Source organism: Paenilisteria rustica, from assembly GCF_013820765.1.
In the GTDB taxonomy this organism is placed as follows: domain Bacteria; phylum Bacillota; class Bacilli; order Lactobacillales; family Listeriaceae; genus Listeria_A; species Listeria_A rustica.
Genome location: NZ_JABJVM010000001.1, coordinates 57672 through 115342 on the forward strand (window position 1 = coordinate 57672; position 57671 = coordinate 115342).

General features: G+C 42.2%; 49 protein-coding genes and 1 riboswitch (1 of these 50 only partly in view). Of the genes, 28 read left to right on the forward strand and 21 right to left on the reverse strand.

Going from position 1 to position 57671, the window contains the following annotated elements; translation table 11 throughout:
- Nucleotides 1-26: 26 nt before the first annotated feature.
- On the reverse strand, nucleotides 27-899 hold the full coding sequence (locus tag HPK16_RS00280) for an ROK family protein (RefSeq protein ID WP_181675029.1): 873 nt from the start codon (nucleotides 897-899) through the stop codon (nucleotides 27-29).
- 155 nt (nucleotides 900-1054) lie between these two features.
- On the opposite strand from HPK16_RS00280, the gene HPK16_RS00285 reads away from it, so the two are divergent.
- Nucleotides 1055-2197, forward strand: a complete 1143-nt coding sequence (locus HPK16_RS00285; protein WP_181675030.1) for a serine hydrolase domain-containing protein — start codon at nucleotides 1055-1057, stop codon at nucleotides 2195-2197.
- Nucleotides 2198-2268: 71 nt separating this feature from the next.
- The gene (locus HPK16_RS00290; protein ID WP_181675031.1) at nucleotides 2269-2652 is read left to right on the forward strand and encodes a hypothetical protein; all 384 of its coding nucleotides are present in this window, start codon (nucleotides 2269-2271) and stop codon (nucleotides 2650-2652) included.
- Nucleotides 2653-2691: 39 nt separating this feature from the next.
- Here HPK16_RS00290 and HPK16_RS00295 read toward each other — a convergent pair whose 3' ends face one another.
- Nucleotides 2692-3159 carry a DUF986 family protein gene (locus HPK16_RS00295; protein WP_181675032.1) on the reverse strand — a complete coding sequence of 156 codons (468 nt, stop codon included), beginning with the start codon at nucleotides 3157-3159 and terminating at the stop codon, nucleotides 2692-2694.
- 203 nt (nucleotides 3160-3362) lie between these two features.
- Between HPK16_RS00295 and HPK16_RS00300 the strand changes: the two genes are divergently transcribed.
- Both HPK16_RS00300 and HPK16_RS00305 read left to right on the forward strand, forming a co-directional pair.
- Nucleotides 3363-3962 carry a hypothetical protein gene (locus HPK16_RS00300; protein ID WP_181675033.1) on the forward strand — a complete coding sequence of 200 codons (600 nt, stop codon included), beginning with the start codon at nucleotides 3363-3365 and terminating at the stop codon, nucleotides 3960-3962.
- A gap of 15 nt (nucleotides 3963-3977) precedes the next feature.
- Nucleotides 3978-4598, forward strand: a complete 621-nt coding sequence (locus HPK16_RS00305; protein WP_181675034.1) for a hypothetical protein — start codon at nucleotides 3978-3980, stop codon at nucleotides 4596-4598.
- Nucleotides 4599-4653: 55 nt separating this feature from the next.
- Here the strand turns inward: HPK16_RS00305 and HPK16_RS00310 are convergent, their stop codons facing one another.
- The 5 genes from HPK16_RS00310 to HPK16_RS00330 all read right to left on the reverse strand — a co-directional run bounded on the left by HPK16_RS00310 (nucleotide 4654) and on the right by HPK16_RS00330 (nucleotide 10475).
- Nucleotides 4654-5514, reverse strand: coding sequence for a PTS mannose transporter subunit IID (locus tag HPK16_RS00310; protein WP_118907471.1), 861 nt, complete (start codon nucleotides 5512-5514; stop codon nucleotides 4654-4656).
- A 20-nt stretch (nucleotides 5515-5534) separates the two neighbouring features.
- On the reverse strand, nucleotides 5535-6353 hold the full coding sequence (locus HPK16_RS00315; RefSeq protein ID WP_181675035.1) for a PTS mannose/fructose/sorbose transporter subunit IIC: 819 nt from the start codon (nucleotides 6351-6353) through the stop codon (nucleotides 5535-5537).
- 100 nt (nucleotides 6354-6453) lie between these two features.
- Nucleotides 6454-6942 carry a mannose/fructose/sorbose PTS transporter subunit IIB gene (locus HPK16_RS00320; RefSeq protein ID WP_181675036.1) on the reverse strand — a complete coding sequence of 163 codons (489 nt, stop codon included), beginning with the start codon at nucleotides 6940-6942 and terminating at the stop codon, nucleotides 6454-6456.
- Nucleotides 6942-7364, reverse strand: coding sequence for a mannose/fructose/sorbose PTS transporter subunit IIA (locus tag HPK16_RS00325; protein ID WP_181675037.1), 423 nt, complete (start codon nucleotides 7362-7364; stop codon nucleotides 6942-6944). Before HPK16_RS00325 ends, HPK16_RS00320 begins: the two co-directional genes overlap by 1 nt.
- A gap of 300 nt (nucleotides 7365-7664) precedes the next feature.
- Complete coding sequence (locus HPK16_RS00330) at nucleotides 7665-10475, reverse strand: sigma-54-dependent transcriptional regulator (protein WP_181675038.1); 2811 nt, start codon at nucleotides 10473-10475, stop codon at nucleotides 7665-7667.
- Nucleotides 10476-10677: 202 nt separating this feature from the next.
- Here HPK16_RS00330 and HPK16_RS00335 point away from each other — a divergent pair, with 202 nt between their 5' ends.
- From HPK16_RS00335 to HPK16_RS00365, 7 genes are all read left to right on the forward strand, one after another.
- Entirely contained in the window at nucleotides 10678-11313 is a 636-nt protein-coding gene (locus HPK16_RS00335) for an FMN-dependent NADH-azoreductase (RefSeq protein WP_181675039.1), read from the forward strand.
- Nucleotides 11314-11515: 202 nt separating this feature from the next.
- A complete protein-coding gene (locus HPK16_RS00340; protein WP_181675040.1) occupies nucleotides 11516-15943 on the forward strand; it encodes a 2-hydroxyacyl-CoA dehydratase in 4428 nt (1475 codons plus the stop codon).
- Nucleotides 15944-16086: 143 nt separating this feature from the next.
- Entirely contained in the window at nucleotides 16087-16494 is a 408-nt protein-coding gene (locus tag HPK16_RS00345; protein WP_181675041.1) for a DUF2177 family protein, read from the forward strand.
- A gap of 17 nt (nucleotides 16495-16511) precedes the next feature.
- On the forward strand, nucleotides 16512-18293 hold the full coding sequence (locus HPK16_RS00350; RefSeq protein ID WP_181675042.1) for a DAK2 domain-containing protein: 1782 nt from the start codon (nucleotides 16512-16514) through the stop codon (nucleotides 18291-18293).
- Between the two features lies 1 nt (nucleotide 18294).
- Nucleotides 18295-19074: a DUF1295 domain-containing protein gene (locus HPK16_RS00355; protein ID WP_181675043.1), complete on the forward strand. Its 780-nt coding sequence runs from the start codon at nucleotides 18295-18297 to the stop codon at nucleotides 19072-19074.
- Between the two features lie 127 nt (nucleotides 19075-19201).
- Nucleotides 19202-19843 carry a DUF5105 domain-containing protein gene (locus tag HPK16_RS00360; protein ID WP_181675044.1) on the forward strand — a complete coding sequence of 214 codons (642 nt, stop codon included), beginning with the start codon at nucleotides 19202-19204 and terminating at the stop codon, nucleotides 19841-19843.
- Between the two features lie 144 nt (nucleotides 19844-19987).
- Nucleotides 19988-20629, forward strand: a complete 642-nt coding sequence (locus HPK16_RS00365; protein WP_181675045.1) for a DUF5105 domain-containing protein — start codon at nucleotides 19988-19990, stop codon at nucleotides 20627-20629.
- A gap of 250 nt (nucleotides 20630-20879) precedes the next feature.
- On the opposite strand, the gene HPK16_RS00370 is transcribed toward HPK16_RS00365, so the two are convergent.
- Nucleotides 20880-21512: an NAD(P)-dependent oxidoreductase gene (locus HPK16_RS00370; protein ID WP_181675046.1), complete on the reverse strand. Its 633-nt coding sequence runs from the start codon at nucleotides 21510-21512 to the stop codon at nucleotides 20880-20882.
- A 152-nt stretch (nucleotides 21513-21664) separates the two neighbouring features.
- Entirely contained in the window at nucleotides 21665-22573 is a 909-nt protein-coding gene (gene rarD / locus HPK16_RS00375; RefSeq protein ID WP_181675047.1) for an EamA family transporter RarD, read from the reverse strand.
- Between the two features lie 142 nt (nucleotides 22574-22715).
- On the opposite strand from rarD, the gene HPK16_RS00380 reads away from it, so the two are divergent.
- Nucleotides 22716-23384, forward strand: a complete 669-nt coding sequence (locus HPK16_RS00380; protein ID WP_181675048.1) for a DUF1129 family protein — start codon at nucleotides 22716-22718, stop codon at nucleotides 23382-23384.
- A 557-nt stretch (nucleotides 23385-23941) separates the two neighbouring features.
- On the opposite strand, the gene HPK16_RS00385 is transcribed toward HPK16_RS00380, so the two are convergent.
- Complete coding sequence (locus tag HPK16_RS00385) at nucleotides 23942-24472, reverse strand: YceI family protein (protein ID WP_181675049.1); 531 nt, start codon at nucleotides 24470-24472, stop codon at nucleotides 23942-23944.
- 46 nt (nucleotides 24473-24518) lie between these two features.
- A complete protein-coding gene (locus HPK16_RS00390; protein WP_220132208.1) occupies nucleotides 24519-24959 on the reverse strand; it encodes a MarR family winged helix-turn-helix transcriptional regulator in 441 nt (146 codons plus the stop codon).
- Nucleotides 24960-25151: 192 nt separating this feature from the next.
- On the opposite strand from HPK16_RS00390, the gene HPK16_RS00395 reads away from it, so the two are divergent.
- Together HPK16_RS00395 and HPK16_RS00400 are read left to right on the forward strand one after the other, a co-directional pair.
- Entirely contained in the window at nucleotides 25152-25610 is a 459-nt protein-coding gene (locus HPK16_RS00395) for a MarR family transcriptional regulator (RefSeq protein WP_181675051.1), read from the forward strand.
- A gap of 386 nt (nucleotides 25611-25996) precedes the next feature.
- Nucleotides 25997-31393 (forward strand): LPXTG cell wall anchor domain-containing protein, encoded by a 5397-nt coding sequence (locus tag HPK16_RS00400; RefSeq protein ID WP_181675052.1) that lies wholly within the window; start codon nucleotides 25997-25999, stop codon nucleotides 31391-31393.
- Nucleotides 31394-31517: 124 nt separating this feature from the next.
- Here the strand turns inward: HPK16_RS00400 and HPK16_RS00405 are convergent, their stop codons facing one another.
- Both HPK16_RS00405 and ytvA read right to left on the reverse strand, forming a co-directional pair.
- Entirely contained in the window at nucleotides 31518-32999 is a 1482-nt protein-coding gene (locus tag HPK16_RS00405) for an amino acid permease (RefSeq protein WP_484549369.1), read from the reverse strand.
- Between the two features lie 107 nt (nucleotides 33000-33106).
- Nucleotides 33107-33299: riboswitch (Lysine riboswitch) on the reverse strand.
- A 77-nt stretch (nucleotides 33300-33376) separates the two neighbouring features.
- The gene (ytvA, locus tag HPK16_RS00410; protein WP_181675054.1) at nucleotides 33377-34150 is read right to left on the reverse strand and encodes a YtvA family blue-light photoreceptor; all 774 of its coding nucleotides are present in this window, start codon (nucleotides 34148-34150) and stop codon (nucleotides 33377-33379) included.
- Between the two features lie 250 nt (nucleotides 34151-34400).
- Here ytvA and HPK16_RS00415 point away from each other — a divergent pair, with 250 nt between their 5' ends.
- The 11 genes from HPK16_RS00415 to coaA all read left to right on the forward strand — a co-directional run bounded on the left by HPK16_RS00415 (nucleotide 34401) and on the right by coaA (nucleotide 45271).
- Nucleotides 34401-35042 (forward strand): GTP pyrophosphokinase family protein, encoded by a 642-nt coding sequence (locus HPK16_RS00415; RefSeq protein WP_181675055.1) that lies wholly within the window; start codon nucleotides 34401-34403, stop codon nucleotides 35040-35042.
- A gap of 14 nt (nucleotides 35043-35056) precedes the next feature.
- Nucleotides 35057-37117 (forward strand): Na+/H+ antiporter, encoded by a 2061-nt coding sequence (locus HPK16_RS00420; protein ID WP_181675056.1) that lies wholly within the window; start codon nucleotides 35057-35059, stop codon nucleotides 37115-37117.
- Between the two features lie 182 nt (nucleotides 37118-37299).
- Nucleotides 37300-37842, forward strand: coding sequence for a helix-turn-helix domain-containing protein (locus HPK16_RS00425; protein ID WP_181675057.1), 543 nt, complete (start codon nucleotides 37300-37302; stop codon nucleotides 37840-37842).
- A gap of 14 nt (nucleotides 37843-37856) precedes the next feature.
- Nucleotides 37857-38948 (forward strand): ABC transporter ATP-binding protein, encoded by a 1092-nt coding sequence (locus HPK16_RS00430; RefSeq protein WP_181675058.1) that lies wholly within the window; start codon nucleotides 37857-37859, stop codon nucleotides 38946-38948.
- 4 nt (nucleotides 38949-38952) lie between these two features.
- On the forward strand, nucleotides 38953-39762 hold the full coding sequence (locus tag HPK16_RS00435) for an ABC transporter permease (RefSeq protein WP_181675059.1): 810 nt from the start codon (nucleotides 38953-38955) through the stop codon (nucleotides 39760-39762).
- A complete protein-coding gene (locus HPK16_RS00440; RefSeq protein WP_181675060.1) occupies nucleotides 39759-40568 on the forward strand; it encodes an ABC transporter permease in 810 nt (269 codons plus the stop codon). Before HPK16_RS00435 ends, HPK16_RS00440 begins: the two co-directional genes overlap by 4 nt.
- Nucleotides 40565-41638 (forward strand): ABC transporter substrate-binding protein, encoded by a 1074-nt coding sequence (locus HPK16_RS00445; RefSeq protein ID WP_181675061.1) that lies wholly within the window; start codon nucleotides 40565-40567, stop codon nucleotides 41636-41638. The genes HPK16_RS00440 and HPK16_RS00445 overlap by 4 nt, the downstream gene beginning before the upstream one ends.
- Before the next feature lie 102 nt (nucleotides 41639-41740).
- Nucleotides 41741-42184 (forward strand): VOC family protein, encoded by a 444-nt coding sequence (locus HPK16_RS00450; protein WP_181675062.1) that lies wholly within the window; start codon nucleotides 41741-41743, stop codon nucleotides 42182-42184.
- Between the two features lie 213 nt (nucleotides 42185-42397).
- Nucleotides 42398-43417 (forward strand): permease, encoded by a 1020-nt coding sequence (locus HPK16_RS00455; protein WP_181675063.1) that lies wholly within the window; start codon nucleotides 42398-42400, stop codon nucleotides 43415-43417.
- Nucleotides 43418-43432: 15 nt separating this feature from the next.
- On the forward strand, nucleotides 43433-44275 hold the full coding sequence (locus tag HPK16_RS00460) for a TIGR03943 family putative permease subunit (protein ID WP_181675064.1): 843 nt from the start codon (nucleotides 43433-43435) through the stop codon (nucleotides 44273-44275).
- A 75-nt stretch (nucleotides 44276-44350) separates the two neighbouring features.
- Nucleotides 44351-45271 carry a type I pantothenate kinase gene (gene coaA, locus HPK16_RS00465; protein ID WP_181675316.1) on the forward strand — a complete coding sequence of 307 codons (921 nt, stop codon included), beginning with the start codon at nucleotides 44351-44353 and terminating at the stop codon, nucleotides 45269-45271.
- A 117-nt stretch (nucleotides 45272-45388) separates the two neighbouring features.
- Here the strand turns inward: coaA and HPK16_RS16935 are convergent, their stop codons facing one another.
- Nucleotides 45389-45505, reverse strand: coding sequence for a type I toxin-antitoxin system Fst family toxin (locus HPK16_RS16935; protein ID WP_220132209.1), 117 nt, complete (start codon nucleotides 45503-45505; stop codon nucleotides 45389-45391).
- A 230-nt stretch (nucleotides 45506-45735) separates the two neighbouring features.
- Here HPK16_RS16935 and HPK16_RS00475 point away from each other — a divergent pair, with 230 nt between their 5' ends.
- From HPK16_RS00475 to HPK16_RS00485, 3 genes are read left to right on the forward strand one after another with little or no spacing between them, the layout of a single operon-like run.
- Entirely contained in the window at nucleotides 45736-46461 is a 726-nt protein-coding gene (locus tag HPK16_RS00475; protein ID WP_181675065.1) for an ABC transporter ATP-binding protein, read from the forward strand.
- The gene (locus HPK16_RS00480) at nucleotides 46461-47627 is read left to right on the forward strand and encodes an ABC transporter permease (protein ID WP_181675318.1); all 1167 of its coding nucleotides are present in this window, start codon (nucleotides 46461-46463) and stop codon (nucleotides 47625-47627) included. The genes HPK16_RS00475 and HPK16_RS00480 overlap by 1 nt, the downstream gene beginning before the upstream one ends.
- 15 nt (nucleotides 47628-47642) lie before the next feature.
- Nucleotides 47643-48296, forward strand: coding sequence for a TetR/AcrR family transcriptional regulator (locus HPK16_RS00485; protein ID WP_425487900.1), 654 nt, complete (start codon nucleotides 47643-47645; stop codon nucleotides 48294-48296).
- A 289-nt stretch (nucleotides 48297-48585) separates the two neighbouring features.
- On the opposite strand, the gene kdpDN is transcribed toward HPK16_RS00485, so the two are convergent.
- The 7 genes from kdpDN to ltaS all read right to left on the reverse strand — a co-directional run.
- Nucleotides 48586-49737 carry a KdpD-like non-kinase potassium sensor gene (gene kdpDN / locus HPK16_RS00490; RefSeq protein WP_181675066.1) on the reverse strand — a complete coding sequence of 384 codons (1152 nt, stop codon included), beginning with the start codon at nucleotides 49735-49737 and terminating at the stop codon, nucleotides 48586-48588.
- Nucleotides 49738-49752: 15 nt separating this feature from the next.
- A complete protein-coding gene (gene kdpC, locus HPK16_RS00495) occupies nucleotides 49753-50307 on the reverse strand; it encodes a potassium-transporting ATPase subunit KdpC (RefSeq protein WP_181675067.1) in 555 nt (184 codons plus the stop codon).
- Between the two features lie 12 nt (nucleotides 50308-50319).
- On the reverse strand, nucleotides 50320-52350 hold the full coding sequence (gene kdpB, locus HPK16_RS00500; protein WP_181675068.1) for a potassium-transporting ATPase subunit KdpB: 2031 nt from the start codon (nucleotides 52348-52350) through the stop codon (nucleotides 50320-50322).
- A 12-nt stretch (nucleotides 52351-52362) separates the two neighbouring features.
- A complete protein-coding gene (gene kdpA / locus HPK16_RS00505; RefSeq protein WP_181675069.1) occupies nucleotides 52363-54036 on the reverse strand; it encodes a potassium-transporting ATPase subunit KdpA in 1674 nt (557 codons plus the stop codon).
- A gap of 19 nt (nucleotides 54037-54055) precedes the next feature.
- Nucleotides 54056-54133, reverse strand: a complete 78-nt coding sequence (gene kdpF, locus HPK16_RS17160; protein WP_077913797.1) for a K(+)-transporting ATPase subunit F — start codon at nucleotides 54131-54133, stop codon at nucleotides 54056-54058.
- A gap of 418 nt (nucleotides 54134-54551) precedes the next feature.
- Nucleotides 54552-55790: a dicarboxylate/amino acid:cation symporter gene (locus HPK16_RS00515; RefSeq protein ID WP_181675070.1), complete on the reverse strand. Its 1239-nt coding sequence runs from the start codon at nucleotides 55788-55790 to the stop codon at nucleotides 54552-54554.
- 119 nt (nucleotides 55791-55909) lie between these two features.
- Nucleotides 55910-57671 carry the 3' portion of a lipoteichoic acid synthase gene (gene ltaS, locus HPK16_RS00520; RefSeq protein WP_181675071.1) on the reverse strand. It continues 227 nt past the right edge of the window, so the window shows 1762 of its 1989 coding nt (coding positions 228-1989); the start codon falls outside the window, past its right edge; its stop codon occupies nucleotides 55910-55912.

Here is a 57671-nt window from a genome sequence, read left to right on the forward strand (position 1 = left end):
ATAGTGGCGCTTGGTCTTATTTGTGGTTAACCGTTAATCTGATTAAAATTCGCGACGGCACCAATGAGGTTTGCATCATTTCCGAATGCGCAGGAAACGAGTGTTGGCGCTACTTTGGCGATTGTGATTTTCTGTAGTAAATCATCGAGTTGTGCTTGTATGGCAGGGAGGAAATCGGGACGCTCGCTGACACCGCCGCCAATCACGATGAGCTCTGGGTCGTATACATATTGTAAATTAAAGATACCTTTTGCGAGATTTCGGAACATGCTGTCGATTTCTTGGGTAGCAATCGGGTCACCGGATTCCTTTAACTGGAAGGCTTCGATGCCGCTTAAAGAGGCTAAACCTTTTTGTTTTGCGATGCGTGAAGCGGCATTGACCGCGGTTCCTGTGTCGCTTAGATTTTCTAGCTTGTCATTCATAATCATATAGCCGAATTCGCCACCGTGAAGATTGGCACCGGCGTGGATTTTGCCATTTTTGATGACGGCGCCACCGATTCCTGTACCGATGATAAGGAAGAGGATATCGTTGGCTTTTTTCGCTACGCCAAGCCATGTTTCGGCTAGTGCTGCACAATTCGCATCATTTTCGAGTGTGATGGGTAGTTCTAATTTTTCTTCTAGTAGTTGTCGGAACGGAAAATTGTGAATGTATGGAATTGCGCTGGCACCATCGATAATACCGCTTTCATTATTAACAGCTCCGGGACAGCTGAAGGCGATACCTGACAATGGATGCGTATGGTATGTATTTTTAGTGGTCTGTAGTTGATTTATGAGTGTATCCAGCGTGTCTGGTGTCTTGAACTTGCCCTTGGATAGAATCGTTCCGTCTTGCTCTATTAAAGCGTATTTGACGGCTGTACCGCCCATGTCGAATGCTAACAATGTCATATTTTTCGAACTCCTTTACTCTGAATTAACTCAAGCATACGTGTATTGTTCTGAAAAAACAAGAGGGAATAAAAAGAAAGATGAAAAATTATTTTACAATTATATTACAAAGTGTTACAATTATGTCGTACTTATTATAACAAGGAGGAAATAAAATGCATGTGAGCAGAACAGAGCGGGCGCAAAAGAAACGCAAAACGCGGCGTCTAGGAATTATTTTTACAGTCATTGCTTGCTTTTTATTTGGGGGATTAGGGAGTGCTTATTTGTTTATGCAGGCACATTCTAAGGTAACAGCAGACGAAATGAGTATGAACGAGGAGTCGACGGCAAATGTGAAGGCGAACATCGTGATTGATCCACATGCCTCGCTCAAAACGAAAATTGATTTAATTCTAAAGAAACATCAATTTAATGGGGCGGCATATGTCGTCAAAGATAACAAAACCATTATAAATCAGGGCTATGGCGTGGCTAATAAAACGACTGGGGAAGCAAATACAAGTCAAAGCTTATTTTTTATAGGGTCGATGGAAAAAGCGGTGGTCGCAACAGCAATCATGCAATTACAGGAAAAAGGATTGCTGAACGTCGAAGATCCAATTGCGAAGTATTTTCCTGAGTTTCCGAATGGACAAACCATCAAAATTAAGAATTTCCTAGGGCATACTTCGGGCTTAGAGGGTCGTAAAAAAGGTAACAACAAAGTGACATCGCAGCAAATTTTGGAGCAGATAGAGGCTGCTGGTATTAAGCGCCAACCGGGTACATGGGACTATCAAGATGATAATTATGCCGTGATGGGAAGATTGGTTGAAAAGTTGTCGCATCAGTCTCTAGAGGCCTATTTGAAGCAGCATGTTTTGGCACCGGCTGGCATGAAAGCAACAAGTTTTGGTGATTCTTTTTTCACGCATCCTAATGAATCGGTGAGTTATAAATCAACGAATGGTGCGTTGACGAAAACGAGCTTTGTGCAAGATACATCGCAACTGTTCGGTGCTGGAAATATGTATATGCCACCGCGAGATATTTATCTATTTAATAAGGCGTTAACAGATGGTAAACTGGTGAATCAGGCGAGCTTGGCACGTATGCTTAAGGCTGGCGCTGGAAATTACGGTTATGGCTTTTATACGCGGCCGAATTTTTATATTTCTCGTGGCGTGCTCTATAACTATGAGACGATTAATAGTTTTTCGAAAGATTACCGGGACGCTGTCATTGTTTTTTCTAATATTCGGATGGAAAAAGATAATGGTGCACTTGTGAAAGAAATTTATAGCGCGATGCAGTAAAAAATAGATGCGATTTGCCAATTTCATGCTATAATATACAAAAGCGAAAAAACTTCAGGAGGAATTTTTTAGTGGAAATTAGGATTCAGAAAAAGCTTGCGACTGGGCAAGTTAGATTTGAAAGTGATTTCGGCACGTGTGAAGGAATTTGGAATGATGACGAGCCGGAGTCGAATCGCAAATATACGGTAGATATCGAAATACCCCAGCATTTGACGGCGGAACAATTGGCGGAGAGCGACGAGAAACATTGTATTTTAGAAAAGACGGAAGATGCGCGTATTCACGTTGTTGGACAACTAGAAGACTATGAGGAGGACGGTTTTGCCGTTTTGCGATTAGAGGATAGTATCATTTGTTTTAACACCCAATACGATGAACAAATCGAAGCCTTACACGGGAAATTTATTGAGTTTGAAGTAGAACGAATTCATTTAAGTAAAGTAGGTATTTAAAAAAGTAGCGTTTGGGAGTTTTGCCCAAACGCTACTTTTTTAACTTTTTTCCGCAAAGACTTTTAGCATCTGTTCTAAATCTTCTTCATTGCGAACGAATAGGAGTAAACGTTGACGACCGGTTTCGATTACAAGTACGCCGTCTTCGGATAGGTTAATGCGTTCCATTTTTTTGTATTCAAAGAAGAGGAGTGCGTAGAAGAAACCATGTTCCTTGAAGATAACGCGCCCTTTTCTGATGAAACAAATATAGAAGAAGAGAATGCCCAGAATGGCTAGTAAGACTGACGTGGAAGTTGGCCCGTGACGTAAAAACGCGTTCGAGATAAACAGCATCGCAATCAAGCCAACGAATATGTATCCATCCCATTTCCCTCGCGAACGAAGCGGGACACTAAGAACGGTTTTACCTTTCCAAAAATGAAGAATGACGCCATCATAAACGGAAAATAAAAACGCGCCGATAATCATGACAATTAAGAAAATATTTGTTGCATCCATGCTCATTATTTTACACCTGCATTCATTAAATTCTGCTCTCATTGTATCATTTTCTACCTAAAAAAGGAACCGAATCACATCGCTAGTTCGCTTATTTTTGAAGATGCTAACGGGAAGAGGAAAAATGTTCTTGTGAAATATCGAATTAAATACTATAATGAGGATTCGAGTCATTGTATACAGCGGAGAAAAGGGAGGAAAAAACAATAATGAAAAGGCTACCAATTTTATTTTTAGCGTTCGGTTTAGTATTTATCGCAGGGTGTTCCAGTGAGGCGACGACGGACAGTGTTACAGAGAAAAAGAAAACCGTAGAGGTAGAGAAAATGAAAGTTGTAGAGAGTACAAAGGGAACATGGTCGCTTGAAATTCCTTCGAGTTGGAAAGAGGACAAGGACTTACTCACAGATGATACAGAGCTTGCTGTAAGTCGGGATGATGACAACGTTTCTATTACTGGTTTAACGGAAATGAAATCAGAACTAAAAGATTATGAGGGCGGGATCAGCTTAGCATCGTACCAAAAAATCGTAGAAGAATTTCCAGAAGACTATGGTGTGGACAAACTTCCTGCATTCAAAGATATAAAGTTGAATAATTATCCGGCAAAATTAAGTGAGTTTGAGACAAAAGAATCGGGATTTACCTACTTAAACCGCTTATACCTCATTGAAATGGGGGACTTTTATTTACAAGTTTTAGAATATGGTCCGAAATCAAAAATGGAAAAATATAATGATGAAGCGAATAAAGTGATGGATTCGATTCGAGAAACACCGAGGAGCGCGGAGAGAGAAAAAACCATATAAAAAGGGGAGCGTATTATGAAAAAGAAATTAATAGTTGTAGCGGCACTGATTATCGTGATCGGTGGTGTGTTACTGTATTTGAACCACATGAATTATTGGCCGTTCCAAGATGAAAAAGCAGCTGGCATTCCAGATGGTGAGATTAAAAGTGTAGATACGACATCGAAAAAGGATGAATTATCATTGCTATTAGCCGCAAATGGTGAGATAGCGTATAATATAAAAGCGAAGAGTATGAGTGTTTATTTTGATGTATATGATCGAGACAAGCGTGTGCGTCATGATATTGTAACAGAGGGAATGAGTGAAGAAAATACGCAGATGAGTGAAAATCTTATTTGGGGGATTCCTGGCTTTGATGTTTTTAATGCTACTGAAATTCGTGTCATAATAAGCCAAGATGGAGCTTCTGCTCATGCTTCATACGCTATTCCTAAAGGCGTTTTTGTGGATGGGGAAAATAGTGGTGCTGAGACACACGCATTCGAGGATGGGAAAATAGAAAAAGGGAAAGAATATGTACTAGAAGCATGGAGCATTAGTAAAAAAGGTGGGATGGAAAGTTCAAGTGTTTTCTCAAAAGACTCACTAAAAGACAAAGATAGAACCGTTATCCTATACGTCGTTTTCAAATAAAAAAACAGGATTCCCCGTTATCGAATAAACGGAGAATCCTATTTTTATATCTAAATCAAGAACCAGGAACAGCGAAGATTCCAAGTACATAACCTACAATACCGAGTCCGAACAACATGAAGATAATCCACAGTGCATTGATTTTTTTCTTCAGTAGCCACATACAAGCGAATGTTAGTCCTAATGCAAGAATACCAGGCATTAAGCTATCTAGAATATCTTGTACAGTAGTAACGGTTTTCTTACCTTCTTGGTTCGTTGTAGTAGAGACAACAACTGGAATATCAATATTGGTCCATTTGTTAACCAGTCCACCCATAACGAATAGTCCGAGAATCGAGGCACCTTCTGTTAGTTTCTGGATAACACCACCGGCCATATCGGAAACAACATCGGTTCCTTTACGATATCCGTAGAAAACGCCCCAATAACGGAATCCAAGACGAACGGCGTTAAAGAGTACGAAGAATAGAAGTGGTCCAAAGATACTACCGGTTGATGCGAATGAAGCACCAAGGGCTGCGAATACTGGACGAATCGTTCCCCAGAAAATTGGATCCCCAACACCGGCAAGTGGCCCCATGAGACCTACTTTAATACCATTGATGGCAGCTTGATCGATTGGAGCGCCATTTGCTTTTTGCTCCTCCATTGCAGCGGTTACCCCTAAAATTGGAGCTCCCATATAAGGATGTGTATTGAAAAATTCAAGATGGCGTTTAATTGCTTCTGTGCGTTCTTCGCCTTCATATAAGCGATTGATGATTGGGACAACGGTAAAACAGAATCCCAAAGCTTGCATACGTTCAAAGTTCCATGAACCTTGGAATAGGTTGGAACGAATAAATACAGACATTAAATCACGTTTTGTCAGCTTTTTCTCGCCAACGGTTACTTTTGCTGTTTCGCTACTCATAATTTGGTTACCTCCCTTTTTTAGTCGTCTAGGTCGTCATCCAGATCGTTCGCTGGTTTAGACCCACCGCCACCTGCAGCGCCGTACTGGGCAAGTGCTTCTTTTAGATAATATTTAGGGCTCAATTGGATGTAGACAATAGCTGCTACAAGTCCAAGAACACCAAGTGCTACTAAGTTGAACGTGGTGAAGGCTGCGACTACGAAACCTAGGAAGAAGAAAGGCATTAAGTATTTCGCTTGCATCATGTTAATAACCATCGCATAACCGACAACAACGATAAAGCCACCGGATACGTTTAGACCGTTAACAAGCCAATCTGGTATTGCGTTTAGCATATCCGTTACGACACTTGTACCCATTGATAGGGCAACGATTAAGACTGGAATTGCAATCCGCATCGCCTGAAGGAGCAAGGCCGTGACGTGGAGCATATCTATTCCCCTCAGATTCCCTGTTTCGGCCATTTTATCAGCTGAATGTTGGAAACCGACTGTAATTGTACGAACTAGAATCGTTAAAACTTGACCAGCAGCAGCAAGTGGAATCGCAAGTGAGATACCAACGCTGATGTCTTGTCCCCCTGAAATAACTAAGATTGTAGAAATTAATGATGCCAAGGCTGTATCAGGTGCAACGGCTGCCCCGATATTCATCCACCCAAGCGCGATCATTTCCAGTGAACCACCTATAATAATACCGGTTGTCATGTCGCCAAGTACAAGACCTGTAAGCGTACAAGCAATCAACGGACGGTGGGATTGCCACTCATCCAAGATACTCCCCATACCACAGATACAAGCTACAAGGAAGACGAGAACTATTTGTATCGGATCCATATAAAATTCCCTCCCAATTTTGCTTTCTTAAAATAAAATGAATAGAGCTAAATAAGTGTGTTACCTATTTTAAAAAAAATGCATACGCTAAAATCACGAATTACATGCCTTCTTTATCTAGCAGTTGAATCATCATTACTTTGTTATCTGCTGCAACTTTACGGATTTCAAGCTCAATGCCTTTTTCGTGGAGCGCTCTAAAAGAAGCAACGTCTTTTTCGTCCACAGAAACGGCATTGGTGATTTGTGTTTTACCTTCGCGAAACGCCATTCCACCGATGTTCACGCTCTTGATCGGAACGCCAGCTTCAACGAAACGCAATACGTCTGTTGGATTAGTGAAAAGTAGCATAACAGGAGTTGTTTCATATTTAGGATTATTGTAGGCACGGATACCTTTTTCAACATCTACTACGTTTGATACAACGCCTGGTGGTGCTACTTGTTTTAGTAGGGTGCTACGAATTTCGTCTTTTGCAACTTCGTCATTACACACGATAATACGCTCTACCTGTGTTTCTTTTGTCCAAACAGTGGCTACTTGACCGTGAATAAGGCGGTCATCAATTCTTGCTAAACGGATCTCCATTATAAATCATCCTCCTCGACATTTTTAAGTGATTGTTTTAGTGATTTAACGCCTTCGCTACCAGCTGTAAGGGCAATGTCTCGTAAATCTTCTAAACCGCTCACGGCACGCATGGATAGGGTTTCAAGCAACATCGGTATGTTGATTCCTGTTACGACATCCATTTTTTCTTTAGGTAAAGCAATTTGGCTAGCCGCATTATAGGGGCTGCCGCCAAATAAATCAACCATGAAAAGAACACCCTCAGAAGCATCAATAGCATCCAATTTTTCAGTGAACTTTTGAATTAATGTATCTGTGTTTTCCCCTGGAACGAAGGTGATGAACTCCACGTTATCTTGCTTACCAATAATCATTTCTGTTGATTTAAGCAATTCGCGGGCTGCTTCGCCATGTGTCCCGATAATGATACCTACTGGCATATTAATTCCTCCTTTTTCTGTTTGTTAGGATGTTGTTATCACCTCATGTATTTGCAAGGAGCGTGCCAATGTTTTGTATTCGTCGCGCTTGTTGCTTCGTGCGCCTAAATGGGGGCTAACTCATCCTGTTAAGTTATGTATGCTAGTAGATTGATACGGTAGGGATGCTGAATGATATACTATTGCGTACTAGAATATCAATCCGTACATACAGTGTTTATTACCCTAATACTATCGCTTAAAAACAATAAACTGCGAAAAAACTTCATAAACAGGAGTTTTTTCGCAGTAGCCGTTATTTTATTCGGTTGTTTGGTGCGTTTTGGTCAAGATATCATAAATATAGTATTGTTCATCATTTGTGAGAGTTAGCTTCATCGGTTGGAAGCAGGTGAGACTCGCTTCTTGGATGGCTTGGAAAATCGCTGTGTCGATGATTGCTTCACTTGACTCATGGTAGGTGAGGCTATCTTTTAAAACCATGCGTTCAACGGCGCACCCAACATGGATAAGCAGATTGATTTTGAGTGTGTTTTCCATGGTGTATTGTAGCTGCGTTTCGAGCATACTTGCGAATTTCAACAGGCTTGGCAGAATTTTTTTAGGATTGAGATACGTTAGAAATTCGCTGAGGCTGTCTTCAATGACTTCGCGGGCAATCCAGTTTGTCTCGCTTTTCTTGATGAAAATGTCGCGCTGTTTGACGAGTTGGATGATTTGTTCTTCTCCGTCCTTGGCAAAAAGTCGCTCGATTGGCAGGAACGGAATCTGGACTTTCGGATCATGGATACCAACAATCATCAGGATATCGTTTTCTTCTTGTAATTGATCGATTTTTTGATTGGCTTCGTGAACACCGATGGGAATGACTTTTATATTATCAGTGGTGATCGTTTCTAGAATGTGTTCGATGAAGGTTTGCAGTTTTTCGGCAGTGCCTTCGCCAGTTGCGCAAATGGTGACAATCGCGTGTGGCTTGTCGCTGAGCGTAGCTGTAGCCTCGGAATCGTAACCGCCGTAACCACGAAAATCTTTTAGCGAATCGTAAATGCTGTCTAAATCCATGTCGAGAATATTGGATTTGCGGACGGCTTCGATGACGGTAGCGGTGGAAACCATGTCGATTGTGCGAACCGGAATACCTGTGCGTTCGGAAATCACGGAGCCAAAACTAGTGAGTGAACCCATGTCAACAAGAAGTAAGACGCCGCGTCCCATATCGAGTTCCCGCGCGCGCTGGGTAATTTTGTCGAGAACGACTTTGGGGCTGAGATCAAGTGGCATATCGATACTGTCCACGAGGCCTTCGCCGAGAAGCTTCTTCGCGACATTAACCATACTTGTCGCGCTACTATTTCCATGTGTCGCAACAAGGACGGCAACACGATTTTCCTCTTGTTCTTTCAGCAACGAACTGATTAGCAAGGTTAAATAAAGGACCTCCATATTAGGCACGCGAATCTGAAATTCAGCTTCGATTTCTTTCTTCATTTCGCGCGCGATGGCATAGCTTTCCGGCTTATCATTGACGACATTTTCGATATTGGTGTATTTCAGCGGTTTGTTACTACGCGCTCGCTTGAGGAAAGAGGTGAGGTGTAGACTAAAAGCGAGCAGGAAACGCTCATTCAACTTTTTCCCGAGTTGTTGCTCAATCTTCACTTGGATATCTTCGGTGAAATTCAGAATATCTTCATTGACGATTTTCAAGATATTTTCGCGGTCGTGAATCGTATTTTTGAATTTATTATAGAAGCTATTGAGGTGCACATCGATGTCCATCGTGATAAATTTCTTGATATCCTCGTCCTCCACGCCTTGATCCATCAGGATGGACGCTTTGTCTTCAATGATTTTATACAAGTTGAAATCAGGCTCGTACTCGTCGGAATTGATGAGTTGTTTGCCGCGTTCTGGCATGATCACCGTATATGGATCGAGATATTTCGAGATTTCCTGCAATTCTTTTCTGCGCCCACTAAAATGGAAGAAACCGTCTTTGATGTTCATCGGTAGCGTTTTAAAGTTAATTAAGATTTCTTCGTCTTTATCAAAACTATTTAAAAAACCTTGCGCGCAGACGAGCTGAATATTCGATTTCAATTGACCAATATTACCAAAAGTGGTGTTACCAATCAACGCTTTTGCGGCTTCATCTTCAATCCGTAACGGCTTACTAATGCGGTGCGCTTCGTTTGAAAGTAGGTTCTTCAAGAGATCGACGCGCTCTTTAGCGGTACGTTCTTCCAAGCTTGGTAAGGAAATCACAATCGGAATCCGCCGAACAAAAGTGCGTAACAAAGAGGACTCAGGGTCTTCTGTCGTTGCACCAATGATGAGTACGTTCGATTTGCGGCGCCGATCCGTTTCGCCTAACTTATTAAATGTCCCCGTATCCATCAAGTAGAAAATCATTTCTTGACCTTCTGGTGGGAGACGATGAATTTCATCTAGAAATAAAATACCGCCATCTGCTTTTTCGACGAGGCCTTCTTTTTCATTTTCCGCGCCAGTAAAAGCACCTTTCGTATGACCAAAAATGTGAGACATCAGGAGTTGCGGGTTGTTATAGTAATCCGCACAGTTAAAAATGATGAATGGAGATTGGCTCGATAAGCGTTCGGCGTGTTGGGAATAGCGATACATCAAGTTTGCAAATAACGTTTTTCCGACGCCAGTTTGCCCAACTATCAACGTGTGCAGACCACTTGGCGGATAGAGTACAGCGGCTTTGGCTTGCTCGACTTGTGTTCGCAAACTGGCGTCTGACCCGATTAAGTCGTCGAACGGGCTTCTTTGTACCATATTATGACGGAGTATTTTTAGTAATGACTGGCAATTTTTAAATTCTAGTTCGTCATCTGGCAGCAAGCGCTCGATTTTTTCCTCGATGGCTTGGCGATCAAAATAGCGAACCGGCCGCCCTGCAATCTTGATGATTTTTCCTTGGCGGTGCAGTTCATTGAGCTCCATACTGACATTGTTTCGTAAAATATCGAGTGCATCTGATACTTCGGTTGCAGTGATGCCTTCATTTTGTTCCAATTGTTGCTTTATATTGTCATAGTCGTGTTGCTTTATATACTGATAAATACGCTCTATACGCTTCATTACGTATCCCTCCACTTTCTCTATTGGAAAAATAGTGTATTAATAACTATGATACACTAGTGAATTTCTGTATTTAGTTTAGCATGCTTTGCTGATTTGTCAAGCGCTTACAGGTTTTAGAGGTAATCTAAATTGACGAGCGAGGCGTAACTAGTATAGAATAATGAAGAAATAACTAAACAGAAAATGGGGTTGAATTCCTTTGACAAAATTATTATTTATTAAAGCATCACCGCTTCCAGATGATGTTTCACGCAGTATGGTTGTAGCAAGTGCCTTTTTAGAGAAGTATAAACAAGAAAATCCAGATGACGTGATTGAGCGTGTGGACGTGTATGAGCAAGATATTCCATTGATTGACGGTGCATTCTTGGCAGCTGGAAATGAGTTGCGCGCGGGTAAAGCTTTCACTGAATTAGACCCTGCAATGCAAGAGCAGTTGACGAAGTTTGATGCGTTGACACAACAATTTATGGATGCGGATCGTTATGTGATCGTGTCCCCACTTTGGAATCTGGGTATTCCTCCAATGTTGAAAGCCTATTTTGATACAGTGGTTGTTGCTGGGAAAACATTCCGCTACACGGCAAATGGTCCAGAAGCGTTATTGAAAAATAAGAAGGCGCTACAAATTCACGGCAGTGGTGGGGTTTATTCTACTGGTGAATCGGATCTTGAAACGCATGGTGAGCCTTATATTAACACGATCTTGAATTTCATCGGTGTGGAGACATTGCCGAGCGTGTTTGTAGAAGGTGTCGATTACGATCCAACGCGTAAAGATGAAATTTTGAACGCGGCGATTGAGGAAAGTGCTCGTCGGATTAGTTTGTTTTAATAAGAAATAAGGAACTAGGGATTTGCTTTCGGGCGGGTTCCTAGTTTTTACTTTACTTTCTATTATAAAAGTGTAAAATTATCCTTGTGCATAGTGTAACAATATTCTGTAGGTTTTAAAAGTGAGTAATCACTCATTATTGATTATTTTTGTGATTTCATGAGCAATCAAAATGTTAGCTAGGGGAAGGAATGATGGGGAAATGATTCATGTAGGTTTAGATGTAGGTTCGACGACGGCAAAAGCGGTGGCTTTAGACGCATCAGGCGCCATTGTTTTTCAGACATATCGGCGCCATTTCTCAGATATTAAAGCGGTAACATTGCAAATTATGCAGGATTTAGAGAAGACATGTGGCGAAACAGAGATGACTTTTAAGATTACCGGATCTTCGGGGCTTGCGATTGCGAAGTTCTTGAAGGTGGCGTTTATTCAGGAGGTTATCGCGTGCACGGAGGCTGTGGAGCAGGTGATTCCGGAGACGGATGTGGTGATTGAGCTCGGTGGCGAGGATGCGAAGATTGTTTATTTTTCTGGCGGGATTGAGCAGCGGATGAACAATGCGTGTGCCGGCGGGACGGGAGCGTTTATTGACCAGATTGCGATGCTGCTTCAGACGGATCCGAATGGCTTGAATGATCTGGCAAAAGGAGCGGAGATGATTTACCCGATTGCTTCGCGTTGTGGTGTTTTTGCGAAAACGGATGTGCAGCCGTTGCTTAATGAGGGTGCGCGAAAAGAGGATATTGCTGCGTCAATTTTTCAGAGTGTGGTGACGCAGACGATTAGTGGACTCGCTTGTGGACGCCCAATTCGTGGCAAAGTCGCATTTCTGGGTGGGCCGCTGACGTTTTTGGATCAGTTGCGGTATCGTTTTACGGAGACGTTGAAAATGAAAGAATCAGATATTATTGCACCGGCGAATGCCGAGTATTTTATTGCGCTGGGGGCGGCTTATAATGGTTGGAATGATGACCCGGTGGAGATAGAGGATATGATTGCACGGCTGCGTGATTTGGATTTTTCGAGTATGGCGACGGATACGACGATTTTGCCAGCTCTATTTACGCGTGCGGAGGATTTGGTTGCTTTTCGGGAGCGGCATAACCAGATGAAGGCGCCGCGCGGGGATTTGGCGAGCTATGAGGGCGACGTTTATTTGGGCATTGATGCGGGTTCGACGACGACGAAACTGGTGTTGATGGGCGCGGATAATGAAATTTTGTATTCGTTTTATGATAGCAACAAGGGAAATCCGTTGCAGTCTGTGATAGATGCGACGAGTGATTTGTATGAAATTTTGCCGGAAAAGGTGAAGATTCGGCAGTCGGGGATCACGGGTTATGGTGAGTCGCTGATTAAGGCTGCGCTGAAAATTGATGTCGGGGAAATTGAGACGGTGGCGCATTACCGGGCGGCGCGCGAGTTTTTGCCGGATGTTGATTTTATTTTGGATATCGGCGGGCAGGACATGAAGTGTATGAAAATGAAGAATCAGGCGCTCGATAGTTTGATGCTGAATGAGGCCTGTTCGGCAGGCTGTGGCTCGTTTTTGGAGACGTTTGCGCAGACGCTTGGTGTGTCAATTCAGGATTTTGCGGATAAGGCGTTACAGGCGCGGGAACCCGTTGATTTGGGCTCGCGCTGTACGGTATTTATGAATTCAAAAGTGAAACAGGTGCAAAAAGAGGGCGTTCAGATGGAGGATTTGTCGGCGGGATTGGCTTATTCGGTCGTCAAAAATGCCTTGCAAAAGGTGATTAAACTGCGGAGTCCGAAAGATATCGGAAACAAGGTCATCGTACAGGGCGGGACGTTTTATAACGAAGCGGTTTTGCGGGCGTTCGAACTTTTGACGGAGCGTGAAGTCGTTCGGCCTGACATCGCGGGAATGATGGGCGCTTACGGTGCCGCGTTGATTGCCAAGGAGAACTATGAAACGGGGGAAGTGACACAACTCCTCGTCCTTGAAAAATTGCGTGAATTCCAGGCAGAAACGTCCCAATCCAGATGTAATTTATGCAGTAATTCATGCCAATTAACGATTACGAGATTTGGTGATGATCGCAAGTTTGTCAGTGGAAATCGTTGTGAGCGAGGCGAAAGGGTAGAATCTGAGAAGAACCTACTGCCGAATTTGTATGCGTATAAATACAAGCGGGTGTTTGATTATAAGTCACTGAAAAAAGACGAAGCGACGCGTGGGACGATTGGTATTCCGCGGGCACTCAACGTGTTTGAGAATTATCCGTTATGGCACACGATTTTTACAGAACTCGGTTTTCAGGTGAAGTTGTCGATGAAGTCCTCGAAAAATTTATATGAAAAAGGGATTGAAACGATTGCGTCCGAAGCGGTTTGTTATCCGGCGAAATTGACGCATGGACATGTGATGGATTTGATTAAGAAGAAAGTAGATCGGATTTTTTATCCGGCGGTTGTGTATGAAAATAAGGAATTTGGTGAGGCAACGAATAACTTTAATTGTCCCGTTGTTGCAGGCTATCCAGAGGTGATTCGCGTCAATATGGATGCGTTAGAAGAACAGAATGTACCACTGATTGCGCCATTTTTGACGTTGGATAATGAGGCGGCTTTAGTAAAAGGGATGCATGAGGCATTTCCTGATGTACCGCGAAAAGAGATGGAGTTGGCGGTTGCGGCTGGGCTTCTCGAGGCGCGGAATTTCCGAGATGATATTCGCCAAAAAGGAGAAGAGGCGCTAGAATATATCGAGAAAAACAAGATTCGCGGGATTGTGCTTTGTGGGCATCCGTACCATATTGATCCGGAGGTGAATCACGGTTTACCGGAGCTGATTACGATGAATGGAATGGCGGTTTTGACGGAGGATTCGGTGTCGCACCTTGGCGAAATCAAGCATCCGCTCCGCGTGGAGAATCAGTGGAAATATCATGCGCGGCTTTACCGGGCGGCAAGTTTTGTCGCAGAACAGGAGAATTTGGAAGTTGTGCAGATGACTTCTTTTGGTTGCGGGTTAGACGCGATTACGACGGATATGGTGCAGGAAATTATCGAGGGGCATAATAAAGTGTACACGTTGCTGAAAGTGGATGAAATTAATAATCTTGGGGCGGCGCGAATTCGGATTCGTTCGTTAAAAGCAGCGATGGATGAACGGGCGCGTAACCATGTGCTACCAACGGAGATGCCAGCGCCGAAGCCACGTGTGATGTTTACGAAGGAGATGCGGAAAACGTATACGATTTTGGCGCCGCAACTCGCGCCGACGCATTTTGAATTGGTGGAAGCAGCCGGGCACGATGTTGGGTATAAGTTGGAAGTGTTGCCTGCCGTGACGCCACGCGCGGTGGATGAAGGTTTGCGTTATGTGAATAATGATGCGTGTTTCCCTGCGATTTTGACGATTGGGCAAATGATGGATGCGCTCAAACATGGGGACTATGATTTGGATAATTTGGCGGTTTTGATGACGCAAACAGGCGGTGGTTGCCGGGCGACAAACTATATTTCGATGCTCAAAAAAGCGTTAGGTCAGGCGGATTTGGATCATATTCCGGTGATTTCGCTGAATGCTAATGGCTTGGAGAAACAGCCGGGATTCAAAATTACACCAAAGGTCGGTGTACGTTTCTTGGTAGGGTTATGTCTGGGTGACGGATTGGACCGGATGCTGTATAAGACGCGTCCACATGAGGTGATACCAGGCAGCGCGAATAAATTGCATCGTCATTTTATCGAGAAGGGTAAAGAGGTGTTGGCGAATTATAGTCCATCGGCGTACGCGCAATTTTGTAAGGAAATGGTGATGGCTTTTGATAGTTTGCCGCTAAGAGAAGAAGTGAAGCCCAAAGTTGGGGTTGTCGGTGAGATTTTGGTGAAATTTCATCCTGGTGCGAATAATGATATCGTTGGGGTGATTGAGGAAGAAGGCGGAGAAGCGGTCGTTCCTGATTTTGTGGACTTCTTGCTGTATTGTTGTTACGACAGTCATTTTGCGGCGAATTCGTTCGGGATGTCGAAGGTGAAGTCGTTCGCGAAGCATAGTTTGGCGATTCCGGTGATTAATAAGTATCGGAAGCCGATGTCGGATGCGCTACGTTCGAGTAAGCGGTTTTGCGCACCTGAAAATATCGAAGTTATCGCGGAAAAAGCTAGCCGGTTATTGTCACTTGGAAATAAGATGGGGGAAGGCTGGTTCTTGACGGGAGAAATGATCGAGTTGCTAGATAGTGATGTACCAAATATCGCGTGTTTACAGCCTTTTGCCTGTTTACCAAACCACATCACCGGTCGCGGCATGATCAAAGGCTTGAAGAAAATGTACCCAGCGGCGAATATCATGTCCATCGATTACGACGCAGGTTCGAGTTCGGTCAACCAGCTAAATCGGATAAAATTGATGCTCTCCATCGCGAAGAAACAACTTGAAAAAGTGAGCGCGACCGAGTCAAAAGTCGTGGCTAAAAAAGAAGGCTTCCATCCGAAAGAAAAAATGGTGGATACGGCAAAGCGTGTTCGGGACTCCGTGCCAATTGAAAAAATCGGAAGTACAGTAAAGCGGGCACGTGAAGCCGATCCTGTTGGTCATATTGCTGGTAAAGTCAAGGCTTCTACCGAATCAGAAACAGTCCAAACAGAATCATAAAAATAGACGCGGGTTTCTTGATTATCAAGAAACCTGTTTGTTCGTAAAATAATTCACAAACAAAAAAATAGCTAAAATTACTACTTCATTGCTATAATTTGAACTTAGAACGGGTAAAGGAAAGCATGGAGGGGGGATTCACGATGATTTATTTTGCGAAGCTTGCCGGAATTGCCTTTGTTGTCTTTTTAGTAATTGACGCTGTGTGGTTAGGGCTCATTGCCAAGAATTTGTATAAGCAGTATTTGGGCGATTTGATGGCGGCGAACATGCGATTTGGCGCGGCACTTTTATTTTATGTTTTGTTTGTGGGTGGAATGGTCTTTTTTGTTATTGAGCCAGCGCTTGCCAAAGACAGTCTCCAGTTTGCGATTTTTGCAGGAGCTTTTTTAGGATTGCTCTGTTATGCGACCTATGATTTAACGAACTTGGCGACGCTAAAAGATTGGCCGGTACTTGTTACGGTGATTGATTTAGGATGGGGCGCATTTATTACAGCAGCAACGTCGGGCATTGTATTTTGGTTGGCGAAAGTATGGGGAATTTCTTGAAGGTGGGGACTAGAACTATGACGGATTTTTTGGATAGTAAAAAATTGTATCATGCCTTTCTGGGCGGCGCTAAGGCAGTTATTGATGCAAAGGATGGACTGAATGCAATCAATGTTTTTCCGGTGGCCGATGGGGATACGGGAAGTAACCTTGCGTCGACAATGTTATCGATTGTGGAAGAGTCGAAAATAGCAGTATCAGCAAAAGAGACGCTTTATACGATTTCAGAGGCAGCTTTATTTGGTGCTCGTGGGAACTCGGGAATTATTTTTGCGCAATATGTTAATGGTATGCATTTTCATTTATCGGATGATAAGCATGTTTCGTTGGGATGTTTTGCGAGTAGTGTTTCGGGCGGGGCTGATTATGCGTACAATGCGATGGGAAATCCGGTGGAAGGTACGATGATTACGGTGATTCGGGCGTGGTCAGAGGCGATTGCGCAGGCGAAGGATCATGGGACTACTTTTCAAGAGGTGTTGGTACATGCTTTGCAACAAGCTAAAGCGGCTTTGGATAGTACGCCAAATATGTTGCGCGTTTTGCGGGATAATGGAGTTGTAGATGCTGGTGCGAAGGGCTTTTTCACATTTGTTGAAGGGTTTACATCGGTGATTAATGATAAGACGTATGTGGCGGAGGTGGAGCATTTACCGCGTTTGGTGAGTGGGGATGCTTTGGATCAAGCGCCAGTATTTCGCTATTGCACGGAGGTTTTGCTGCAAGGTGAGGGGCTGGATGCGGACAAGATTCGAATGGGATTATCGTCGTTTGGTGATTCGCTGATTGTCGCGGGGACGGATACGAAAATTCGGGTACATATTCATACGGATGAGCCGCGCTTGGTTTGTGCTTATTTGGCTGATTATGGCATGATGGTGCAACAGAAAGTGGACGATATGCAAAATCAGTTTGACGTGATTCATCATCGGAAATATCGCATTGCGTTGGTGACGGATTCGGTGGCGGATTTGCCGCAACGTGTGATGGAGGAATATCAGATTCAAGTGATTCCGCTGCACATAACGCTTGCGGAGAATGATTATTTGGATAAAGTCACGATGGATACAGGGACTTTGTTTCAGCGTTTAGAGGGCATTGACGCGTATCCGACTTCTTCTCAACCCAGTGTGAAAGCGGTCGCGAATCAGCTATCATTTTTGGCAGATCATTATGAGCACGTGCTGATTTTGACTGTATCTGGGAAATTAAGCGGCACGTACGAAACGGTGAAAAAGGCGGCGGCTGGTGTTTCGCCGGATATCGTGGTGCTGGATACGCGGCAAAATTCGGGTGCACAAGGATTGCTCGTGAAGGCGGCAGCGGAACAAATTGCGCTCGGAAAAACATTTGCGGAAGTGCAGTCGTTCGTGACGCAAAGCATTTCGCACACGAAGATTTTTGTTAGCGTACCAAATTTGGATGCGATGATTCGGTCGGGGCGCCTCGGTGAAAAAGGTGGCGCGATTGGGAATACGTTGCGTTTGAAGCCTGTTGTTTCGCTGTCTGATACGGGGGCTGGGACGGTGAGCGATGTTGCGTTTAGTTTGCCTAATAGCACGAAGAAGATCGCGGCGCGCGTGAAGAGAATGCTTGCACGTAATCAGGTTGCTGAATACGCGATTGTCCATGCAGACACGCCAGAACGAGCGGCGGAATATGAGGCGTTGTTTACGGATATGATCGGGAAGTCGCCTGCCTACGTGATGGAGATTTCGTCGATTATTGCGATGAGCGCTGGGAAAGGCTGCGTGGCAATTGCGATTCGAATGCAGTTAGATGATGGGGAGGAAATATAAGATGGTATATTGGATAGCAGGCTTATTATTATGGATTTACTTCACAATATTGTTCCTTTGGGCGCAAAAATTAAAAAACAACTCGATTGTAGATTTAGCGTGGGGACCAGGATTCGTTATCGTCGCGCTATATACATTTTTTTTCGGCGGCGAGATGACGACGCAAGGTTTGATTGTAACCATTTTCGTTTTTATTTGGGGTATGCGACTGTTTCTACACTTGGCGAATCGAAATATCGGGAAACCAGAGGATTATCGTTACGTGAATATGCGTAAACGTTGGGGGACTCATTTTGCTAAATTGAAAGCGTATTTGAATGTTTTTATTCTGCAAGGGGTATTGCTTTATATTATTAGCTTGCCAATCCTGCTTGTGAATACCACATCGGCGGACGCACTCGTATGGTGGAATTATGTAGGTATTGCGGTTTGGCTTATTGGCTTCTTTTTCGAAGTCGTTGGAGACGAACAACTACGCCGTTTCAAAAAGAATCCAGAAAATAAAGGAAAACTCATCATGACAGGACTTTGGAAATACACACGTCATCCAAATTATTTTGGCGAGGCGCTGAGTTGGTGGGGAATTTTTCTAGTAAGCATCACTGGTGTAGTAAGTCTATGGGGCATTATTGGTCCCGTCATTATCACATTGTTACTTTTATTCGTATCAGGTGTGCCGTTGCTCGAAAAGAAATATAAGGACCGCCCTGACTTTCAGGCTTATGCCAAGCGTACTTCTAAATTTATTCCAAACATTCCGAAGAAGGGAAACTACCAGTAAAAGCTTATACAATTATAGCCTTTTATGTATTCTTTGTGACGGTATTGCCTAAGCTCTTGTAATTGAACCGGATTCCTTTAGAATAAGATAGGAATAGAAAAAGGTTGATACAATGAGGAGTGTAAGCATGAGAAAAAAATTTGTTACAATGTTCGTGGTTGTTTTGACAGCTGCGATTACCCTAAGTGCATGTGGAAGTAGTAATGCTGTAGAGCCAAAAGAAGCGGCAAATATCGCTGTGAATACGATTATCTTCAATAAAGATGTCGAGAAGTACAAAGATACGTTTGGTAAAAGTGCCACAGATTTACAAAAAAATAATAAAGATACGTTCATAAAAAGATTTGCAGCTACCTTGAAAATAACAGACGGTAGTATGAATGATGACATAGGTGGTTTATACGATGCCTATACAAAGCGCGCCAAAGAAGTAACAAAGTATACATCTAAGGTTACAAACACAGATGCGAAAAAGCCGACTGTTGAAATTTCTGTAAATGGCCTTGATATGGCAAGCATGCAGGCAGAAAGGTTGGCCGACTTTAAAGCAAAAGTGAAGGCAGATCCATCGATTGGAAAAGATAAAAATAAATCGGCCAAAGCAGTCATTGAAGGTTATAAAACAGCGATTCCAAAAGCAAAAGCTTCTAAAAAAGCGGTGCAAGTAAAACTGAATTTAGAAGCTAACAAAGAACAATGGAAGATAAAAGATGGTGAAAATTTTGCAAACAATTTGTATCGCGCATTTTTTACTAGTACGGCGCAATAGCAAATGTAGCGTGATTATTTCCTAGACAACGTATAAGTAAAAATTATTATTTGATATATTTTCGACTAAATACTTGTAATCTGTTGGGAATCCTTTAAAATAGGAAGAGTATGAAAATAAGGTTGGGAAAAAGGAGTGTATCACATGAAGAAAAAGTTAGCTTTAATGCTTGTCGTTGTTTTAACAGCTGCAATTACCCTAGCTGCATGTGGAAGTAGCGCTGTGGAGCCGAAAGAAGCCGCAGATATCGCTGTCAACACAATTATCTACAATAAAGATACAGATAAGTTCGAGGACGTATTTGGTGAAGATGCGAAGAACTTAGAAAAAGAAATCAAAACTGGTTTCAAAAAAGGGTTTACAAGTAGCCTAAATATTACAGATGGTAGTATCGATGATGAGGTTGATAAATTATACGATACATTTGCCAAACGCGTAAAAGAAGTAACAAAATATACAACAAAAGTTACAAACGATGACAAAGACAAACCAACTGTTGAAATTTCTGTAAACGGTCTTGATATGACAGGCGTGCAAGCAGAAATGACAACCGCTTTACAAGCTAAAGTAAAAGCTGATCCATCGATTCAAACCGATGCGAAAAAAGCGGCTACTGCCATGCTTGACGTTTATCAAGAAACCATTGCAAAAGCAAAAGTTTCTACTAAAGCTGTTAAAGTGAAAATGAATCTAGAAGCGAACAAAGATCAGTGGAAAATTAAAGATGCAGACAAGTTTGCACAAAATCTTTATTTAGCGTTCTTCACTGGAACGGTTCAGTCTTAAGATTTGAAGCGAAAAAGGAAGAGGTTGAGACAAAACTCAAGATAAGGCAAAAGCGCCCTCCCATTTCTTCGGGTAGGACGAAAAATTTTGCTTTAAACAAATCGAGCGAAAGCGTTTGTATTCAGGGGATTTGGTGGAAGCCGGAAGCGGAGCATACTGGTGTATGTGAGAGCCGGAAGTCCGCCAAATCCCCTGAATGCGAACGCTTGTCGCCGATTTATTTGGGTTATGTCCCATCCTCTTCCTTTTTTTATTGTTGTCCCACTGTGAAACGAGCGCGCACATGTTTGGCATTTTCTGCTTCGTCGACAAGGGCAATTGCATAGTCTTCCATGCTGATGTAGCTATTACCATTTGCATCGACAATGAGTTCGTCGGTTCCTGTTGTATAAGTACCTGTACGCTTGCCTGGCTCGAATAATCCAGCAGGGCTAATAAACGTCCAATCAAACGTCGCATCTGATTTTAAGTGGTCTAATTGAATCGTTTGTGCAGCTCCTGTCGCGTAGTAGGGAGCTTCTTTGAATGATGGGGTATCTAGAACGCGTGTCCCTTTATCGTCTACTAGTGAGCTTGCTGCACCACCGACAACGATTAGGCGAGGCTTTGTGGTTCCGTTTAATTCAGTAATCAGGTGGTCGATTGATTTCCAATGATTCTCTGATGCTTCGATAGGTGCGCTAAAAGCATCCACTAGGACGTCAAAAGTAGCGACATCTTCTTTCGTAAGGCTGAAAATATCTTTTTCAATTGTTGGAATTGATTTATCCTCTAATTTGCTAGCGTTGCGAATGATTGCTGTTACCTCATGCCCGCGATTTTTAGCCTCCGTCAATATGCGTGAACCTGTGCGCCCTGTTGCTCCGATAATACCAATTTTCATAATAAATGACCTCCTCATGATTATGTTGTAACTATTGTTGTTACAACGATTGATTTTAGTATACCGATAATCTTGCTAAATGTAAAGTATAAAGTTTTGCAGTCATAAAAAAGAGGCAAGAAGTCGTTGCTAGACCTTGCCTCTTTACGATATTAAGATTGGGTTGCTTTTTTCATTTTTTGTGCGATGAAGACGTGCGAGATGGTGAAAATAAGCAGCGCGGCCCAGATGAATAGGAATGCGATGAATTGTGTGCTGTCGAAGGCTTCGTGGAATACAAAGACGCCTAGGATTAGCATCAGTGTTGGGCCGACGTATTGGATGAAGCCAAGCATGATATAGGAAATTTGTCTCGCACTTGTTGCGAAGAGGAGCAGTGGAATCGCTGTAACGACGCCGGCTCCGAAAAGAACGAGATTCGTATCCAAGCCGAATTGCATGAACGCATCTTGCGCGAAAAATAATAAAAAGATCAGCGCGAATGGTGTCATAATCAGCGTTTCAATCGTTAATCCGCCCCACGCGCTGATTGGAACTAATTTCTTAATGAGCCCGTAAAGCCCGAATGTGACAGCCATTGAAATCGCGGCCCAAGGAAAAACGCCTTGATGAATCGCTAAAATAAGAACGCCGATCGCGGCAGACAGGACGGCTAACATTTCGCCACGGCTTAGTTTTTCTTTTAAAAAGACTGTTGCGAGTAGGACATTCACCAGTGGATTAATATAATAACCGAGGCTCGCGCTAATCACGTGACCATCATTGACCGTGAAAATAAAAATAAACCAGTTTGCCGTAATTAGAATGGAGGCAATAGAAATGGCTATAATTAATTTGGGGCGTTTGAAAATCGAGATGATTTCTACCCACACCTCTTTTGTTTTGCCGAGAATTGCGATAATCGCAATCATAAATACGAACGACCAAATAATGCGGTATGCTAGAATCTCACTAGCCGGGACATCTCCAGCCATTTTCCAATATAGCGGTAATACTCCCCAGATGATATAAGCCCCAACAGCAGCTAATATCCCTAACGTTTTCTCTTTTTCTGCATGCATGTTCTCACCTTTTCTATTACAAAATAATAGAACCATTGTAACACATATTTGGGGATGAAAAGTCGGAAATCAAGTATAAGTTGCTGAAATATTTTTTTTCGCATATGATAGTGAGAGGACAAATGGGAGAAGGTGTGTGATTATGCTGACGAAAAAGCAATTGATTGATGAGAAAAGAGGACAATTAACGCCTGATAAACAAGCGTATATGAAGACGGTGGAATGGGTAATTGCTGCGGAGAAAAATGTGTCAGAGCAGGAGAAAGATGCTTTTGTGTTAGAAGCGATAGAACAACTAGCAGCATCAGAAAAAGCAGATCCCGCGCAGGTTCTAGGGATGGATGCAACAGCTTACGGTAGGCAATTGACGAAACAAAAGGCGGGGCAATCGCCAAATACAAAGACGGATTATACGAGTCAGATTCCGTTGTTTGTTTTGATAGGAATCTTGGCCATGAGTCTCTTTTTAGTCGTTATGGGGATTATTGGACTGGTCACTAAAGATAGCATTATTTATGCAGGGACATTTGTATTGACCGTTTTGATGGTTTTTATTTGTATCGTGTGTATTTTAATAGGCGGGTACATACTGTGGAAGCATTATTCGGTCACAGAATCAAAATCAATGGCAGCCTACTTTTTAATAGGCAGTGGTATTGTCGTTATGTATGTTTTTGTACTTGTATTCTTGTTGATGATTTTGCCAGACTTAGGCCCCGTAATGAGCGGCGGTGCTTTGCTTGAATTGATACTAGGCGTTGGAGGATTTATGACAGCAGCACTCGTATGGAAAAAAATCCAGAAAAAATAAAAGGTGAAGTTAGGGTACTCATAAATATTTAGAAAAGGAGATAAATCATATGCGTCTTTCATTAATTGTACATATATTCGGAAGCATAATATTTTTTCTATTCTTAAGCTATATGACAATCACAAAAGCAGATAAAAGCCTTATACTCTTATCATTAGGAGCCATGATATATTTCATATTGATGACATTAATTATCTATCGAAATTACAAAAAAAAGCAAGTGACACTAACAAACAAAAAGCGCACTTATACACCCTAAATAAAGTGGTACCCATGTCAAGGACGCTTGTAAAAAAAGAATTAAGCACTTGCTAGAAGATGGTTTCTGTATTGTACAGGAGCCATTTTTTTGAGGTTCTATTGATAGCGATAATTATTATAGTAAATCATATAGTAGTCTATTGGATTTTGGCGTTCGAGAATAGTTTTTGCTCATGATTGATTCCTTTATGGCGGAGTTATTGCTTTATTTGAGTATACAAAAAATACCTATAGAACGCACTTCTTTTTTGAAATGTCCATTCTATAGGTACTATTGTATTAACTCACCTTTTGTATTATTTGGAGACTTCGATTTGTATGTTGAGTTTCACTTCGTCGCCAATAAGTACGCCGCCAGTTTCGAGCACTGCATTGTAGTTTAAGCCAAAGTCTTTGCGATTGAATTTGCCTGTTCCTTCAAAGCCTGCAACCATATTTCCGGACATTGGATCTTTACTTGTGCCTTCATATTCTACATTTAGTGTAATTGGTTTTGTAACGTCGCGAACGGTCAAATCACCAGTTACTTTGTATTCGTTACCGCCATCTGCCACGATGTTTGTCGATTTAAAAGTAATCGATGGATAGTTTTCTACATCGAAGAAATCTGGGCTCTTCAAATGACCATCACGTGCTTCTTGGCGTGTATCGATAGACGCCGCGTCCACAGTGAATGTCAGGCTAGCTGTTGTTAAGTCTTCGGGGTTAAGTGTTAAATCAGCGCTGAAATCTTTGAAAGCACCTTTTACTTTAGATACCATCATGTGTTTTACTTGAAACTCGATTGAACTGTGTGCTGGGTCTACATTCCATTTTTCTACTGTCATTTTAAAATTCCTCCAATTAATATAGTTTTTTTGGTTGGCGCCATCTTCATTTTGTTCGCCAGTGGGACTCGGCGTTTAGTCCGATTGTTTTTAGCCGCATTATTAATGTTTCCTTCTCTTCCTCATCTAAAACATGGAGTTGTTCGATTATCAATGTTTCAAACTTTGGAAATAGGTTGCTGATAAAAGTTGTGCCTTGTTCGGTTAGCTCGGCATAAACGATACGGCGATCGTTCGGGTCTGTCGTGCGAACTAAGTATTGCTTCTTTTCAAGCTTTGTAACCATGTACGTTGTGTTGCCGTTTGAAATCAAATTTTTCTGACCAATTGCTTGAAGTTGTTGTGGTCCAAGATGATAAATCTGCTCTAAAACACCGAATTCACTTGGTGTAATACCATGTTCCTCAACCAATCTAGCCGTAAGTTTTTGAATCCAACCTGCTGATCTAAGCAAAACGGTAAACAATTTCAAATCGACATTGTCCAAGGAAACCACCTCGCTTCATCAAAATGTTTTAATATCGAAATATCTTACAAACAAATAATAACATACTTATAAAAAGTAAGTCAAGTGATTTAGAAAAAAATTTTAAAAAAAGTGGATTTCGTTAAGTTTATGTAAAGATCATTGTGTATAATAGAAAGTAGCGTAAAATAGAAGAGGAAGAGGTGATGATAGATGGAATTGAGTGAAGATAGAGTAAATAAAGTGCGGGATGTGCTGGGATCATACTGGGCGATTAACCGAATTACAGCGAAACACGCCGAGCAGAACGCGCTGAGTCTAGGCTTGTCGTTACAACAAATGGCGATACTTAATATTTTATATGGACGCCCGGAATCAACGGTAGATGACTTAAAGAAGAAACTATTCACATCGACAGAAGTCATTTCGGCTAATGTAGACGGCTTAGTCCACGCGAGACTAGTCGAAAAAATGAATACCGAGTTCGTGGAAAACGCAGATGCGTGGCGCTTGCAGTTAACGGAAAAAGGTAAGGAAATGTCTGAGCGCTCGACGCAAAACGCCTTTGCATATAAAGCGATGATGAAAGCATTGGATGAAATAGACGACGAGGACATAGATAAACTAATTGAGATTAACCGCAAAATCGAAGGGTTATTAAAGGCAGACTAAGAACGACTTCAAAACGTAGCTATCGAAGACGCCAAACCTCAGTGCGCCGGGCATCTATGTATCTCTCGGCGCACTGAAGAATGAGATCGATGATGGAGATATCAATAAGCGAATTGAGATTACCAGCAAATCGAAAGTTTATAGAAATAGATTAAAAAGTCGCTCATTAAGAAAAAATTGCATAGTCAAAAAGGATTTCTTTTTATGGGAAATCTTTTTTTTGTATAAAAATAGTGCATATCTTAGCCATTAGAAGCAAAATTTTCCGTAACATACATATATAATATTAATTGTAAAAAAATAAACATAGTTAATTAATGTTATTTTTATAATAAGGATGGGTATAACAAAGCTTAAGGGGAAAAAAATAAGTGGAGGTTAGTATTATGAGAGTGAAAAAGCGTATCAAGAAGGGGATATCTATATTATCTATCACGACATTAGTAGCAGGTCTTATTTTTTCTACTGAGGCATTTTCAAACATAGCTGTGAAAGAGGATAGAGCCGCAGCGGCTGTAAACCCAGATGTTATAACAATTGTAAATGGAGATATGGAGACACCTAGAGTCCCAACTCCAGCACCCCATTGGAAACTTTTTGCTCAGTCTGCGGTACCTGGCTGGGAGACTACTGCAACGGATGGTTTGATTGAGTTTCAAGCACAAGGATTTATTGGAACTGGCGCAATACCACCAATGAATGCTGCTTCAGGGACACAGTGGGCAGAATTAAATGCAAATGAAGTAGCCGCTTTATATCAAGATATACCAACTACTCCTGGTGTCAAGGTAAGATGGCAAGTTTATCATCGCGGTTTATATGGTGTTGATAAAGCTGTTGTAGAATTCGGCCCTCCAAGTGGTACCATGGTCAAACAAGTAGACCTATCTACAAATCACGCAGCGTGGAGATTATACAAAGGAACTTACACGATCCCTGCTGGGCAAACAACAACACGCTTTCAGTTCCGATCTGTAAGCTCATCCACGGGAGATGTTGCTAGAGGTAATTCTCTAGATAAGGTTTTATTCTCTTCGCAATCGATTCTGACAGTTGGGGGGACGTTTGTCGCGCCCAATATAAAGGTAGGGAAGACTGTAGACTATAATGTTAATGTGAGCAATTCAGGAGGCATGTCCTCGGAAAATAATACAATTAAAGTGAAAATCCCAACAGAGATGTCATACACACCTGGTAGCCTATCCTCAGCCGACGCAGATATTACAGATGAGCAATACGATTCGACTACTGGAACACTGACAATTACATTAGGACCACTGGCAAAAGACGCATCTGCAGGTATTACAGTCCCACTAACAGCGATTGCGGTTGCGGATGAAGCTATGCCAGAACTAAGTGCGACGTATAATGATGAAGGGTTTACAGATTCAATATATACAGCAGAAACATCAGGGGGCTCAATTGTCATCGGAACCAACGATCCACCCGTAATAAGTGGGGACTCGGTTACTAAATTGAATGTGGAGTCTGTTTTTAATCCCTTGAGCACCATGCAATCTACAGATACGGAAGACGGTGATATAACAGAAAATATAATAATAAAAAGTAATAACGTAAATGTCAATCAGGCGGGGACATATTCCGTGGTTTATGAAGTAACAGATAGCGATGGGAACAAAACTACATTTACACGATCAGTTGTGGTAGTAGGCGGGCCTATTTTTACAGGAGCAAGCTCAATAGAGGTGAACCCCAATAGTGTATTTGATCCACTAGGTGATATTACGGCGGACGATAAAGAAGATGGCGATGTGACAGGTGATATCCAGATTCTTAGCAATAACGTAGATACAGGCATACCAGGAACATATGAAGTTATCTTTGAGGTTACAGATAGTGATGGTAATAAAACAAGCTTTAAACGTGAAGTTGTTGTAACAGAAGCGCCTGCTATTACAGGATCAAGTTCGTTAGAGTTGAATCCAAATAGTGTATTTGATCCATTGGTAGATATTGCATCAAGTGATAAAGAAGATGGTGATTTAACAGGTGTTGTTCAAGTAATTACCAATAATGTAGATACGAGTATTCCTGGAACGTATGAGGTGACATATGAAGTGACGGATAGTGATGGAAATAAGGCGGATTTTAAACGAACGGTAGTTGTAACCGCAGCGCCAGTAATTACAGGGGATGCGACAACAATGCTAAATCCGAATGCAATATTTGATCCAATGAGTACACTTCAAGCCTCGGATAATGAAGATGGCTATTTGACAGGAGATATTCAAATTGTAAGTAATAATGTAGATACTAGCAAACCAGGAACATATGAGGTCGTGTATGAAGTAACAGATAGCAATGGAAATAAAACAAGTTTTACGCGAACAGTTATCGTTTTGGAGGCGCCGGTTATTATGGGTGAAAGCATTACTAAGGTAAACCCAAATAGTGTATTTGATCCGTTGAGCACGATGCAGGCAATGGATAAAGAAGACGGTGATGTGACCGCAGACATAAAGGTCACATATAATGATGTAAATACTAATTCGCCTGGCAACTATTCTGTTATGTATGAGGTGACAGATAGTGATGGAAATACATCGACATTTACACGAACGGTTATTGTGACAGAAGTTCCAGTTATAACTGGTGAGAGTAATACAGAAATAAATCCGAATAGCATGTTTGATCCGCTGAGTACAATTCAAGCGATGGATAAAGAAGATGATGACCTAACTGCAAGTGTTGTAGTAACATACAATGATGTAAATACAAGCGTGTCTGGAAATTACTCTGTAACATATGAAGTGACAGATAGCGATGGAAATAAAGCAACATTTACACGTACAGTTGTTGTCACAGAGAGTCCTGTTATTTTAGGAGATTCCTCGGTAGAAGTAAATCCAAATAGCGTATTCGATCCATTAGCTGATATTACAGCAAAGGATAAGGAAGATGGAGATGTCACAGGAGATATTCAAGTTGTCAGTAATAATGTAAATACAGGAATACCTGGGACCTATGAAGTGTTGTATGAAGTAACGGACAGTGATGGAAATAAATCGACATTTATACGAACGGTTACTGTGACAGAAGTACCGGTCATTAATGGTGCTAATGTCGTAGAAGTGAATCCGAACAGCGTGTTTGACGTACTAGCAGATATTACAGCGAATGACAAAGAAGATGGGGATATTACGGACGACATTCAGATTATTAGTAATAATCTGAATACGAGTGTACCTGGAACCTATGAGGTCGTGTATGAAGTAACCGATTCGGATGGTAACAAAATAAACTTTACGCGTACCGTTATTGTAACAGAAATGCCTGTCATTACAGGGGATAGTATTGTGAAAGCGAATCCGAATAGTATTTTTAATCCACTAGATAATATTATGTCAAATGATAAAGAGGATGGAGATATTACGGGGGATATACAGGTGATAAGTAACAATGTGGATACCTCTAAACCAGGAACATATAGAGTAGAGTATGAAGTAACGGATAGTGATGGGAACAAGGCGAGGTTCGAACGAAATGTTATCGTGACAGAAGCTCCAATTATTACGGGAGACAGTTCTATAGAAGTAAATCCAGACAGTATTTTTAACCCACTTTTGGGACTGACTGGCACAGATAATGAAGATGGTGATTTGACAGCTGCGATTCAAGTTATTAGTAATAATGTGGATACGAGTACACCAGGTGCTTATGAAGTAAACTATGAAGTCATTGATCTAGATGGTAACAAAGCAAGTTTTACACGAACGGTAGTTGTAACTGAGAAGCCCGTTATTACTGGGAATAGCTCCATTGAAGTATCACCAAATAGTGTGTTTAATCCATGGGCAGATATTAATGCACAAGACAAAGAAGATGGAACAATAACGGAATCAATTCAGGTAGTTAATAATAATGTGGATACTAGCGTGCCAGGGACGTATGAAGTGGTGTACGAGGTAACAGATAGTGATGGAAATACATCGACATTTACGCGTACGGTTACTGTGACAGAAGCCCCAATCATTACAGGCGAGGTCTCTACAGAGGTGAATCCAAATAGCGTATTTGATCCAATGAGTACGATTCAAGCGACAGATAAAGAAGATGGAGATGTGACTTTAAATGTAGTAATAACATACAATGATGTGGATACGAGTGAGCCAGGCACTTATTCTGTCATGTATGAAGTGACAGATAGTGACGGAAATACAGATACCTTCACTCGGGAGGTCATCGTTACTGAAAAACCAGCATTTGTTGGCGATGCTACAATTAGTATAAATCCAGATAGTGTATTCGTTCCTTTGGATAATATTAGTGCAACGGATAAAGAAGATGGTGCATTATCGGGTATCCAAGTAGTTAGTAACAATGTGGATACAGGTGTTCCTGGAAACTATGAAGTAGTATATGAGGTTACTGATAGTGATGGTAATAAAACAACCTTTACACGTACTGTAGTTGTGACTGAAAAACCATTTCTTACAGGAGAGACAAAAACCAAAGTCTATCCAAACAGTATTTTTAATCCAATGACAACGATGGAGGCAATGGATAAAGAAGATGGTGATATTACAGATGACATCATAGTAGTGAGTAACAATGTGGATACAAGCCTACCTGGGCTCTATGAAGTAGTGTATCAAGTCACTGATAGTGATGGTAATACAGTATCCTTTACTCGACAAATAGAAGTACCAAATGTGCCAAAGTTTATTGGCAAAGCTCAACTCAAACTATATCCTAATGCACCATTTAATCCTTTGGACAGTATTGAAGCATCGGATTTAGAGGATGGTACCCTGACAGCTGATATCAAGGTCATTAGTAATGATGTTGATACGAGTAAACCTGGTAGCTATGAAGTAGTATATGAGGTCACCGATAGCGATGGTAATAAGACAAGATTTACTCGTGTTGTCGTAGTACCCAATATACCAATATTTAGTGGGGAATCGAATGTCAAAGTATACCCTAATGCTATGTTCGATCCTATGGATGATATTGTGGCTAATGATTTAGAAGATGGTGATGTGACAAGTGGAATCAAAGTGATTAGCGATAATGTTGATACAAGCATACCTGGGACATATGAGGTAGTGTATGAGGTTACTGATAGTGATGGTAATACGGCAAGGTTTACTCGAATTATAGAAGTTCAAAATATACCGTTATTTAGTGGGAAAAGGAGTTTGAGATTGAACCCAGGGGATAATTTCCGTCCACTAGAAGGTATTGCTGCGGTGGATGTAGAAGATGGTGATGTCACAGATGAAATTAAAGTTGTAAGCGACGATGTGGATGTAAATAAATCTGGAGACTATGAGGCAAGGTATGAAGTAACTGATACAGATGGAAATGAGGCAACATTTACTCGTGCAATTACAGTAACAGAGGCACCAGTAATAAGTGGTGCAGAAAACCTGACGATTCCGTTAGGGGCAACATTTAATGCGATGGAAGATATTTCAGCATTAGATAAAGAGGATGGCGTTATTACTTCGGAAGTAAACGTGACTTCCAACAATGTGAACACCAGAATGCCGGGCGAATATAAAGTAACTTATGAGGTGACGGATAAAGACGGCAACATGGCTGAAGCAACTCGTAATGTTACTGTAGAACCGTTAGTAGGTGTTACGGATGCAGGTATGAATAATCTGGATGATGCCATAGTTTCGACAAAAATAAATACTGATTATGAAATGCCTGGAACGTTACCAAGTACAGGAGATAGTCATTCACAGGATACACTTTTATGGGGAATTATACTATCAGTGGCAAGTGTCCTTATATTGAGAAGGAGAAAGTAGGGAAGAATATAAGAGGGACTTAGTTCAAACAAGTTCTCAAAAAAAAGCAGAGACCTTTGTATATAGCCATTTATTAAAATGGAATATACGAGGGCCCTGCTTTTTTGTTACTTAGACGTTAATTTTATTTCTTGTTTTCATAAGAATGTTCGTCGAAAGAACATTCTTCAAGTGGGATGACTTTTGATTTTTTCGTGTATTTATAAATGAGCCAAAATGCTAAGAAAATTGGGAGTCCAATGTAGGAAATTCCGATTTTCTGCCACCATTGTGGGTTTGTAATATCTGGATGTAGGAAGGCATTGTAATCTTGCCCAACGATAACTAAGAGACATAGTACTAGCGCTAGAATAGGACCGAATGGGAAGAATTTTGCCTTATATTTCAGGTCATCTAAGTTCAGACCTTGTTTCACATAGGCGCGTCGGAAACGATAGTGACTAATCGCAATACCAACCCAGGCAATGAAACCAGTTAGACCGGATGCGCTGAGGAGCCATGTATAGATAACGGCACCATTGTCGCTTAAAGTCGTGATAAACGTCATCGCACCAACAATTGTTGTCAAAATAAGTGCTGCCATCGGAATACCGCGACGGTTTACTTTGGATAGGAATTTCGGTGCTTTTCCGTCTTTTGCCATCGACCATAGCATCCGAGTGGAAGCGTAAAGTCCTGAGTTACCAGCGGATAATACGGATGTTAAGATAACCGCGTTCATTACGGAGGCAGCAACAGCAAGTCCAGCTTTTTCGAAAACGAGCGTGAACGGGCTGATTGCAACGTCTGTCGCTTCGCCGCCAAGCAGGTTTGGACTAGTGTAAGGAATAATCATCCCGATAATGAAAATCGCAAAAATATAGAAAAGCAGGATACGCCAGAAAACTTGTTTAATCGCTTTTGGCACGCTTTTTTCAGGCGTTGCGCTCTCACCGGCTGCAATACCTACGAGCTCTGTTCCCTGGAAAGAGAATCCGGCGAGTAGGAAGGTCCCGAGAATGGCGAAGAAGCCACCTTTAAATGGTGCATCACCCATCGTGAAGTTTTCAAAACCGATGAAATGTCCACCGAGAATCCCAAGAATAGTTAGGACACCGATGATTAAAAAGACAATGACAGTGACTACTTTGATGATGGAGAACCAATATTCTGATTCGCCGTAAGCTTTGACGGACAGGGCGTTTAAGCCGAATATGAGTAATAGGAATACGGCGCTCCAAAGCCAAGCCGGTGCATCTGGATACCAAAATTGAATAATAAGTGCGGCAGTCGAAATATCAACGGCAAGTGTAATCGCCCAGTTGAACCAGTAGTTCCAGCCGAGTGCGAATCCAAAAGCTGGATCGACAAAGCGGGAGGCATACGTACTAAAGGAACCAGAGACAGGCATGTATGTTGCCATTTCCCCAAGGCTCGTCATTAAAAAGTAAACCATTAAGCCAATCGCAGCATAAGCGACAAGTGCGCCCCCAGGTCCTGCTACTGCTATGGCATTTCCACTCGCTAGGAATAATCCCGTTCCAATCGAGCCCCCAATGGCAATCATCGATAAATGACGCGTTTTTAAATCTCTCCGAATGTGACCTTGTTGCTGTTCTTTTTTCACAAGTAAAACTCCCTTTCTGCTCTTTTTGAAAATTGAGGTTTTGGGAACAAAAAAACCGATCCCGTGTGCAACTTTAGAGATCAGTCTATAGATACCAACATCAAAAAGCGTTAGATAGCACATCCGTTTCGTCAAGCTAATGGCAAAAACGGCAGTCCTGTTTCTTTCGATAACAGTCCCAGCTAAAGAGCAGTCATAAACCTGTCTTCACTTCGGCGAGCATCCTTTTCGCGGGGAATCATCAGTGTTTTATGCACCTCGTCACCGTTACTTGTGAATTTCGCAACCTCTACCTCACCGTTTGGATGAGGATTTTATTAAGTTTTCATGTTCTATACTAACGAATATAGCGGGGAATTGCAAGGCTTTTTTGTATTTTAGACGTTTTTTAGAGCTTCGCGAACGGTGCTAAAAGTTGGAATGCTCGGCAGGCGATTATCATAATTGACCATCAGCATTGCGAATCGTGGTGAAACTCCGGTCAACATGAGGCTTACCCCCGTTAATTTTGTTAAGGCTAAAAATTTAATCAGATTCGCGGCAACTTCTTCATTGAAATCAGCGAGTCCCGAAATGTCCATGATTAAATAATCAATGTGACTTACTTCAAGGTAGGAAGCTACATTTTGCGTCATTTCTTCAAAACGATCCGTTGAAAGCGCGCCAACTAATGGAAGAACAGCAACGCCTTCTTGGACAGGAACAATTGGTGTCGACATTTTAACAATTTCTTCAATTGAATCTTCGAGTAACATCTTGTATTTTTCTTCGCGTGTGACATCGCGCTGGATGCCAATAAAATAGTTTTTCCCAGATGCTTCGTCATAAATGGGGTCAATCGTCAGTTCATTGAAGAAGATATCGCCATTTTTACGGTAGTTTTGGAGGAATACACTAACGGTGGTACGGTTTTTCACGGCTTGGCTTATTTTAGCTAGCGCGGATTTGTCTGTTTTACGGCCTTGGAGCATATGGCAGTTTTTCCCCATCACTTCCTCAGAGGTATAGCCTGTGATCCGTTCGAAGCCGCTATTCACATAAATAATTGGATTGTCCGGTAGATCACCATCCGTAATGATAACGCCAACACTAGTCATATTTAACGCTTTCAGAATAATATTAAATTGCAATTCTGCTTCTTTATTTAACATCCCAAACAGACCCCCGTTTTCGATTTTTATATACGTCCATCATACCAAAAAGTAGACCAAATAGAAACGGCTTTCTAAAATTCATTTGTTGTTCATAAAGCTGCGGTATACTTCAAGTGCATTGTATTCTAATAAAATGATGATAATATAGTAAGAAATCTCTTTAATTTATCGAATTACTGTGCGGAAATGTGCAAAATGTAGTAACATAGGAAGGTAGAATAGTGAAGTGGAGAGAGGAGTTATTTTTGTGCAACAACCTTCCGTAAATGAGTTGAAAGAATGGCGTAATGTGATGTTAATGCATCGTTTTGCCTTAGAAGAAGTGAATACGAAATTAAAAATATTGAATGATGAGTTCCAGTTTCTTCATGATTATAATCCGATGGAACATTTGAAATCGCGGGTCAAGAGTTTTGAGAGTTTGACGGCGAAATTGGAGAAAAAAGGGCTTGATATTACACCAGAGAATGCGTACGAACATGTGCATGATATCGCTGGGATTCGGGTGACTTGTTCTTTTGTGTCGGATATTTATAAAATTTATGAGATGTTGGCAAACCAAGACGATATGACGATTTTGAATGTGAAAGATTATGTGGAGAATCCTAAGCCTAACGGGTATCGGAGTCTGCATTTGATTTGTGAAGTGCCGATTTTCTTGACGAATACGTCGCGCAAAATGTGTGTGGAAATCCAGATTAGAACGGTTGCAATGGATTTTTGGGCGAGTTTGGAGCATAAGATTTACTATAAATATAAATCGACGGCACCAGCGCATTTGACGCAAGAATTGTATGAGGCTGCGGCTATTATTCAACATTTAGATGAAAAAATGAAATACTTAAATGACGAGATCGACCTGTATAAGAACGAGGTTGAAGGGGAATAAGGGGTTGAAAAAGGGTGGACATGTTTTATTACGTATTAATTATGTTAGCGGCGATTTTAATCTCGAATGTTGTGAACCGGTTTATACCATTTGTATCGATACCGTTGATACAAATTGGACTCGGTGTTCTGATTGCCTGTTTACCGCTTGCATTTGAATTAGAATTAAATCCAGAGTTATTTTTGGTGCTATTTATCGCGCCGTTACTTTTTAATGATGGGAAAAGAACCGATCGGCAGGCGTTATGGAATTTACGAGCGTCGATTTTAGCACTGGCATTGGGGCTTGTGTTTGTGACGGTTCTTGTGATTGGGTATTTTGTGAACTGGATGATTCCAACGATTCCACTCGCGGCAGCTTTTGCGCTTGCTGCGGCACTTGCGCCAACGGATGCTGTGGCGGTGGGCTCGCTTTCTGGACGGATTGATTTGCCGAAAAAAATCACGCATCTTTTAGAAGGGGAAGCACTGATGAATGATGCTTCTGGTTTGGTTGCCTTCCAATTTGCGATTGCGGCGATGGTAACTGGCGTATTTTCGATTTGGGATGCTTCCACTAGTTTTGTGATTATTGCAGTCGGCGGGATTATTTGTGGTCTCGTGCTGACTTTTATTAAATTCAAATTCTTGAAATGGATTCGTAGTCTAGGTATGGAAGATGTTACGCTACATATGTTAATTCAGATTTTGACGCCATTTGTGATTTATTTAGTGGCAGAGGAATTGCACGTATCTGGAATTTTGGCGGTTGTTGCGGCTGGAATTATGCATGCGTTTGAGAAGCGGAAAATGGATCCGATGACAGTCAAGCTGAACGTCGTATCGCAAGGCACATGGTCAGTCATCATTTTTGTGTTAAATGGTTTAGTGTTTATTATTTTAGGAACGCAATTACCAGATATTATCCAAGTTGTGTGGCAAAACTCTGGCGTAAGTAACTGGCAAGTGATTTTCTATGTGCTCATTATTACGTTTGGCTTGATTGGTCTACGCTTTTTATGGATTCATCTGGGATGGCTCATTCCACATTTGGCGAAAAAAGATGATGGAGGAAGTATGAATTTACGAGCTACTGTCCTGACTTCTTTGTCTGGCGTACGTGGCGCGGTAACGCTTGCTTCTGCGCTTTCGATTCCATTTGTCTTAGGTGACGGCAGTCCGTTTCCACAGCGATCTCTGATTATTTGTATCGCGTCGGGGGTTATTTTATGCTCACTTATCATTGCTACAGCGATTTTGCCGATTTTGGCTCGGAAAGATGAGAGCACATCGGATAATCCGCGCGCTGAAAAGTCGATGAAACTAAGCGTTTGTCGGCATGTGGTGGAGCAATTAAACAAAGAAATAACATCAGAAAACAAGGCGGCGACACAAGTTGTTATGGATGATTATCGTGGGCGTATGCGTGCGATTCAAAAAGAAGATATTGAATTAGGCAAGCGACGTGAAATCGATAAAGAACAGCATGCACTGCGTCTGCAAGTCGTGCAGTGGGAAAAGGAAAATACGGCTCTTCTATCGGAACAAGGTGAGGCAAGTAAGCAGGCGGTTAGCCGTTACAATAATTATCTAGAGGCGATGGAAAAAGCCCTATCAGGCAGAGGTAAATCGCGTTCTGGCATGATGGCGATGATGTTTAAACGACTTACTCGTCAAGTATTGCATCCGAAACAATGGCAAAAGGCGAAAGAGCGAATGAACGAAATGAAGCAAAATCCAGAACAATATCAGGAAATGATAAACGAAATCAGAGACTTGCGTGAGAAGAATACAAGCTTCGTTCATAACAAGTTGATGGCTTTGTTAGATGAATCGAATCAAGCCGTGGTTTGGCCGATTATCACTGAAAACAAACGGATTTTGGAACAAATGAAACAAGATCGTGGCAGTATAAAATCAAGAGAATCATTTGAACAAGCGAAAAAAGATGTGCAGCTACAAGCCGTTCAAATCGAACGTGATGTTATCCAAAACTTGTTTGAGCAAGGTAAAATTTCACGGGATTTGGCGCGTGAGCTGAGACAGAACTTGAATTTATATGAAACGTATTATTTTGGGAATGAAGAATTAGCATAAGTTTGCAAGCCTGTTGGGAGAGTCGAGAACTTCCGCAGGCTTGTTTTTTTGTAAAAAAGTATTGCGATTTCGGGATTGGATGATGTATAATAAGCAGTATTGTGGTAAACATAAAGTTTACTATTACTAAACAATAATGACTCTGAGTTTACTTCTACTAAACTAATGGGAAGGTTGCGACTATGGATATTGGCAAGCGGATTAAGAATTTACGACTTAGCAAGAATTTGACGCAGGAAGAGCTAGGGGAGCGCACGGATCTGACGAAGGGCTATATTTCGCAGTTGGAGCGCGATTTAAGCTCGCCTTCTATTGAAACGTTATTTGATATTTTAGAGGTGCTTGGTTGTACGCCGAAAGAATTTTTTGATGAGGAAGAGCAGGAGCAGAAGGTTGTGTATGGCGCGAATGAGCACACTTTTTTTGAAGATGAGGAAAAAGGGTATCAAGTAAAGTGGTTGGTCCCTGAATCGAATGAGAAGGAAATCGAGCCGGTGTATTTAACGCTTTCGGGAAATGGGACTTTTAAGCAGTTCGAACCGTCGTTATCGGAGACGTTTGCTTACGTATTAGAAGGGAAAGTAACGATCAAACTAGGAAAGAAACGATATACAGCTGAAAAAGGCGAGGCGATTTATTTCCATGCTTCGGATGAACACCAAATTTGTAATGAGGAAGATGTACCGGCAACGCTAATTTTGGTGGCGACGGATTCTTATTTGTAAGGAGGAATACGCAAATGGCAGAAACAATTATTCGCTTTGAAAATGTGACAAAGCAGTTTGATAATGATCCACCAGTGCTTGATAATGTAAGTTTTGAGATTGAAAAAGGGAAATTCTACACGCTACTTGGACCATCGGGTTGTGGCAAAACTACGATTTTACGCCTGATTGCTGGTTTTTTGGAGGCAAGTGATGGCAAGATTTTTCTGAATGATAAAGTGATTAATGATATTCCGGCGAATAAGCGGCCTGTCAATACGGTTTTTCAGGATTATGCCTTATTTCCGCATTTGAATGTGTTTGAAAACGTGGCTTTTGGTCTGCGTATTAAGAAATTGAAGAAAGATGTGATTCAGCAAAAAGTGACGGAGGCGTTGCGATTTGTGAATTTGGCAGGATATGAGCAACGGGAAATCACGGAAATGTCTGGCGGTCAGCGTCAACGTGTGGCGATTGCGCGTGCGATTGTGAACGAGCCGGAAGTTATTTTGCTGGATGAGCCATTATCGGCCCTTGATTTGAAGCTGCGGACGGAAATGCAATATGAGTTGCGGGATTTACAACGCCGGCTTGGGATTACGTTTATATTTGTAACGCATGATCAAGAAGAGGCGCTGGCGATGAGCGATGAAATTTTTGTGTTGAATAAGGGCGAGATTCAGCAAAGTGGGACGCCGATGGATATTTATGATGAGCCAATTAATCGCTTTGTAGCAGACTTTATTGGGGAGTCGAATATCGTTTCTGGCCGGATGATTCAGGATTTCGAGGTGGAGTTTGTGGAACGCCGGTTTGAATGTGTCGACCAAGGCTTCAATCCGAATGAGGTTATTGAGGTGATTATTCGTCCTGAGGATCTAGAGATTACAACGGAGGATAAGGGGAATTTGCGCGTGACGGTAGACTGGGTCTTGTTCCGCGGGGTTCATTATGAGATTGGTTGTATCGATGAGGATGGCAATGAGTGGCTGGTGCATTCTACCAAAAAAGCACGAATTGGTGAAAAATTAGGACTGGCTTTTGATCCGGAAGCAATTCATATTATGCGTCTTGGAGAAACCGAAGAAGAGTTCGATGCCCGTCTAGAAAGTTACGAAGAGGCGTAGTGCGATGACGAGACGAGCGCGGACTTTTTATTTGATTCCTTATGCCTTTTGGATTTTGCTGTTTGTTATTGCGCCGATCGTGTTGATTGCCTACTATTCGTTTTTTGATATCGATGGCAATTTTACGTTTTCGAATTACGTGAATTTCTTTACGCCGGTTTATTTGAAAATGACGGTGAGTTCGTTCTGGTATGCGTTTTTGATTATGTTATTTACATTGTTGATCTCGTATCCGACGGCGCTTGTTTTGACAAAATTGAAGCATAAACAGCTTTGGTTGTTGTTGATTATTTTGCCGACTTGGATTAATTTGTTGCTAAAAGCCTATGCGTTTATGGGGATTTTTGGGACGTACGGGACGGCGAATAAGTTTTTGGAGTTTATCGGGATTGGTACGAAGCAGATTTTATTTACGGATTTTAGTTTCTTGTTTGTGTCGACGTATATTTTTATTCCGTTTATGATTTTGCCGATTTATAATGCGCTGGAGGAGATGAACCCTTCGTTAACGCACGCAGCGCAGGATTTGGGTGCTACGCGTTGGACTACTTTTTGGCGGGTTGTTTTTCCAATTACGCTGGATGGGGTCAAAGCGGGATGTCAAGCGGTTTTCATTCCAGCATTGTCACTCTTTATGATTACGCGTTTAATTGCGGGAAACCGGGTGATTACGCTTGGTACTGCGATTGAGGAGCATTTCTTAGTGACGCAAGATTGGGGAATGGGCTCGACAATTGGCGTGTTCCTGATTATTGCGATGTTTATTATTATGTTTGTAAGTGGTGCGAAACGGAAGAAAGGGGCGGTGAAATGAAGAAGCGTAACACGTTGGGAAAAATTTATTTAGCTGTCGTATTCTTTGTTTTGTATGCGCCAATCTTCTATTTGATGTTCTACTCGTTCAATGCGGGCGGGACGATGAATCATTTTAGTGGTTTTACGTGGGATTATTATAAAGAGGTGTTTCAGGATACGCGACTGTTAATCATTGTATTGAATACCTTTGTGATTGCGCTACTTTCGTCAGTTGTAGCAACGATTCTAGGTGTTCTCGGAGCGCTGGCGATTCGGTACATGCCTCGCCCGTTTGCTAAAAATTCATTGCTTAGTTTGAACAATGTGTTGATTGTGAGCCCGGATGTTGTAATCGGTGCCTCTTTCCTGATTTTCTTCACAATTTTAGGCGTAAAACTGGGCTTTATTTCGGTGCTGGTGTCACACATCGCGTTTAGTATTCCGATTGTTGTCCTGATGGTTCTGCCAAAATTGCAAGAGATGAGTCCGACGCTGATCGATGCGGCGCGGGACTTAGGTGCGAGCCAGTGGAATGTGCTAAGTAAGGTAATTTTGCCGTATATTTCGCCAGGCGTTTTTGCTGGATTCTTTATGGCTTTGACGTATTCACTGGATGATTTTGCAGTGACTTTCTTCGTAACTGGAAATGGTTTTTCGACGCTTTCTGTGGAAATTTATTCACGGGCGCGCCAAGGGATTTCGTTGTCTATTAACGCATTGTCGACGTTGCTATTCCTATTTACCATTGTGCTCGTTATCGGATACTACTTTATTAATCAGCGCAATGCGAAGGCTGCACAAGCGATGGAGGTGCCGAAAAAATGAAGCAATTAGTTCGTGTTTTTGGCCTAGTGGTTGTTGCGGCGCTTCTGATGATGGTGTTAACCTACTCGCTGAACAAGTCAGAAGGCTATTCGGGCGGGAACACGTTGACGATTTACAACTGGGGTGATTATGTTGATCCTGATTTACTGAAGAAATTTGAAAAGGAATCGGGAATTAAGGTGATTTATCAGACGTTTGATTCGAATGAAGCGATGATGACGAAGATTGAGCAGGGCGGGACAACGTTTGATATTGCAGTTCCGAGCGATTATGCGATTAGTAAGATGCGTGAGGAGAACTTGTTGATTCCGCTTGATAAGGCAAAATTGCCGAATATGAAGTATTTGAATCCGCGTTTTATGGATTTGTCGTTTGACCCGAATAACACGTATTCGATGCCTTATTTCTGGGGAACGCTGGGCATTATTTATAATAAGAAAATGATTCAGGATATCCCATTCACGAGTTGGAATGATTTGTGGCGACCGGAATTGAAAAATCAGATTCTGCTCATTGATGGTGCGCGTGAGGTGATGGGGCTTGGGCTCAATAGCCTTGGTTACTCGCTAAACAGTACGGATGAGGCGCAGTTGCAGGAAGCCTTGATGAAACTGAAAGAAATGACGCCGAACGTGAAAGCGATTGTTGGGGATGAAATTAAGATATTAATGGCTGGTGACGAGGCTGGAGTCGCAGTAACGTTTTCTGGCGAAGCTGCCGAGATGTTGGACCAAAATGAGGATTTGGAGTATGTGATTCCAAAAGAGGGCTCGAATTTATGGTTTGATAATATGGTCATTCCGAAAACGGCGAAAAACGTCGATGGAGCCCATAAATTCATCAATTTCATGCTAAAACCTGAAAATGCCGCGCAAAATGCGGAATATGTCGGGTATGCGACGCCAAATGAAGCGGCTGTGAAACTTTTGCCGAAAGAAATTTCGAGTGATGAGCGTTTCTATCCAGACCTAGACCAATTGAAAAATTTAGAGGTATACGATAATCTAGGGAAGAAAATGTTGGCGCATTACAATGAATTGTTCTTGGAATTCAAAATGTATCGTAAGTAGACCACTTTTGTGAAATCGCCCAACTTGTAGGTTATGCATTGTATTTACTCGAACCATCCTTTATAATCCAGATGTAACTTCATTTGAAAGGTGGAAAACAAGATGGCAAAATTATATTCTTATTTAAGTTTTGATAATGCGAAAGAATCGATGGAATATTACCAAGAGGTGTTTGGTGCGACCTTGCTTGATCGTAAACCAGTGGACGAGAACATGGCGAAAGCATGGGGAATATCGACGGATAACTTAGAAGACACAACGATGCATGGTGGTTTTGTTGTATTAGGGAACACGATTTTCTGTAGTGACCGTTTTGGGAAAGGTGAGCCATTCTCCTCTAGTGTCACGCTGATGTTTGATTTCAATTCAGAAGATGCAGAGGATGTTGCGGCTCTGGAGACGCTATATAAGAAAGTAACCGAGAGTGGCGCAGAAATTATCGATCCTCTAAAAGAACAATTTTGGGGTGGCAAAATGGGGATTATTAAAGACAAGTATGGCTTGCTCTGGATGTTCCATGCGCAACCGTATTCGAAATTTGTTTGATACTATACGAAAAGCGATGTGTGTAAATCTAACATTAGATTTATGCGCATCGCTTTTTTGCTACCGTGATTTTCTGGAAATATTCCATACATGGGCTGTACTCATTGTGTTGTTTCGAATATTTTTTCCAGATACAACTTGATTTCTTTCCCCAAGAAGCATAAAATCAAGAGGTTAGCTTAGCAAAACTGAAAGAGGCAAGGAAGTGAACATATGTTTCAAAATTTACCAGATTCTTTTTTACAGATGAATACGATTTTTATCTCGATTATGATTGAGGCTTTGCCGTTTGTATTAATTGGTGTTTTTATTGCGGGCTTCATTCAAATGTTTATTTCTGAGGCATTTATTGCTAAGATTATACCAAAAAATCGATTTTTAGCGGTGATTGTAGGTTCGGTTATTGGTGTGCTTTTTCCGTCGTGTGAGTGCGGGATTGTACCGATTGTCCGAAATTTGGTTGCAAAAGGGGTGCCACTTCATGCGGGAATCGCCTTTATGTTGACGGCGCCGATTATTAATCCAGTAGTGCTATTTTCGACGTACGTTGCGTTTGGGAGTACGTGGGAAGTGCCGCTACTACGTGTTTTAGGGAGTTTAGTCGTCGCGATGGTTGTAGGGAACGCGATTGCTTATTTTTATAAAGGTGAGGGTTTGAAGGAGAAGTTCCTGTTGTATGAAACGGCAGAAGAGCGCAAGGAAAAAGCGGAGGCGCCTGCTGTGATGGCGATTGTGGGAATGGACGGGGCGGTTGCTTCGGGATCGGTGCATACGATGCATACGGAGACGGAACATGACCACCACCACGAGCACAGTCATGATGATGCCAAGATGTCGATGAAAGATAAGGTTTGGCATACGTTGCAACATGCGGTGGATGAATTTTTCTCGGTGGGGAAATTTCTCGTGTTTGGTGCGTTATTGGCGGCGGCTATGCAGACATATATTAAGACGTCGACGCTCGTTTCGATTGGGCATGGGCCTGTTTTATCGATTCTGTTAATGATGGTTTTGGCGTTTGTTTTGTCGCTTTGCTCGGAGGCGGATGCTTTTATTGGCGCTTCATTCCGCAGTGTTTTTTCGACGCAATCGATTGTCGCATTCCTCGTTTTTGGACCGATGCTCGATATTAAAAATTTGATGATGATGCTGGCGACTTTTAAAGCGAAGTTTGTGGCGTTTGTCGTGATTGGCGTGACGGTTACGGTGTTTGTGTATGCATTATTCTTATAGAAGGAGGGCGTTTTGATGTTTCGTGTTATTATTTTATTTGGATTCGCCTTCTACTTGATGCAACTGCACGTGACGGGCGATATTAGTAAGTATATCAATATGAAGTATTCCTATTTGTCGCTAGCTGCGATGATTGCTGCGTTTTTCTTAGGTTTAGTGCAGCTTATCATGATTTTCCGTGATGAGGATTTGGACCAGGATCACGCGCATATGGGGCATACGCACGATGGAGAGAATAGGTTTTGGAAAAAGATTTTGGTGTATGGGTTGCTTATTTATCCGCTTATTGCTGGATTTATGTTTCCGATTGCGACGCTGAACTCGACGATTGTGGATGCGAAAGGGTTTCATTTTCCGAAAAATAATGCGGCGGGTGATGACCCATATGCGATGAATCAGTTTCTGAAGCCGGATACAAGTGGTTATTTTGGTAAATCGGATTATGAAAAAATGATCGAGCAAGAGAAGGACCAGATTATTGATGATGATCCAATCAAAGTGACAGATGAGAATTATTTGATGACGATGGAGATTATTTATAGTTATCCTGGTGAATTTGAAGGGAAGCGGATTGAATTTACCGGCTTTGTTTATAACGATCCAGTGACGAAGGGCGCGAATCTATTTGTGTTCCGTTTTGGTATTATTCATTGTGTTGCGGATTCTGGTGTTTATGGGATGCTTGTGCACATGCCAGACGAGGAGGCAGACCTTAGCAATGATACGTGGGTGAAAGTGAGTGGCGTGATTGAGCAGGAATATTATGCACCTTTTAAAATGGATATTCCGGCTGTTAAGGTGACGAAATATGATGAAATTCCGAAGCCGAAAGATGTGTATGTGTATCGCAAATATTAGGTTGCGGAATCGGGTCAGATACGTTATGCTTAAACCTGTGAAAACGAAAACAAACTAGAGAAGGATGGAATGACTATGAATCATTATTCCCCCTACTTTCATTTTCCGCGCGAGGATTGGCGTAAGCTGGAAGTAAGTAAAGACCAGATGTTATCGGCGGAAGAGTTAGAAGATATACGTGGTTTAAATGACCGTATCTCACTCGAAGATATCGCTGAAATATATTTACCACTCGTGAAATTACTTGCGATTCATTATCACGAACAAATCTTCATTCACGGTGAAAAAATGGAATACTTGAAGCGGCACGCGACGCACACACCGTTCGTGATCGGTATTGCAGGCAGTGTGGCTGTTGGCAAAAGTACGACGGCGCGGGTGCTCAAAATTATGCTGGATCGCTGGTTTTCCAAAACGCGTAAGGTAGAGCTGATCACGACGGATGGTTTTTTATATCCGAATGCAGTGCTTGAGGAAAAAGGTTTGATGGAGCGCAAGGGTTTTCCAGAGAGCTATGACCGGAGTCGGTTTGTTGCTTTTTTGAGCGATTTAAAGAGTAATAAAGAGAATGTAGAAGTGCCACTTTATTCGCATTTTACGTATGATATATTGGACGAGACGCGTGTTATCAGTCAGCCAGATATCATCATTGTAGAGGGAATTAATGTGTTGCAGGTGGACCCTGAACAAGCCGTTTTTCCAAGTGATTTCTTTGATTTCACAATTTATATGGACGCAGAAGAAAGCGAGATTAAGCGTTGGTATTTGGAACGGTTCTTCATGCTACGCGAGACCGCTTTTCAAGACACGAGTTCCTATTTCCACCGCTACACGAAAATAAGTGAAGCAAAAGCGCGCGAGTTTGCTCTAGATACATGGGATAAAATTAATGGCGTGAACTTGAAGGAAAACATCGAACGGACGAAATATCGCGCCCAGCTTATTTTGAAAAAAGGCGCAGATCATTTGATATCGGATGTGTATTTAAGAAAGTAGAGAAAGAGTTGAAAAAGGAAAAAAAATGTGTTAAGATGTTTGTAGGAAAAAGAATCAATGGACACACAGAAAGGCCCCGAATCTGGTCAGAGACGTCGGGGCCTTTTTTTTGCGCGATTAGAACTTTGATCGTCGGTTACTCTTGTTGCTGCGATGTTCTAACCAATACTTATAAGTGACGAGCGTTATACCTACAAGAATCGGAGCAACAATGCTGGAAAAAATCAGAATCAATGGAACACACCTCCCTTCCGTGAAAATGGCAATTGAAGGTTGACGACTTCTTCATTATAGCACGGCTCCCTGACTAAATTAAGTCTTTATTGTAAACTTTTTATTTTAATGAATTTGGAGGTTTTTCTCCCCCTATTTACAGCTTTTACTTTACTTTTATTTTTTTTAGGTTAAAATAAAAGTGAGTAATCACTCATTTATATTTATTTAACCTAGAGGAGGTTTTAGAAATGGGAGAAATAGCGATTCAGGTGACAGATCTCGATGTGTCATTCGGGAAGAAACAGATTTTAACGGAAGTTGGACTGGAAGTGGCGAAGGGTGAAATTTTTGGATTGATTGGTCCTTCTGGGGCTGGAAAAACGACGCTTGTGAAAGTCATTGTTGGAATGGAAAAAGGTGATTCTGGTGATGTGACGGTGCTGGATAAGCGGATGCCAAATCTTAGCGTGATTGCGAATATTGGCTACATGGCGCAGTCGGATGCGTTATATATCGATTTGACGGCGAAGGAGAACATGGAATTTTTTGCGGCGTTGTATTCATTGAAGGGGGCAAAGCGGAAGGAACGAATTGCTTACGCGGCGAAGCTTGTGAACTTGGAAGGGGAACTGAATAAGCAGGTGAGTGATTTTTCGGGAGGCATGAAGCGGAGGTTGTCGCTGGCGATTTCGATGTTGCAGGATCCTGATGTGCTGATTTTGGATGAGCCGACAGTTGGGATTGATCCGGAATTGCGGAAGTCAATCTGGGAGGAACTGGACATGTTGAAGGGGGAAGGCAAGTGTATTCTTGTGACGACGCATGTGATGGATGAGGCAGAAAAATGCGACCGGTTAGCGATGGTTCGTGATGGAAAAATAATCGCGGTTGGGACGCCGGCTGAATTGGAAGCGCAGACGTCGACCGGGAAATTGGAAGATGCCTTTTTACAATTTGGAGGTGCGAAATCATGATGCGTGTGATGGCGATTGTGAAGCGGATTGCGAATCAGTTTAGACGGGATAAAAGGACGCTAGCTTTGATGTTTATTGCGCCACTTATTTTGATTACGTTGATTAATTATTTGTTTGATGGGGATACGGTGAAGCCGAAAGTTGGCGTGGAAGGTGTATCGTCGTCGATGGTGACGGAACTGAAGGATACGGATATGTCGGTGAAGCAGTACGGTTCTGTGGATGATGTGAAAGGTACGATAAAATCGGACGGATTGGATGCGTTTGTTGTGCAGGATGGCGCGGATGTAAAACTGACTTTTGAGAATAGTGATCCTGGTGTGAGTAAGCAGATTCAGATGAAATTACAGGCAGCTTTGATGGCAGAGCAAAAGGATGCGATGAAGCAGTTGGGCGTTTCGATGCAGGAGGCGAGCGCGAAGATACAGCAGTCGCTAGCCGTGATTGCCAAACAGTATACGGCACAAACGGGGCAGCAATTGAATATTCCGGAGGTGAATTTGAAGCTTCCTGAACAACAGCAATTATCGATCGATACGGCGTATATATACGGGGATGCAGATACGACATTTTTTGATACAATTGGACCGATTTTCATTGGATTCTTTGTTTTCTTCTTTGTCTTTTTGATCGCGGGAATTTCGTTCTTGCGAGAGCGGACAACGGGGACTTTAGAACGGTTGATGGCGACACCGATTAAGCGATGGGAACTAGAAACGGGATATTTGCTCGGATTTGGTATTTTTGCATTAGCGCAGTCGATTATCGTGGCGCTATACTCGATTCATGTGCTGGATATGGTGCAGATGGGATCGATTTGGTATGTCTTACTGATCACGCTGATGCTGGCGATGGTTGCTTTGACGCTCGGTATTTTACTTTCGACATTTGCGAATAATGAGTTCCAAATTGTGCAATTCATTCCAATTGTGATTGTACCACAAGTACTGTTTTGTGGAATTTTCCCGCTGGAAGGTATGGCGGATTGGCTACAATGGATTGCTCACATTATGCCGCTTTACTATGGTGCAGATGCTTTGACATCGATTATGGTAAAAGGAGAGGGATTCAGCGGTTTTGCGACGGATTTTTATATTTTAGTCGGATTTGCGCTTGTATTCATGATTTTAAATATTTTTGCACTGAAAAAATATCGTAAAATATAGGAAGGAATGGCGACAATGACTGAAAGTAAAGACATTCTGACGCAAATGTTAGAGGTAGCAGAGCAGGATAAAAAAATGAGTGAGAAGCAGAAAAAAATTGTGGCGGCTGCGATTGAATTGTTTGCGGAACGTGGCTTTGCAGCGACGTCAACGAGTGAAATTGCGAAGCGCGCTGGTGTTGCGGAAGGGACGATTTTTAGGCATTATAAGACGAAAAAGGATTTGCTGACGTCAATCACAGTGCCGATTATGATTGATAGTGTGGCCCCATTTTTAGCGCAGGCTTTTGTAGCGGAGGTTTTTGAGCAGGAATATCCTGATTTCCGGACTTTTTTAATAGCGCTTGTGAGGAATCGGTTTGAGTTTGCGCGCGAGAATAGTCAGGTGATTAAGATTTATTTGCAGGAATTACTGTATCACGAGGAGATGCGAGAGCAGTTTTCGAAGGTATTTATGGTGCATGTGAAGGGTCAGTTTGATCGGATTATTGGCTTTTATAAAGAGCGCGGGGAAATTAATGAGATGCCAAATAGTACGATTATGCGGGCGCTGATTACGAATATTGTTGGGTTTTTGGTGACTCGGTTTATGATTATGCCAAACGCTGAGTGGGATGATGAAGCTGAGATTGAGCGGACTGTAAGTTGTATACTGAACGGGATAAGCTAGCAAAAAGGAGTCTGGACATAACCCAGATAAATCGGCGACAAGCGTTCGCATTCAGGGGATTTGGCGGACTTCCGGTTCTTCTACACTGCGTTTCGCATAACTTCTCACATGGTCGGGGAAACTACTCCCTCCCTGTTTTCAGTCATCACATACACCAGTATGCGCAGCTCTCCGGCTTCCACCAAATCCCCTGAATACAAACGCTTTCGCTCGATTTGTATAAAGCGGAATTTTTCGTCCTACCCGAAGAAATGGGAGGGCGCTTTTGCCTTGTCTCAGCTTCTTTTTGCTAATTTTTTCTAGAATCGGCGACTATATGAATATCGATACCGTCCGTTTCTCGCATAATGGCATTGACAACGGAACCCTTCGTGAGTTCTTCCAACCGTGTTTTTACGGATTGACCGAGAATGATTTGCGTGATGTGGTGATTTTTAGCGACATCCGTGATAACGTTGAAAATTTTACGATTATGGTTCGTTTCAATTAAAAACTGGGCATTGAAATCTTTTGCGAGCTTTTTCCAGGTTTCGTATTTTTTTCTGGTGTAGGGGTCAAGGTCACTCAAACTTCCAGGAATCGCCGTTAAAATAAATAGCTCTGCTCGCAAACGATTGGCAATTCGCCAGCCGCGACGGATTAATTTCTCGGCATTTTCGTCATTTTTAACGCAAACGAGTATTTTTTCATTCATGGCGGCGGCACGTATTTGGGCTTCTGTTTTGTCGGTTTTGTCATCGACGTCATCCGCTACTTCTCGAAGCGCCATTTCGCGAAGGGCGGACAGATTGCGTTGCGTGAAGAAATTTTCAAGCGATTGATTAATTTTATGACTAGCGTAGATTTTCCCTTCTCGAAGTCGTTTTTGAAGCGTTTCAGCAGAAACATCAATGAGGATGACTTCACTGGCTACGTCCAAAAGATGGTCGGGAATGCGCTCACGAACTTTAACCCCCGTAACGGTTTGCACGGCGTCATGCAAGCTTTCCAAATGCTGAATATTGACGGCAGACAAAACATTGATACGGTGATCGAGGATTTCTAGCACATCCTGATATCGCTTGCTGTGCTTCGAACCTGGAATGTTGGTGTGCGCTAGCTCGTCAATTACAACGACATCTGGGTTGCGTGCTAAAATCGCTGCGACATCAAGATCTTGGAAAACGGCGCCTTTGTATGGAATCTCTTTTAAGGGTATCGTTTCGAGATTACCAATCATGGCCGCGGTTTCTGGGCGATTATGGGTTTCGACAAGGCCGATTACGACATCAATGCCTTCGTTCAGCAAATCTTGAGCCTCAGAGAGCATCCGATAGGTTTTCCCGACGCCCGGAGCTGAGCCGATATAAATTTTCAGTTTGCCTTTTTTTAAGCGCTCGATTTCGGCAAGAATCTCCTCTGGGCTTTTGCGACGAAAGGAAAATTCGGTTTCTTCGGACATAGCAGTTAGACCTCCTTAATCGAGTAGTTTTTCCAAGGCTAAATTTAATTCTAAAACATTGACGCGTGGTTCACCAAAAATGCCAAGGGAGCGCGTTGTCGTGTTTTTTGTTACGAGCTCTCGAACCGTGTCAGGATTCAGTTTATTTGCTTTTGCAACGCGTTTGACTTGCAGTTTCGCGCTGGCGACCGAGATATCAGGATCAAGTCCGGAGCCTGAATTCGTGACTAAATCAGCAGGAATATTAGTGTGATTCATCGTTGGATTTTCTTTTTCAAGACGCGCAATCGACATTTCCACGCGTTTTTTCAGTTCTGGATTCGATGGTGCCAGATTCTTGGAACCACTTGCGCTGGCATCATTCTCAATAGATGAAACGCGGCCGTGGAAGAATTTTTCCGATGTAAAATTTTGACCAATCCATTTGGAGCCAACAATCTGGTCATCTTTTTTAATCAAAGATCCGTTCGCTTGGCTTGGAAAAATAACTTGTGCGACGCCGGTTGCGGCAAGTGGATAAATCAGGCCACAAATGACAGTGAAAACGAGACATAATCGTAATGCTTTCATCTTTTTTCCCTCCTACATAAAGACCGAAACGGCCATATCAATGACTTTAATGCCGAAAAATGGGGCAATGACACCACCGAGACCATAAACGAATAGATTTTTTTTGAGTAGCTTACTCGCTTTCATTGGTACATATTTGACACCCTTCATCGCTAGTGGAATTAGAATCGGGATAATCAAGGCATTAAAAATCAGTGCCGAGATAATCGCGCTAGTGGGGGAGTCGAGTTGCATAATATTCAGCTTGTCCATGGCAGGAATCGCGATGGCAAACATAGCTGGAATAATAGCAAAGTATTTCGCGATATCATTAGCAATACTAAATGTCGTTAACGCGCCACGTGTCATCAGCAACTGTTTACCAATAGACACGACCTCGATGATTTTCGTCGGATCAGAGTCAAGATCAACCATGTTAGCAGCCTCTTTTGCAGCGATGGTTCCAGAATTCATGGCGAGACCTACATCCGCTTGAGCTAGGGCAGGGGCGTCATTCGTTCCATCGCCAGTCATAGCTACGAGTTTTCCAAGCGCTTGCTCATCTTTAATGACTTGAATTTTGTCTTCTGGTTTGGATTCGGCGATATAATCATCCACACCAGCCTCCGCCGCAATCGTTTTAGCAGTCAGGGGATTGTCACCGGTACACATAATAGTCTTTATTCCCATTTTACGAAGCTCGGCGAATCGCTCTTGCATCCCTGGTTTCACGGTATCTTTCAAATAAATAAAGCCGTAAACTTCGGAATCAACCGAAACTGCGAGCGGTGTACCACCAAGGCGCGCGATGCTATCTCCAACTTCCTGCATCTCTGCTGGCAAAATTCCACCAAGATCAAGGACCCAGCGGCTAATCGAATCCGCCGCACCTTTGCGAATTTTGCGCCCGTCTTGGAGCGTGATCCCGCTCATACGTGTTTCTGCTTGGAACTCAATGACCTCAGTAATCTGCGCATCATCACTAGGAAAGGCGATCTCCATTCGTTTGGCAAGCGCTAAGACAGATTTGCCCTCTGGCGTATCATCTTTCAGCGAACTTATCGCGGCAATTTCAGCAATCTCCGCCACTGAATGCCCCCCAACAGGCAAAAATTCGCTCGCCATCCGATTCCCAAAAGTAATGGTGCCCGTTTTGTCTAAAATAATCGTATTGATGTCACCAGCAGCTTCAACAGCTTTCCCGCTCATCGCAAGGACATTAAAACGAGTCACCCGGTCCATTCCAGCAATACCAATCGCTGAAAGCAGGGCGCCAATCGTCGTTGGAATCAGACAAACAAGCAGCGCAACAAGCGTCGGGATCGACAATTCGACACCATTAAAACGGGCAATCGGATAAAGCGTTATAACCACAATCATAAAAATAATCGTGAGTGTAATAAGCAAAATTGTCAGCGCAATCTCATTCGGCGTTTTTTGACGCTTAGCACCTTCGACCATCGAAATCATTTTGTCAAGAAACGATTCACCAGGATTACTCTCAATCCGAACCTTAATCGAATCACTAAGTACCATCGTACCACCAGTCACCGAGGCGAAATCTCCACCGCTTTCTTTAATAACCGGTGCCGATTCCCCCGTAATAGCAGATTCATCAATCGAGGCGAGCCCTTCAATAATCTCTCCATCACTCGGTATCAAATCGCCCATTTCGACGAGAACAATATCTTCTTTATGCAATGTCGAGGCTGCAACTTCTTTTACCGAACCATCTTTTTGAATGAGTTTTGCCGTCGTATCTTGCTTCGTTTTTTTGAGCGAATCCGCCTGTGCTTTCCCACGACCTTCCGCCAAACTCTCTGCAAAATTAGCAAATAAAATCGTAACGAGCAAAATCAGAAACACGGTCAACTCGTAACCAAACGAAGCAGTGATTCCGAAAAATTGCGGAAAAAGCATGAGTAATAAGACAACAAATGTCCCAACTTCGACAACAAACATAACTGGATTTTTAATCATCGCTACTGGATTTAATTTCACAAAGCTATCTTTTATAGCAGTGAGCATCATTTCGCGGTTAAATAATACGTTCTTTTTCTCCATTTTCACACACTCCTATAAAGTTAAACTTTCTGCAATCGGTCCAAGTACGAGAACTGGCAAGAAGGTGAGGGCGCCGATAATGAGCACAACCATCACTAAAATACCAGTAAACAAGCCATTATCCGTTCTAAAAGTACCAATCGTCTCTGGAATGAATTGCTTGCGTGTCATCGAACCAGCCACTGCGAGCAAAAGAATAATCGAGAGATACCGACCTAAAAACATCACAATACCCGTTGTCATATTCCAAAACGTCGTATTATCGCTAAGCCCTTCAAATCCCGAGCCATTGTTCGCAGCAGAGGATGTAAACTCATACAGAACCTGTGTCATCCCATGGAAGCCAGGATTGGAAATCGCATCCGTTCCCGCCGATGTAAGAAGTGCCACAGCAGTGGGGACTAATATAATAATTGGATGTATCAGCAAGGTTAATGTAATCAATTTCATCTCGCGCGGCTCAATTTTGCGACCGAGAAACTCCGGTGTGCGTCCAATCAAAAGCCCGCATAAAAAGACGCCGAGCATTGCGTATATCAACATGTTTATCAAGCCAACACCATCACCGCCAAATACCACATTCAGCATCATCAGCGCGAGAGTCCCCATACCACCAAGCGGCGTCAGCGTATCATGCATATTATTCACTGAACCAGTTGTAGCGGCCGTTGTAATCGTACTAAATAGCGTGGAGCCCCCGAGCCCGAATCGCATTTCTTTGCCTTCCATACTGCCTTGCACGTTCGAAACACCAAGTTCCGTCAACACCGGATTCCCTGCTTTCTCCGACATAAAAATGAGCCCAAGAAACACGATAAACAAGACGAACATCGCTGAAAAAATGACCCAGCCTTGCTTTTGATTTTTAGCGAAGCGACCATATGTGTAGGTCAAGGAAGCCGGAATACACCACATCGCCAGCATTTCGAGTACATTCGTAAGTGGCGTCGGATTCTCAAAAGGATGCGCCGAGTTAGCACCGAAAAAGCCGCCGCCGTTCGTACCCAAGTGTTTAATCGCCTCAAGTGAAGCAACAGGTCCAAGCGCAATCGTCTGCTTCAAACCTTCGAGCGTCGTCACCGTATGCGAACTCGCCAACGTCTGCGGAACCGCCAATCCGACCAAAACAAGCGTCAAAATAAAAGCTAGTGGCAACAATAAGCGCGTGATTGCCTTTGTGAAATCCTCATAAAAATTGCCTAGCGTTTCGCCCTTACTCGTAATCCCACGAATAAAAGCAATCGCCACCGAGATCCCCGTTGCCGCCGACGTAAACATCATCATTGTAATAAAAATCATCTGCGTCATGTTCGTAAGCGCCGTTTCTCCGCTATAATGTTGTAGATTCGTATTCGTCATAAAACTAATCACCGTATTAAAAGCAAGCGTCGGATCAAGCCCCTTCAAACCATTAGGATTCGCCCAAAGCCCTTGCATAAAAACAATCACAAAACCAATAACCATTAAAATCCCATTGACCAAAACGAGTGAAAGGGCATACCGCTTCCAAGTCATCGCAGGACGCTCATTCAAACCAGCCAATCGGAAAATCCCAGCCTCAATTCTATCAAAAAAGCGATTTCCCTTTGTCGATGCCCCCGCAAAAATCTTGTACATGTAAGTCCCAAGCGGCTTGATTAAGCAAAACAAAATCAAAATGACAACAACAATTTGTAAAATCTCCATGTCCTCTTATCTCCCTCAACTAAAATTTCTCCGGATGGATTAACGCATAAACTAAGTAACCCAACAACAAAATCGCAAATAGCAGCATTATAATCATACATAAACCTCCCACAATTCAACATGCCGAGTTTTTGAGTTAGATTCCAATAAAAAACACCCCAGATTCATCATCCGCGGATCATAAGTAAGGAATCTAGATAAATAAAGTTTCATCTCCCTTTTCTTATCGCGAAATACAAGTTCTGTATCCTGTGATTCACGCCATATGCACTTGTTAAAAATCGATTTTCAAACGAAAAAATAGCGACCGAAAATCTTGAAACCCTAGTTATACCAGTACTTCATAAAGTGAACTATTATTTCTATTTCGAGCTATGCGACATATCATACTCCTAAATCTGAGAAAAGTAAACCTTAAATTAAAATAATTTTTCAAAGCATGGAGGAGCCCCAATTTTGGACAAAATAAAAAGACGGGAGGAGTCCAAAAAACTCCTTCCGTCTCACATATACATTTAAGCAAACTGTTTTGAAAGCCAGTTCTTACCTTCTACAAATCGGCTAACAAGCATCGCACAAACCGTGTTTCCTGTTGAATTCAATAATGTTGCAGGTATATCAATTATTGTACTGATGATCATAATCGTCCCAACGAGTTCAGGATTGAAACCAAACACCGCACAAATCATCAATTCCCCAGTCATACCGCCACTTGGGATCGCACCCATCACAGCACCAACAAGGAAGGCGACACCAATAATCGCGAGAATGCTCATCGGTGAGGTCATATCTTTCCCGAACAATGTAAACAGGAAGATAATCTTGATAATACCACCCATAACAGAACCATCCTTATGCGTATTAGCCCCAAGAGGAATGACGGTCTCCGCGATATCATCGGGAACGCCCATTTTTTTCGTCGCTTGCAAGTTAACCGGAATACAAGCCGCACTCGATGATGTAGCAATCGCTGTAATCGAAGGCGTAATCACGTTTTTCCAGTATACTTTGACACCTAACGGACCACCCGCAATAAAAGCGTACAAGGTAAAGGCGCCAAAATAATAAATAACCGCGAGCACTAAATAAAGCAAGAAAGAGTTCAAGTAACCATTAATAATTTGCGGTCCAAGTTTTCCGACTGTATCCGCAAAGTAACAGCCAAGACCAATTGGCGCGGCGTACATAATAACCTTCACCATTTTTAAAATAACTTCCGTCCCAGCGTTCAAAAAATCTGCTACCGGTTTTCCTTTCGCACCTGCCATCGATGTAGCAAGGCCTAGAAGGATCGAAAAGACAATCAAAGGCAATAAGTTAGATTTAGAGAATAAGTCCAGAAAATCAGGTACTGTGAACGTTTTGACAATGGTTTCGCCAATCGTCGAAGCAGTCGCCTCTGGAGCAGCCGGTAAGTTCTTGATAATCTGTGACATATCAACGCCTTTTAGCGGGTTATAAATCGTCGTGCCCACAAAAGCGATCACAGCAGCAATCAAGGCCGTCGTAAAGAATACCGCAAAAATGGTACCCATAATCTTACCAAGTCGCTTCATTCCTTGCATGTTCGCGATAGCACTCGAAACACTCAAGAATACAAGTGGCACAATCACGACAAACATCAAATTAAGAAACAATTCCCCAATTGGCCGCACCACCGATGTCTTATCTCCAAAAATAAGGCCAGCCGCACCACCGAGGATAATTCCAGCGATTAAGAATAAACTGAATGCGTAGTTTTTTAGTATTTTCATTATGTAGTAAACCTCCCTTTATCTTTTTATAGAATAGCATTTTAAAGCGCGAAAGGGAAGTGATTTTATAAAGAAAAAGGCTCCAATCCTAAAAATTGCTTAGAATCGGAGCCTTGATATTATTTCGTTTCTGTAGATGTCTCGTCTGTGCTTTCCTTATCAGTACTTGTTGTTTTATTCTTGTTGTTATAGTTGTACTTCGAAGGATCTGTTTTCTTGAAGCCTTCCGGTGTGTAGAAACGTAGCAAATCGCCTTGTAACACTTCATCGGAAAGTTCTAGCTCTTTGGCAACATTGTCTTTCGTTGCTTTCATAGCATCCGTCTCAGTTGTTATTTCTTCGCCTGTTTTCTGATTGTAGAACTTGCCGCCAATCATAGAATAAGCAGGAGTAATGAAATCACCGTTTCGGAATGGTACAACTTGTTTGGCATCTTTAGAAAGTAAGTCATTACCTAGTTGTACGTAGTTTTTCGTATCCGTACCTAGCAAGTGAAGTAGTGTTGGTAAAATATCGATTTCACCGCCGTACGTATCTTTTACGCCACCTTCAACGCCAGGAACACGAACCATGAATGGCACACGTTGCGCTTGAGCGTTTTGGTAAGCATCATAATCCGTACCAAGCACTTTACTCATAGCTTGCGCGTGATTATCAGAAATACCATAGTGATCGCCGTACATCACGATAACCGAGTTCTCATACAAACCGCTATCCTTCAAATACTGCACGAAACTTTTTACAGATTCATCTAAATAACGCGCTGTTTGGAAGTAACTATCCACCGAAGCATCACCAGTCTCAGCCGGTTTAATCGTCGCTTCATCTTCTGAAATTGGGTAAGGGAAGTGATTCGTTAACGTGATAAACTTCGCGTAAAACGGTTGTTTCAACGTTTCAATATACTTCTCTGATTCTTGGAAGAACGGCTTATCCTTCAATCCGTAGTTAGAAACATCTTTTTCGTTCATGTCATAATAACTAGCATCGAAGAAATGATTATAACCGAACTGCTTGTAAATTTCGTCGCGATTCCAGAAACTCTTATAGTTACCGTGGAAAACCGCTGAATCATAGCCTTGCTGACCTAAAATCGCAGGCGCTGATTGATACGTATTCTTACCTTTTGTCGAGAAGGCAGAACCTTGTGGAAGTCCGAATAAAGAATTCTCAAGCATCATTTCGGCATCGGAAGTTTTCCCTTGACCGGTTTGATGGTAGAAATTCGTGAAGCTAAATGTATTTTTGTCTTTAAAGAACGAGTTGATAAATGGTGTAACCTCTTCACCATGAAGTTTGTAACCAATCAAGAACTGCTGGAAACTCTCCAAGTGAATGTAAATCACGTTTTTGCCTTTCGCTTTACCAAAGTATTCTGGGTTCGGCGCGGCATAATTCGATTTCGTATAGTTCAACACTTCATTGACATCGCTACTATCGGCGAGGGCACGCTGCGTTGAGTTCTGGGTACTTTTCACGGCGTCATACAGCTGGAAGTTCGTCATACCAAGATATTTCACGATATACGTCCGGTCAAAAGTACGAGTTAACAGCTCCGGACGATCGATTTCAGCAAGACCTAAGTTTGCGAAGAACATCGCGACACCTAGCACCAAGACACCAACCGTTTTACGAGCACGAATACGCGCTTCTTTATTCGGTTTCACAACACGGAACACCAATAATCCAATCAGGAAAATGATATCCAAGAAGTAAAGCGCATCGGTCCAGTTCATTAAAGCGCCGATACTACCACTCTGTTCGCCAAGGCTTGACGCCTCTTTAATGTTTGGCAGTGTAATAAAATCACTGAAGAACCGGTAGTAAACCATGTTCGCAAACAAGACGATCGTTAATAGTAGATCGATGATGATAATCCAG

Excerpts from the sequence above, each read along its gene's own strand:
- HPK16_RS00285 (WP_181675030.1), top strand. The coding sequence starts at position 1,055 with ATGCATGTGAGCAGAACAGAGCGGGCGCAAAAGAAACGCAAAACGCGG.
- HPK16_RS00340 (WP_181675040.1), top strand. The coding sequence starts at position 11,516 with ATGATTCATGTAGGTTTAGATGTAGGTTCGACGACGGCAAAAGCGGTG.
- HPK16_RS00380 (WP_181675048.1), top strand. The coding sequence starts at position 22,716 with ATGCTGACGAAAAAGCAATTGATTGATGAGAAAAGAGGACAATTAACG.
- ytvA (WP_181675054.1), bottom strand. The coding sequence starts at position 34,150 with ATGTTAAATAAAGAAGCAGAATTGCAATTTAATATTATTCTGAAAGCG.
- HPK16_RS00350 (WP_181675042.1), top strand. The coding sequence starts at position 16,512 with ATGACGGATTTTTTGGATAGTAAAAAATTGTATCATGCCTTTCTGGGC.
- HPK16_RS00305 (WP_181675034.1), top strand. The coding sequence starts at position 3,978 with ATGAAAAAGAAATTAATAGTTGTAGCGGCACTGATTATCGTGATCGGT.
- HPK16_RS00280 (WP_181675029.1), bottom strand. The coding sequence starts at position 899 with ATGACATTGTTAGCATTCGACATGGGCGGTACAGCCGTCAAATACGCT.
- HPK16_RS00440 (WP_181675060.1), top strand. The coding sequence starts at position 39,759 with ATGAAGAAGCGTAACACGTTGGGAAAAATTTATTTAGCTGTCGTATTC.
- HPK16_RS00425 (WP_181675057.1), top strand. The coding sequence starts at position 37,300 with ATGGATATTGGCAAGCGGATTAAGAATTTACGACTTAGCAAGAATTTG.
- kdpF (WP_077913797.1), bottom strand. The coding sequence starts at position 54,133 with ATGATTATAATGCTGCTATTTGCGATTTTGTTGTTGGGTTACTTAGTT.
- HPK16_RS00315 (WP_181675035.1), bottom strand. The coding sequence starts at position 6,353 with ATGGATCCGATACAAATAGTTCTCGTCTTCCTTGTAGCTTGTATCTGT.
- HPK16_RS00460 (WP_181675064.1), top strand. The coding sequence starts at position 43,433 with ATGTTTCGTGTTATTATTTTATTTGGATTCGCCTTCTACTTGATGCAA.
- HPK16_RS00345 (WP_181675041.1), top strand. The coding sequence starts at position 16,087 with ATGATTTATTTTGCGAAGCTTGCCGGAATTGCCTTTGTTGTCTTTTTA.
- HPK16_RS00325 (WP_181675037.1), bottom strand. The coding sequence starts at position 7,364 with ATGCCAGTAGGTATCATTATCGGGACACATGGCGAAGCAGCCCGCGAA.
- HPK16_RS00330 (WP_181675038.1), bottom strand. The coding sequence starts at position 10,475 with ATGAAGCGTATAGAGCGTATTTATCAGTATATAAAGCAACACGACTAT.
- HPK16_RS00435 (WP_181675059.1), top strand. The coding sequence starts at position 38,953 with ATGACGAGACGAGCGCGGACTTTTTATTTGATTCCTTATGCCTTTTGG.
- HPK16_RS00475 (WP_181675065.1), top strand. The coding sequence starts at position 45,736 with ATGGGAGAAATAGCGATTCAGGTGACAGATCTCGATGTGTCATTCGGG.
- HPK16_RS00455 (WP_181675063.1), top strand. The coding sequence starts at position 42,398 with ATGTTTCAAAATTTACCAGATTCTTTTTTACAGATGAATACGATTTTT.
- HPK16_RS00400 (WP_181675052.1), top strand. The coding sequence starts at position 25,997 with ATGAGAGTGAAAAAGCGTATCAAGAAGGGGATATCTATATTATCTATC.
- HPK16_RS00450 (WP_181675062.1), top strand. The coding sequence starts at position 41,741 with ATGGCAAAATTATATTCTTATTTAAGTTTTGATAATGCGAAAGAATCG.
- HPK16_RS00515 (WP_181675070.1), bottom strand. The coding sequence starts at position 55,790 with ATGAAAATACTAAAAAACTACGCATTCAGTTTATTCTTAATCGCTGGA.
- HPK16_RS00365 (WP_181675045.1), top strand. The coding sequence starts at position 19,988 with ATGAAGAAAAAGTTAGCTTTAATGCTTGTCGTTGTTTTAACAGCTGCA.
- kdpA (WP_181675069.1), bottom strand. The coding sequence starts at position 54,036 with ATGGAGATTTTACAAATTGTTGTTGTCATTTTGATTTTGTTTTGCTTA.
- HPK16_RS00355 (WP_181675043.1), top strand. The coding sequence starts at position 18,295 with ATGGTATATTGGATAGCAGGCTTATTATTATGGATTTACTTCACAATA.
- HPK16_RS00310 (WP_118907471.1), bottom strand. The coding sequence starts at position 5,514 with ATGAGTAGCGAAACAGCAAAAGTAACCGTTGGCGAGAAAAAGCTGACA.
- HPK16_RS00395 (WP_181675051.1), top strand. The coding sequence starts at position 25,152 with ATGGAATTGAGTGAAGATAGAGTAAATAAAGTGCGGGATGTGCTGGGA.
- HPK16_RS00385 (WP_181675049.1), bottom strand. The coding sequence starts at position 24,472 with ATGACAGTAGAAAAATGGAATGTAGACCCAGCACACAGTTCAATCGAG.
- kdpB (WP_181675068.1), bottom strand. The coding sequence starts at position 52,350 with ATGGAGAAAAAGAACGTATTATTTAACCGCGAAATGATGCTCACTGCT.
- rarD (WP_181675047.1), bottom strand. The coding sequence starts at position 22,573 with ATGCATGCAGAAAAAGAGAAAACGTTAGGGATATTAGCTGCTGTTGGG.
- HPK16_RS00320 (WP_181675036.1), bottom strand. The coding sequence starts at position 6,942 with ATGGAGATCCGTTTAGCAAGAATTGATGACCGCCTTATTCACGGTCAA.
- HPK16_RS00360 (WP_181675044.1), top strand. The coding sequence starts at position 19,202 with ATGAGAAAAAAATTTGTTACAATGTTCGTGGTTGTTTTGACAGCTGCG.
- coaA (WP_181675316.1), top strand. The coding sequence starts at position 44,351 with ATGAATCATTATTCCCCCTACTTTCATTTTCCGCGCGAGGATTGGCGT.
- kdpDN (WP_181675066.1), bottom strand. The coding sequence starts at position 49,737 with ATGTCCGAAGAAACCGAATTTTCCTTTCGTCGCAAAAGCCCAGAGGAG.
- kdpC (WP_181675067.1), bottom strand. The coding sequence starts at position 50,307 with ATGAAAGCATTACGATTATGTCTCGTTTTCACTGTCATTTGTGGCCTG.
- HPK16_RS00370 (WP_181675046.1), bottom strand. The coding sequence starts at position 21,512 with ATGAAAATTGGTATTATCGGAGCAACAGGGCGCACAGGTTCACGCATA.
- HPK16_RS00295 (WP_181675032.1), bottom strand. The coding sequence starts at position 3,159 with ATGAGCATGGATGCAACAAATATTTTCTTAATTGTCATGATTATCGGC.
- HPK16_RS00480 (WP_181675318.1), top strand. The coding sequence starts at position 46,461 with ATGCGTGTGATGGCGATTGTGAAGCGGATTGCGAATCAGTTTAGACGG.
- HPK16_RS00300 (WP_181675033.1), top strand. The coding sequence starts at position 3,363 with ATGAAAAGGCTACCAATTTTATTTTTAGCGTTCGGTTTAGTATTTATC.
- HPK16_RS00485 (WP_425487900.1), top strand. The coding sequence starts at position 47,643 with ATGACTGAAAGTAAAGACATTCTGACGCAAATGTTAGAGGTAGCAGAG.
- HPK16_RS00430 (WP_181675058.1), top strand. The coding sequence starts at position 37,857 with ATGGCAGAAACAATTATTCGCTTTGAAAATGTGACAAAGCAGTTTGAT.
- HPK16_RS00445 (WP_181675061.1), top strand. The coding sequence starts at position 40,565 with ATGAAGCAATTAGTTCGTGTTTTTGGCCTAGTGGTTGTTGCGGCGCTT.